At 72.2% G+C, this 57,671-nt stretch carries 45 protein-coding genes and 1 other RNA gene (2 of these 46 running past the window's edge); 15 read left to right on the forward strand and 31 right to left on the reverse strand.

The window, feature by feature from the left end:
• The 5 genes from ACIQK6_RS35185 to ACIQK6_RS35205 form a co-directional block, all read right to left on the reverse strand.
• On the reverse strand, positions 1-1,647 hold the 5' portion of the coding sequence (locus ACIQK6_RS35185; RefSeq protein WP_402696612.1) for a 2Fe-2S iron-sulfur cluster-binding protein. Its footprint begins 393 nt before the window's first position; only the first 1,647 of its 2,040 coding nucleotides appear in the window; the start codon lies at positions 1,645-1,647; its stop codon lies beyond the left edge, outside the window.
• Positions 1,644-2,528, reverse strand: a complete 885-nt coding sequence (locus ACIQK6_RS35190) for a xanthine dehydrogenase family protein subunit M (protein WP_266602663.1) — start codon at positions 2,526-2,528, stop codon at positions 1,644-1,646. Before ACIQK6_RS35190 ends, ACIQK6_RS35185 begins: the two co-directional genes overlap by 4 nt.
• A 319-nt stretch (positions 2,529-2,847) precedes the next feature.
• Positions 2,848-4,485, reverse strand: a complete 1,638-nt coding sequence (locus tag ACIQK6_RS35195; protein ID WP_329101512.1) for a beta-N-acetylhexosaminidase — start codon at positions 4,483-4,485, stop codon at positions 2,848-2,850.
• Positions 4,486-4,685: 200 nt separating this feature from the next.
• On the reverse strand, positions 4,686-4,970 hold the full coding sequence (locus ACIQK6_RS35200) for a DUF3039 domain-containing protein (protein ID WP_402696614.1): 285 nt from the start codon (positions 4,968-4,970) through the stop codon (positions 4,686-4,688).
• Positions 4,971-4,999: 29 nt separating this feature from the next.
• Positions 5,000-5,560, reverse strand: coding sequence for a YqgE/AlgH family protein (locus tag ACIQK6_RS35205; protein ID WP_329101510.1), 561 nt, complete (start codon positions 5,558-5,560; stop codon positions 5,000-5,002).
• Positions 5,561-5,823: 263 nt separating this feature from the next.
• On the opposite strand from ACIQK6_RS35205, the gene murA reads away from it, so the two are divergent.
• The gene (gene murA, locus ACIQK6_RS35210; protein ID WP_053172528.1) at positions 5,824-7,167 is read left to right on the forward strand and encodes a UDP-N-acetylglucosamine 1-carboxyvinyltransferase; all 1,344 of its coding nucleotides are present in this window, start codon (positions 5,824-5,826) and stop codon (positions 7,165-7,167) included.
• A 429-nt stretch (positions 7,168-7,596) separates the two neighbouring features.
• On the opposite strand, the gene ACIQK6_RS35215 is transcribed toward murA, so the two are convergent.
• The 8 genes from ACIQK6_RS35215 to ACIQK6_RS35250 form a co-directional block, all read right to left on the reverse strand.
• Complete coding sequence (locus ACIQK6_RS35215; protein WP_007264399.1) at positions 7,597-7,878, reverse strand: HU family DNA-binding protein; 282 nt, start codon at positions 7,876-7,878, stop codon at positions 7,597-7,599.
• 341 nt (positions 7,879-8,219) lie between these two features.
• Positions 8,220-9,623 carry an NAD-dependent malic enzyme gene (locus ACIQK6_RS35220; RefSeq protein WP_150257634.1) on the reverse strand — a complete coding sequence of 468 codons (1,404 nt, stop codon included), beginning with the start codon at positions 9,621-9,623 and terminating at the stop codon, positions 8,220-8,222.
• 549 nt (positions 9,624-10,172) lie between these two features.
• Complete coding sequence (locus ACIQK6_RS35225) at positions 10,173-12,479, reverse strand: HelD family protein (protein ID WP_402696617.1); 2,307 nt, start codon at positions 12,477-12,479, stop codon at positions 10,173-10,175.
• Positions 12,480-12,582: 103 nt separating this feature from the next.
• Positions 12,583-13,155, reverse strand: a complete 573-nt coding sequence (locus ACIQK6_RS35230; protein WP_329101504.1) for a CGNR zinc finger domain-containing protein — start codon at positions 13,153-13,155, stop codon at positions 12,583-12,585.
• A 203-nt stretch (positions 13,156-13,358) separates the two neighbouring features.
• Positions 13,359-13,952 carry a GNAT family protein gene (locus ACIQK6_RS35235; RefSeq protein ID WP_329101501.1) on the reverse strand — a complete coding sequence of 198 codons (594 nt, stop codon included), beginning with the start codon at positions 13,950-13,952 and terminating at the stop codon, positions 13,359-13,361.
• A 9-nt stretch (positions 13,953-13,961) separates the two neighbouring features.
• The gene (locus ACIQK6_RS35240; RefSeq protein WP_329101499.1) at positions 13,962-15,137 is read right to left on the reverse strand and encodes a uroporphyrinogen-III synthase; all 1,176 of its coding nucleotides are present in this window, start codon (positions 15,135-15,137) and stop codon (positions 13,962-13,964) included.
• A 95-nt stretch (positions 15,138-15,232) separates the two neighbouring features.
• Positions 15,233-16,603 (reverse strand): nitrate/nitrite transporter, encoded by a 1,371-nt coding sequence (locus ACIQK6_RS35245; RefSeq protein ID WP_329101497.1) that lies wholly within the window; start codon positions 16,601-16,603, stop codon positions 15,233-15,235.
• Between the two features lie 96 nt (positions 16,604-16,699).
• Entirely contained in the window at positions 16,700-17,665 is a 966-nt protein-coding gene (locus tag ACIQK6_RS35250; protein WP_329101495.1) for a LysR family transcriptional regulator, read from the reverse strand.
• A 94-nt stretch (positions 17,666-17,759) separates the two neighbouring features.
• Between ACIQK6_RS35250 and ACIQK6_RS35255 the strand changes: the two genes are divergently transcribed.
• Genes ACIQK6_RS35255 through ACIQK6_RS35265 form a run of 3 tightly spaced genes read left to right on the forward strand, consistent with a single transcriptional unit; the run spans position 17,760 to position 19,606 of the window.
• A complete protein-coding gene (locus tag ACIQK6_RS35255; RefSeq protein ID WP_402696642.1) occupies positions 17,760-19,040 on the forward strand; it encodes an MFS transporter in 1,281 nt (426 codons plus the stop codon).
• A 36-nt stretch (positions 19,041-19,076) separates the two neighbouring features.
• Positions 19,077-19,352: a type II toxin-antitoxin system Phd/YefM family antitoxin gene (locus tag ACIQK6_RS35260; protein ID WP_030010371.1), complete on the forward strand. Its 276-nt coding sequence runs from the start codon at positions 19,077-19,079 to the stop codon at positions 19,350-19,352.
• On the forward strand, positions 19,349-19,606 hold the full coding sequence (locus ACIQK6_RS35265; RefSeq protein ID WP_081523370.1) for a Txe/YoeB family addiction module toxin: 258 nt from the start codon (positions 19,349-19,351) through the stop codon (positions 19,604-19,606). Before ACIQK6_RS35260 ends, ACIQK6_RS35265 begins: the two co-directional genes overlap by 4 nt.
• A gap of 55 nt (positions 19,607-19,661) precedes the next feature.
• Here ACIQK6_RS35265 and ssrA read toward each other — a convergent pair.
• From ssrA to ftsE, 5 genes are all read right to left on the reverse strand, one after another.
• Positions 19,662-20,050: a transfer-messenger RNA gene (gene ssrA, locus ACIQK6_RS35270) on the reverse strand.
• 82 nt (positions 20,051-20,132) lie between these two features.
• On the reverse strand, positions 20,133-20,618 hold the full coding sequence (gene smpB / locus ACIQK6_RS35275) for an SsrA-binding protein SmpB (protein WP_329101493.1): 486 nt from the start codon (positions 20,616-20,618) through the stop codon (positions 20,133-20,135).
• An 18-nt stretch (positions 20,619-20,636) separates the two neighbouring features.
• Complete coding sequence (locus ACIQK6_RS35280; RefSeq protein ID WP_329101491.1) at positions 20,637-21,818, reverse strand: S41 family peptidase; 1,182 nt, start codon at positions 21,816-21,818, stop codon at positions 20,637-20,639.
• A 67-nt stretch (positions 21,819-21,885) separates the two neighbouring features.
• Entirely contained in the window at positions 21,886-22,857 is a 972-nt protein-coding gene (ftsX, locus tag ACIQK6_RS35285; RefSeq protein WP_329101489.1) for a permease-like cell division protein FtsX, read from the reverse strand.
• 17 nt (positions 22,858-22,874) lie between these two features.
• Complete coding sequence (ftsE, locus tag ACIQK6_RS35290; protein ID WP_030771648.1) at positions 22,875-23,564, reverse strand: cell division ATP-binding protein FtsE; 690 nt, start codon at positions 23,562-23,564, stop codon at positions 22,875-22,877.
• Positions 23,565-23,799: 235 nt separating this feature from the next.
• On the opposite strand from ftsE, the gene ACIQK6_RS35295 reads away from it, so the two are divergent.
• Positions 23,800-23,991, forward strand: coding sequence for a hypothetical protein (locus ACIQK6_RS35295; protein WP_030724207.1), 192 nt, complete (start codon positions 23,800-23,802; stop codon positions 23,989-23,991).
• 135 nt (positions 23,992-24,126) lie between these two features.
• On the opposite strand, the gene prfB is transcribed toward ACIQK6_RS35295, so the two are convergent.
• Entirely contained in the window at positions 24,127-25,236 is a 1,110-nt protein-coding gene (gene prfB, locus ACIQK6_RS35300) for a peptide chain release factor 2 (protein WP_266595922.1), read from the reverse strand.
• Between the two features lie 316 nt (positions 25,237-25,552).
• Between prfB and ACIQK6_RS35305 the strand changes: the two genes are divergently transcribed.
• Positions 25,553-26,554 carry a 2-oxoglutarate and iron-dependent oxygenase domain-containing protein gene (locus tag ACIQK6_RS35305; RefSeq protein ID WP_329101486.1) on the forward strand — a complete coding sequence of 334 codons (1,002 nt, stop codon included), beginning with the start codon at positions 25,553-25,555 and terminating at the stop codon, positions 26,552-26,554.
• A 123-nt stretch (positions 26,555-26,677) separates the two neighbouring features.
• Here ACIQK6_RS35305 and ACIQK6_RS35310 read toward each other — a convergent pair whose 3' ends face one another.
• Complete coding sequence (locus ACIQK6_RS35310; protein WP_329101484.1) at positions 26,678-27,925, reverse strand: serine/threonine-protein kinase; 1,248 nt, start codon at positions 27,923-27,925, stop codon at positions 26,678-26,680.
• A 160-nt stretch (positions 27,926-28,085) separates the two neighbouring features.
• A complete protein-coding gene (locus tag ACIQK6_RS35315) occupies positions 28,086-29,867 on the reverse strand; it encodes a serine/threonine-protein kinase (protein WP_329101482.1) in 1,782 nt (593 codons plus the stop codon).
• Positions 29,868-30,303: 436 nt separating this feature from the next.
• On the opposite strand from ACIQK6_RS35315, the gene ACIQK6_RS35320 reads away from it, so the two are divergent.
• The 4 genes from ACIQK6_RS35320 to ACIQK6_RS35335 all read left to right on the forward strand — a co-directional run bounded on the left by ACIQK6_RS35320 (position 30,304) and on the right by ACIQK6_RS35335 (position 36,984).
• Entirely contained in the window at positions 30,304-33,228 is a 2,925-nt protein-coding gene (locus ACIQK6_RS35320) for an FtsK/SpoIIIE domain-containing protein (RefSeq protein WP_402696624.1), read from the forward strand.
• Between the two features lie 96 nt (positions 33,229-33,324).
• Positions 33,325-34,683 carry an ABC transporter substrate-binding protein gene (locus ACIQK6_RS35325; protein WP_329101478.1) on the forward strand — a complete coding sequence of 453 codons (1,359 nt, stop codon included), beginning with the start codon at positions 33,325-33,327 and terminating at the stop codon, positions 34,681-34,683.
• A 103-nt stretch (positions 34,684-34,786) separates the two neighbouring features.
• Positions 34,787-36,052, forward strand: coding sequence for a sugar ABC transporter permease (locus tag ACIQK6_RS35330; protein ID WP_329107896.1), 1,266 nt, complete (start codon positions 34,787-34,789; stop codon positions 36,050-36,052).
• Positions 36,049-36,984 (forward strand): carbohydrate ABC transporter permease, encoded by a 936-nt coding sequence (locus tag ACIQK6_RS35335; protein ID WP_329101477.1) that lies wholly within the window; start codon positions 36,049-36,051, stop codon positions 36,982-36,984. Before ACIQK6_RS35330 ends, ACIQK6_RS35335 begins: the two co-directional genes overlap by 4 nt.
• 45 nt (positions 36,985-37,029) lie before the next feature.
• Here ACIQK6_RS35335 and ACIQK6_RS35340 read toward each other — a convergent pair whose 3' ends face one another.
• Positions 37,030-37,677, reverse strand: a complete 648-nt coding sequence (locus tag ACIQK6_RS35340; RefSeq protein ID WP_329101476.1) for a TetR/AcrR family transcriptional regulator — start codon at positions 37,675-37,677, stop codon at positions 37,030-37,032.
• Between the two features lie 136 nt (positions 37,678-37,813).
• Between ACIQK6_RS35340 and ACIQK6_RS35345 the strand changes: the two genes are divergently transcribed.
• Positions 37,814-38,725, forward strand: a complete 912-nt coding sequence (locus ACIQK6_RS35345) for an ABC transporter permease (protein ID WP_329101474.1) — start codon at positions 37,814-37,816, stop codon at positions 38,723-38,725.
• Complete coding sequence (locus ACIQK6_RS35350; protein ID WP_329101472.1) at positions 38,718-39,506, forward strand: ABC transporter ATP-binding protein; 789 nt, start codon at positions 38,718-38,720, stop codon at positions 39,504-39,506. The genes ACIQK6_RS35345 and ACIQK6_RS35350 overlap by 8 nt, the downstream gene beginning before the upstream one ends.
• A gap of 171 nt (positions 39,507-39,677) precedes the next feature.
• Here ACIQK6_RS35350 and ACIQK6_RS35355 read toward each other — a convergent pair whose 3' ends face one another.
• The 3 genes from ACIQK6_RS35355 to ACIQK6_RS35365 form a co-directional block, all read right to left on the reverse strand.
• Complete coding sequence (locus tag ACIQK6_RS35355; RefSeq protein ID WP_402696628.1) at positions 39,678-44,642, reverse strand: NAD-glutamate dehydrogenase; 4,965 nt, start codon at positions 44,640-44,642, stop codon at positions 39,678-39,680.
• Positions 44,643-45,009: 367 nt separating this feature from the next.
• Complete coding sequence (locus tag ACIQK6_RS35360) at positions 45,010-45,702, reverse strand: HAD hydrolase-like protein (protein ID WP_329101468.1); 693 nt, start codon at positions 45,700-45,702, stop codon at positions 45,010-45,012.
• The gene (locus ACIQK6_RS35365) at positions 45,699-46,199 is read right to left on the reverse strand and encodes a DUF6912 family protein (protein WP_329101466.1); all 501 of its coding nucleotides are present in this window, start codon (positions 46,197-46,199) and stop codon (positions 45,699-45,701) included. The genes ACIQK6_RS35360 and ACIQK6_RS35365 overlap by 4 nt, the downstream gene beginning before the upstream one ends.
• A gap of 302 nt (positions 46,200-46,501) precedes the next feature.
• Here ACIQK6_RS35365 and ACIQK6_RS35370 point away from each other — a divergent pair, with 302 nt between their 5' ends.
• Positions 46,502-46,933: an Rv3235 family protein gene (locus ACIQK6_RS35370; RefSeq protein WP_329101464.1), complete on the forward strand. Its 432-nt coding sequence runs from the start codon at positions 46,502-46,504 to the stop codon at positions 46,931-46,933.
• A 303-nt stretch (positions 46,934-47,236) separates the two neighbouring features.
• On the opposite strand, the gene secA is transcribed toward ACIQK6_RS35370, so the two are convergent.
• Positions 47,237-50,035 carry a preprotein translocase subunit SecA gene (gene secA / locus ACIQK6_RS35375; protein WP_329101461.1) on the reverse strand — a complete coding sequence of 933 codons (2,799 nt, stop codon included), beginning with the start codon at positions 50,033-50,035 and terminating at the stop codon, positions 47,237-47,239.
• Positions 50,036-50,275: 240 nt separating this feature from the next.
• Between secA and ACIQK6_RS35380 the strand changes: the two genes are divergently transcribed.
• Together ACIQK6_RS35380 and ACIQK6_RS35385 are read left to right on the forward strand one after the other, a co-directional pair.
• A complete protein-coding gene (locus ACIQK6_RS35380; RefSeq protein ID WP_402696630.1) occupies positions 50,276-50,887 on the forward strand; it encodes a GNAT family N-acetyltransferase in 612 nt (203 codons plus the stop codon).
• 84 nt (positions 50,888-50,971) lie between these two features.
• Complete coding sequence (locus tag ACIQK6_RS35385; RefSeq protein ID WP_329101458.1) at positions 50,972-52,144, forward strand: DNA glycosylase AlkZ-like family protein; 1,173 nt, start codon at positions 50,972-50,974, stop codon at positions 52,142-52,144.
• Positions 52,145-52,177: 33 nt separating this feature from the next.
• Here ACIQK6_RS35385 and ACIQK6_RS35390 read toward each other — a convergent pair whose 3' ends face one another.
• From ACIQK6_RS35390 to mtrB, 5 genes are all read right to left on the reverse strand, one after another.
• Positions 52,178-52,921 carry a response regulator transcription factor gene (locus ACIQK6_RS35390; RefSeq protein ID WP_329101456.1) on the reverse strand — a complete coding sequence of 248 codons (744 nt, stop codon included), beginning with the start codon at positions 52,919-52,921 and terminating at the stop codon, positions 52,178-52,180.
• A gap of 209 nt (positions 52,922-53,130) precedes the next feature.
• Positions 53,131-53,826 (reverse strand): ribosome hibernation-promoting factor, HPF/YfiA family, encoded by a 696-nt coding sequence (gene hpf, locus ACIQK6_RS35395; protein ID WP_030010104.1) that lies wholly within the window; start codon positions 53,824-53,826, stop codon positions 53,131-53,133.
• A gap of 326 nt (positions 53,827-54,152) precedes the next feature.
• Positions 54,153-54,920, reverse strand: coding sequence for a ComF family protein (locus tag ACIQK6_RS35400; protein WP_329101455.1), 768 nt, complete (start codon positions 54,918-54,920; stop codon positions 54,153-54,155).
• A 64-nt stretch (positions 54,921-54,984) separates the two neighbouring features.
• Positions 54,985-56,868: an LpqB family beta-propeller domain-containing protein gene (locus ACIQK6_RS35405; protein ID WP_329101453.1), complete on the reverse strand. Its 1,884-nt coding sequence runs from the start codon at positions 56,866-56,868 to the stop codon at positions 54,985-54,987.
• On the reverse strand, positions 56,858-57,671 hold the 3' portion of the coding sequence (gene mtrB / locus ACIQK6_RS35410; protein WP_402696633.1) for an MtrAB system histidine kinase MtrB. The gene runs 1,151 nt beyond the window's last position; only the last 814 of its 1,965 coding nucleotides appear in the window; the start codon falls outside the window, past its right edge — the gene reads right to left on this strand; it ends in the stop codon at positions 56,858-56,860. Before mtrB ends, ACIQK6_RS35405 begins: the two co-directional genes overlap by 11 nt.

A 57,671-nucleotide genomic window follows, 5' to 3' on the forward strand; every position in this document is an offset into this window, starting at 1 on the left:
GGAGGCGACGAGCCGGCCGTCGACCTGCACGGCGCAGGCGCCGCATTCGCCCTGCGAGCAGCCGTCCTTGGCGCCCGCGAGGCCGAGGCGCTCGCGCAGCACGTACAGGAGGGACTCGCCGATCCAGGCGCCGGTGACGGGCCGGTCGGCGCCGTTGACGCGCAGGACGTAGGAGGCCGACGGGTGCTCGTGATGGGCGACGGCCCCGGCGTCCGCTTCTTCCTCGTACGTCGCCACCTCGGTCGGGAGACCTTCGCCGGTTCCCCCGTCCGGGAGTGCGCCCTCGCTGTCGGCGGTGTCCGCGTGCGGCACGGGGTCGGTCGGGGGCTTCTGCGCGGCCGGCCCATCCCCGTTCCCGGGGTCGGATTCCGCGGCGATCGGCTCCGCCTCGTACGCAGCTTCGTGCGCGGCCTCGTGCTCCGCCCCGTGCGCGGCCTCGTACCCAGCTTCGTGCGCGGCCCGGGGGCCGGGCTCCGGCGCGTGGCCGAACGCCGTGAAGCCGTGGCCGTCGGTGCCGGCGGGCTGTGCGGACCCGGCGGCCGGCGCCTGGGCGCGCACCCCGCCGAAGAGGTCCAGGCCGGCGTCGGCCGTCGGCGGCTGGTCGGCGGCGGAGGTGGCGGCCGGCTCGGCGTACCCGGCCTGCTCCGCGTACCCGGTGTATTCGCCCGGCCCGGCGTACTCCTCCTGGACCGCGTGCCCCGCGTACTCGCCCTGTCCGTCGTACTCGCCCTGTCCCGCGTGGTCCGCGGCCCTGGCGCCCTCGGCCTGCTCCGCCGCCGGGCCGTGCGCGGCCTCGATGTCGTGCGGGGCCTGGTGCACCGGCTCTCCCTCGGGCAGGGCGGTGCCCACCCCGGGTCCGCCCAGCACCCGCGGCCCGCGGCCCGCGGCGGCCTGCGCGGTCACGGCAGCGGCGGCCGAAGCGGCGGCGGCCTCGTCCGTGCCGGGCAGCACACCGGCAGCGGCGTCCGCGTCGGGGGTCCCGGTCGGCTGCTGCGTCAGGTACGCCCACGGCGCCGGGGCACCGCCCGGCAGCGTCGCCGGTGCCTGGCTCCAGTCGGCGTCCAGCCCGCCCGACCGGTAGTCGTTCGACTGCTCGGGGAATTCGGAGTACTCGGGGACGGCCCACTGTCCGGTCGCCGAACCGCCGGCCTGTTCGGGCTCGTGCACCGCTTCCGGGAACCGCCACTCGGCCGTCGCGCTCGGATCGGTCACCGGCAGCTCCGGCTCCGGTTCCGCCTCCGCGAACGTCGCCGCGACCGACGCCGGGATCGGGATCGATGCCGGGATCGGCCCGCCCACCGACCCGGAGCCCGGGCCCTGACCCGTACCGGCGGCACCGGCGCCGCCCGTCGGACCGGCCTGCGCCGTGCCGCCCGCGTCCGGCCACTGCACCGGAAGCGTCCACGTCCCCGTGGCCGCCGGATCCGTGCTCGCCGGGCCGAGCGGCACGATCATCGGCGGCGGCACGTAGCCGTGTCCGGGCGCCGCGAGCGGCTCCCCGGTGCCGAGCGCGTCCAGCATGTCCTGCGGCAGCTTCACGAAGGCCGTGGCGTCCGAGTCGTACTCGCCGCCCTGCGGGACCGGTTCCCAGCCCCAGCCCGCCGTGCCGTTCCCCTGGGTCACGTTCTCGTTCTCGTTCTCGCTCATGAGGTCAGTGCCCTCCCCAGGGCCCTGCGCGCCAGCACGGCCACCGTCCGCCGCAGATGCAGTACTCCGGGAGCCACCGGCTCGCCCTGGTCGGGCACGCAGGCCGCCGCGACGTACTCGCCGAAGGCCTCCAGCGCCTCGGGGGCCAAGGTCCGCCCGCCGTCCCAGTCGATCAGCGAGGCCACCCACTGCTCGGCCTCCAGCGGCCGCAGCGGCATCGGAGCGACCGCACCGATGGCGCAGCGCACGCCCCGGCGCGCGGGATCCAGGACGAGCCCCACGGACGCCACGGCACGACCCGGCCCGGTACGCCCCGTGGCCTTCAGGAACACCTGCGGTGCGTGCAGCAGCGGCACCCGCACGAAGCCGATCAGCTCACCGGGCCGCAGCATCTCCCGCCCGGCCAGCAGGTGCGACACCGGGATCTCCCGCTGCCCGACCGGGCCGACGATGACGAGCACGGCCTCCAGCGCGGCCAGCACGGGCAGCGCGTCGCCCGTGGGCGCGGCGGTGGCGATGTTGCCGCCGAGGGTGCCCGCGTTGCGGATCTGCGGGGGGCCCGCGGCCCGGGCCGCGGCCGCCAGCGCGGGGATCAGAGCGGCGAAATCCGGCCGTCCCATCCGGGCGTGCGTGAGGCCCGCGCCGAGCAGCGCGTGGCCGTCCTGGTACTGCCAGCCGCGGATCTCGTTGATCCGTCCCAGGCCCACCAGTGCGGCGGGCCGCAGCAGCCCGGCGTTGACCGCGGCCATCAGGTCGGTGCCGCCCGCGACCGGCACGGCGGCGGGCATGGCTGCGAGCGCCGCCACGGCCTCGTCGAGCGAGGCCGGCAGCGTCACGGACTGCGCCGCCTGCGGGCCCTGCGGCCCCTGAGGTGAGTCCAGTGCGTGCGGTGCGTGCGTGGTCAACCCAGCTGCCCCTTCCCGATGTCCCGGCTCCGGCGCTCACGCCTGTTCCGCCGTACGGTACGTGCTCACCGCCGGGACGTGGCAACTCTGGCACATCTTCCGGGCCGCCCGGCGCGAGGGTCCGCCCCCTGCGTCCGACCCCGGGCGCGGTGCCCCGTACGGGCCGTGGGGCCCTGTCGCGCCGCCTTCGACGACCCTCCTCCCCAATTGCCCGATTTTCCCCGCATGAGAGGAAATTGAGGCAGAGTTCCGCTGCCGTTCCCTTTCGGTTCGGGTCGCCAACGTCACCCAGTTGTCACACGTTCGGGGGCGCGCCCTCGATCGGACGCCCCAGCACCCCGGGCCGCCGCTGCCGCGGCAACGGGCCGCCCGGCGGCCGGTAATCGACCCCCTGCGCGGCCAACCGCGCATAGTGCGCGGACATCCGCCCCTCGAACCACGCGAAGTCGCGCTCCTCGGGCTCCGGCTGCCGCGACCACACCACCTCGGCGAAGGCCGCCAGCCGCGGAAACACCTGGTAGTCGACCCGGTCCCGGTTCTCCATCACCTCGGTCCACACATTGGCCTGCGCGCCCAGCACGTGGGCGGCGGCCTCCGGCGACAGCTTCGGCGGCACCGGCTCGAAGCGGTATACGTCCTCGAGCGAGCGCACGTACCCGATGGGCACCGGTTCGTCCGCACCGCCCGCCTGCCGGTGGTCCAGGTACACCTGCTGCTCGGGGCACATGACCACGTCGTGCCCGGCCTCGGCGGCGGCGATCCCGCCCGCGTAGCCGCGCCACGAGGACACCGCGGCCCCCTCAGCGAGCCCGCCCTCCAGGATCTCGTCCCAGCCGATCAGCCGCCGCCCGCGCGCGGCGAGCCAGCCGTCGAAGTGGCGGACGAACCACGCCTGCAGCCCGTCCTCCCCGTCCACGCCCAGTTCGCGGATCCGTTCCTGGGCGACCGCGGAGGCCTTCCACTGCGTCTTGGGGCACTCGTCCCCGCCCACGTGCACGAAGGGTGAGACCTCGACCGGGAACAGCTCCAGCAGCTCCTCGAAGACCCCCTCGTAGAAGCGCAGCACGGCCTCGGTCGGCGCGAGCACGTTCTCGGTGATCCCCCAGTCGTCCCACACCCCGAGCGCCGCGGTGTCGACCACGTCGGTGTTGCCGAGCTCGGGGTACGCGGCGATCGCGGCCTGGGAATGCCCCGGTACGTCGATCTCCGGGACCACCCGGACGTGCCGCTCGGCGGCGTACGCGACGATCTCGCGGATGTCGTCCTGCGTGTAGTACCCGCCGTGCGGGGTCTCGTTCCACAGCGGCGAGGCCCGGTGGCCCCACCGGCTGCGCGGGCGCCACCCGCCGACCTCGGTCAGCCGCGGGTAGCGCTCGATCTCGATCCGCCAGCCCTGGTCGTCGGTCAGGTGCAGGTGCAGCACGTTGAGCTTGTGTGCGGCGAGCAGGTCGATGTAGCGCAGCACGCCATCCTTGGGCATGAAGTGCCGGGCCACGTCCAACATCATTCCGCGCCAGCCGAACCGCGGGCCGTCCGCGACGGAGGCGTACGGCAAGCTCCACGCCCGGCCGGGCAGCGGCGCCTTGCGGTACGCGTCGGGCCCCAGCAGCTGACGCAGCGTCTGGGCGGCCCAGAAGAGGCCGGCGGCCGTCGCCCCCGTCAGCTCCGCCCCGTCCGGGCCGATCTCGATGCGGTACGCCTCCGGCCGCGGGTCCGCGGCGCCGTCCGGGTCGACGCGCAGCCGCAGTTCGGCGGTCTCGCCGGTCCCGGCGGCGGGCAGCTCCCAGCCGGTGGCCGCGCCCAGTTCGCGCCGCAGCCAGCGCGCGACCGCCGCGGCTCCCGGCCCGGCCTCCAAGGCCGGCTCGGGCCCGAACGCGAAGCGGCGCCCGCCGTCGTCGAGCAGGACGACCTGGGGTGCGGGGATCAGGTCCATGCGTCAGCCCTTCACGACTGCGTGCGCGTGTTGCGTCCTGCGCAACGCTCGTTCCGCAGGGCGCTCGTCGCGCCGACCCTAACGCTCCGCGCGGACACGGCAAAGACCCCCGGACGCGCTGACGCGCACCGGGGGTCTCGGTCCTGCGAAATCCCGTGAAGTCCCGCGAAGCCCCACGGAAGTGGGGCCGGGAGGGAGGACTACTTGTCCTTGCCGCCCTTGCCCTTGTCCCCGCCGGGGCCCATGGACTCGTAGATCTCCTTGCACATGGGGCAGACCGGGTACTTCTTCGGGTCCCGGCCCGGTACCCAGACCTTGCCGCAGAGCGCGACGACGGGGGTCCCGTCGAGCGCGCTCGCCATGATCTTGTCCTTCTGGACGTAGTGGGCGAAGCGCTCGTGGTCGCCGTCACCGTGCGACACCTGCGGCGTCGGCTCTACGAGGGTCCCCGTGCCAGTCCCGCGCTCGGGCTCAAGAGTGCTCATGGAACCCAGGGTACTTAACCCCGCGCCCGTCAGTTCAGCGACGGGTCGTCCGGATAGGTGGCGACCATCGCGAGCTCGCTGCGCTGGCGGCGCAGCACCGCCCGCCACAGCCGCTCCGGATCCGGGAAGGACACGTCCCCGGGCTCCGATTCGACCACGTACCAGGCGCCCTCGCTCAGCTCCGCCTCCAGCTGCCCCGGGCCCCAACCGGAGTAGCCCGCGAAGATCCGCAAGGCCCCCAGGGCCGCGGCCAGCAGCTCCGGCGGCGTCTCCAGGTCGACCAGTCCGATCGCCCCGTACACGCGGCGCCAGCCGAGCGGCCCCTCCTCGCCCGGGATCACCGCCACGCCCAGGGCGGAGTCCATGGCCACCGGCCCGCCCTGGAAGACCACCCCGGGGTCACCCGCGAGGGGCGCCCAGGGCAGCAGGACGTCGCCGACGCCCACGGGGGTCGGCCTGTTCAGGACCACGCCGAGGGAGCCCTGCTCGTCGTGGTCGAGCAGCAGCACGACCGCGCGGTCGAAATTCGGGTCCGCGAGGGCGGGGGTGGCCACGAGCAGCCGCCCTGTGAGGGAGGACACCTCGGTCATGCCGCCATGATCCCGCACATCGGGCGATTCCGGGGAGCGGGCGGGAAGATCGGATCGATCGCAGCTCAGGGCGCACGGCAGCAGGGAGGAGCGCGCACGGACGGCGTAGACGGAATGCAACACTCCGCCATGTGGTGGATACGGAGGGTGTTGTACCGAATTCATGACAGTCCTACGGCCACGTCGGCCTTACGAACAAGGGGGTGATGGCCCTTACCCTTTTCCCTGGCCCCCTGCCCACCCCTCTCCGGAACGCGAGATTCATGACCGGCATCAGTGACGATGTACTGCTTGTCCACGGCGGTACCCCGCTCGAGGGCGAGATCCGTGTCCGTGGTGCGAAGAACCTCGTGCCCAAGGCCATGGTCGCCGCTCTGCTCGGCAGCGAACCCAGCCGGCTGCGCAACGTTCCCGACATCCGTGACGTGCGCGTCGTCCGCGGGCTGCTCCAGCTGCACGGGGTGACGGTCCGTCCCGGCGAGGAGCCGGGCGAACTCGTCCTCGACCCCACCCACGTCGAGAGCGCGAACGTCGCCGACATCGACGCCCACGCGGGCTCCTCGCGCATCCCGATCCTGTTCTGCGGCCCGCTGCTGCACCGGCTCGGCCACGCCTTCATCCCGGGTCTGGGCGGCTGCGACATCGGCGGCCGACCGATCGACTTCCACTTCGACGTGCTCCGCCAGTTCGGCGCGACCATCGAGAAGCGCGAGGGCGGCCAGTACCTGGAAGCCCCCCAGCGCCTGCGCGGCTGCAAGATCCGCCTCCCGTACCCGTCGGTCGGCTCGACCGAGCAGGTGCTGCTGACGGCCGTTCTGGCCGAAGGCGTCACCGAGCTCAGCAACGCCGCGGTGGAGCCGGAGATCGAGGACCTCATCTGCGTCCTGCAGAAGATGGGCGCGATCATCTCCGTCGACACCGACCGGACCATCCGGATCACGGGCGTCGACCGCCTCGGCGGCTACAACCACAAGGCCCTCCCGGACCGTCTGGAAGCCGCCTCCTGGGCTTCCGCAGCGCTCGCCACCGGCGGCAACATCTACGTGCGCGGCGCCCAGCAGCGTTCGATGATGACCTTCCTGAACACCTTCCGACGTGTCGGCGGGGCGTTCGAGATCGACGACGACGGCATCCGGTTCTGGCACCCGGGCGGCCCGCTCAACGCCATCGCGCTGGAGACGGACGTCCACCCCGGCTTCCAGACCGACTGGCAGCAGCCGCTCGTCGTGGCCCTGACGCAGGCCTCCGGCCTCTCGATCGTCCACGAGACGGTCTACGAGTCCCGGCTCGGCTTCACCTCGGCGCTCAACCAGATGGGTGCTCACATCCAGCTGTACCGCGAGTGCCTGGGCGGCAGCGCCTGCCGCTTCGGCCAGCGCAACTTCCTGCACTCGGCGGTCGTCTCCGGCCCCACCAAGCTGCAGGGCGCCGACCTGGTCATCCCCGACCTGCGCGGCGGGTTCTCGTACCTGATCGCGGCCCTGGCCGCCGAGGGCACCTCGCGGGTCCACGGCATCGACCTGATCAACCGCGGCTACGAGAACTTCATGGAGAAGCTCGTGGAACTCGGTGCGAAGGTCGAGCTCCCGGGCGGCGACCTCGTCTGAGTCGTTCCCGGACGTACGGAAGAGCCCCCCGGGCCCCACAGGGCCCGGGGGGCTCTTCCGTGCCCCGGCCCGGCCCGGCCCGGCCATGGCTTGGCCCGGCTTCGGCCCGGCCACGGCCCGCCGGGGCCCGCGGAGCCCCGTACCGAGCCGCACGGCGGGCCCGCGGGACGTGCCGGTGGCATACCTGGGCCCTGCCCGGCCCCTGACGGGCCCTCACAGGGCCTACCAGGCCCGCCGGGCGGCCCGGGGGCGCCCCCCGGCCCCTCCGGCCCCTCCGGCCCCTCCGGGCCCACCGGCCCGCGTCCGGCCCGCGTCCGACCCCGGACAGACCGAAGGGCGGCCACCCCGCCCGGGGGTGACCGCCCATCGTCGTTCTGCGTACTACTGCCGTTCCAAAGACCTGTGCGGCCTTCGGCGCCGGGGCAGGACTTACTTGCCCTTGGCGGCTTCCTTGAGCTTGGAGCCCGCGGAGACCTTCACGCTGTAGCCGGCCGGGATCTGGATGGGGTCGCCGGTCTGCGGGTTGCGCGCGGTGCGAGCGGCACGGTGGGTGCGCTCGAAGGTCAGGAAGCCGGGGATGGTGACCTTCTCGTCGCCCTTGGCGACAATCTCGCCGACGGTCTCGGCGAGCGCGGCCAGAACGGCGTCGGCGTCCTTGCGGGTCACCTCGGCGCGCTCGGACAGAGCGGCCACCAGCTCACTGCGGTTCATGTTGTACTCCCGTGTTCAACTTGCCTTAGAGGCGTGAGATCGAAGCCGATGCTGCCAGGGCCCTAGGACAGTCCCCGGACCCGGGTCTGAACGTCAGACCCTCTCGCCCGGTTACGCATCCTGCCCCCACCAGCGGCGGGAAAGCCAATCCGGCACCCGTCGGGGTCACACGAAAAGCGCCACAGTCACGCCGCGGTGACGCTCCGTCCACGCCTTCGCTCACACGCCGTCGCGGACCGCGGACCTCGCGGGCATCCCCGCAAACCCTAGAGGCGGCCCGACGGGCCCGCATCTCGCGACGCGCCGGGATCGGAGCGCCGTGAGGGCCGTCACAGCGGGGCTCAGACCCCCGAAGCCGCCTTGCGGACGGCGCCCGCGACCGCACCCGCGACCTTGTCGTTGAACACCGACGGGATGATGTAGTTCGCGTTCAGCTCGTCCTCGCCGACGACGTCCGCCAGCGCGCTCGCGGCGGCCAGCATCATCTCCGTGTTCACGGTGCGGGACTGGGCGTCCAACAGACCGCGGAAGACGCCCGGGAAGACCAGCACGTTGTTGATCTGGTTCGGGAAGTCGGAGCGGCCGGTGGCCACGACGGCGGCGGTCTGACGGGCGACGGCCGGGTCCACCTCGGGGTCCGGGTTCGCGAGCGCGAACACGATCGCGCCTTCCGCCATGGCGGCGACGTCCTCGCCGGACAGCACGTTCGGGGCCGAGACGCCGATGAACACGTCGGCGCCGACCACGGCTTCCTTCAGCGTGCCCGTGTAGCCCTCGGGGTTGGTGTTGTCGGCGATCCAGCGCAGCGGGGAGTCCGCGGCCGCGTCGACGAGGTCGGGGCGGTCCGCGTGCACGACGCCGTGGATGTCGGCGCTCACCGCGTTCTTGACGCCGGCCGCGAGGAGCAGCTTGAGGATGGCCGTACCGGCCGCACCGGCGCCCGACATGACGACCTTGACGTCGCCAACTGCCTTGCCCACCACGCGCAGTGCGTTGGTGAGGGCGGCGAGCACGACGATCGCGGTGCCGTGCTGGTCGTCGTGGAAGACGGGGATGTCGAGGGCCTCGCGCAGCCGGGCCTCGATCTCGAAGCAGCGCGGCGCGGAGATGTCCTCCAGGTTGATGCCCGCGAAGCCCGGGGCGATCGCCTTGACGGCGGCCACGATCTCGTCGGGGTCCTGGGTGTCCAGGCAGATCGGCCAGGCGTCGATGTCGGCGAAGCGCTTGAAGAGGGCCGCCTTGCCCTCCATGACCGGCATGGCGGCCATCGGGCCGATGTTGCCGAGACCCAGCACGGCGGAGCCGTCCGTCACGACTGCGACGGTGTTGCGCTTGATGGTGAGGCGGCGCGCGTCCTCGGGGTTCTCGGCGATCGCCATGCACACGCGGGCCACGCCCGGGGTGTAGATCATGGAGAGGTCGTCACGGTTGCGGATGGGGTGCTTGGACGCCATCTCGATCTTGCCGCCGAGGTGCATCAGGAAGGTTCGGTCGGAGACCTTGCCGAGGCTGACGCCCTCGATGCCGCGCAGCTTCTCGACGATCTCGTCCGCGTGCGCGGTGGAGGTCGCGGCGATGGTGACGTCGATCCGGAGCTTTTCGTGGCCGGACGCGGTCACGTCGAGGCCGGTGACCGATCCGCCGGAGGACTCCACGGCGGTGGTGAGCTGGGAGACCGCGGTTCCGCTCGCGGGCACTTCCAGCCGGACCGTCATCGAATACGAGACGCTGGGCGCCGTTGCCATGGCCGTGTTCCTCTTCTGTCCCTGGTTCGCTGTAACACACAGAGTCCCGCTGCACAGCAGGTGCGGCAGGACCTGTTGTCCGATCGTCCCACCTACCAGCCAGTACAAGGTAACCAGCTACAAATTTCGGAAAGACTCTTCCACCATACGAGATAGCAGGGGTGTTCGGAATGGTGGGGTCATACGAAACAGGTCCGCGCCCCCCACAGGTGGGGGACGCGGACCTGGTGATTCATACGTTGACGACACCGACCCGCCATGCTCGCCTCGCGGCAAGTGGTCGCTCTGAGCGACGAAGGTTGGGCCCGGGGGCTTGGATCGAGTCGGTGCCGTACCCAGGCTAACAAAGGATCGCCGAAAGTGATCCCCCCGCTCGCGCCCGTAGTCCGAGCACCACGCGCCCGGGCGCGGACCATCCGGCCGTACGGGGCCCTGAGCGGGCCGGGACCCCGGCGATGAACCGCCACCGCCGGGCCGAACGGCAGGCGGCCAGCAGGGAGCGTCCTGCCGGTCGGGTCCGGCCGGGTCCGGCCGGACCGGCAGACACCCCTACGGCAGCAGCAGCTCCGGCACCCCGTCCGCGTCCGGCTTGTCCCGCTCCGCCGAGACCACCGTCAGCTGCTGCGTCGCGCGCGTCAGCGCCACGTACAGCACCCGCAGGCCCGCCGGGGACTCGTCCGCGATCTCCGCCGGGGAGACCACCACCGTGGCGTCGTACTCCAAGCCCTTGGCCTCCAGGCTGCCCAGGGCCACCGCCCGCTCGCCGAGGTCCGCGAGCCAGTCCGCGGCCTCCGCGCGCCGGTCCATCGCCACGACCACGCCGACCGTGCCGTCCACCTGCTCCAGCAGCCGCCGCGCCTCCTCCCGGACCGTGGTGCCGAGATCGCCCGCGGCGGCCGTGAAGCGGGGCTCCAGGCCCGTGGAGCGCACCGCCGACGGCGGCTCCATGCCGGGCATCGCCAGGCGCAGCACCCGGGAGGCGACCTCGGCGACCTCGGCCGGGTTGCGGTAGTTGACCGTCAGGGTGAACCGCCGGCGCGGGCGGCTGCCCAGGGCCTCGTCGCGGGCCGCGGCGGCCTCCTCCGGGTCCGTCCAGGAGGACTGCGCCGGGTCGCCGACCACGGTCCACGTGCCGTGCCGGCCCCGGCGGCCCACCATCCGCCACTGCATCGGCGTCAGGTCCTGGGCCTCGTCCACGATGACGTGCGCGTACTCGGTGCGCTCCGCCGCGAGCCGCTCGGCCCGCTCCCACTGGGTCTCCTCGCGGGTCGGCATCAGCTCCTCCAACCCGCTGAGCTGGTCGAGCGGATCCATCTCCCGCTTGCGCTTCGGTCGCGCCGGGGCGCCCAGCAGCAGCTGGAGCTCGTCCAGCAGCGCCACGTCGTGCACCGACAGGGGGCCCTTGCCGTCCGGGCCCACCCGACGCAGCGAGCGGGCCAGCTGGCGGGTCTCGCGCGGATTGAGGTCCCGGCGCGACCAGCGGCCGAGGTGGCGCTCGTCGGCGAGCGCGGCGAGCACCGCCCTCGGGGTCAGCTCGGGCCACCAGGCACCCAGGAAGTCGATGAAGGCGTCTTCGGTGGAGATGTCCTCGTCGAAGGCGGAGCGCAGTTCGGCGGCCAGCTCCGGGTCGCTGTGCCGGCCGGCGCCGCCGGACTTCGCGTAGAGGGCGTCGAGCAGCAGCTTGCGGGCGCGCGGGCGCAGCAGGTTGACCGGGGCGGTGCCACTGAGCACGTTCTGGCGGATCCGGTTCAGCTCGTCGGCCTCCAGTTCCTGGCGGCGGCCGAAGGCCACCACGCGCAGCCGGTCGGGGGCGCCGCCGAGCTCCAGTGCGCCGCGTACGGCCTTGCGGAGCACCTTGAGCATCCGGGAGGAGCCCTTGATGCGGGCCACGGCCGGGGTGTCGTAGGTGGTGGCCTCCGCGCCGTCGACGAGCGAGCCCAGCGCCCGGATGGCCACCTGGCCCTCCTCGCCTAGCGAGGGCAGCACGCCCTCGGTGTACGCGACGAGCAGCGGGGTCGGCGAGACGATCAGGATGCCGCCGGAGTAGCGGCGCCGGTCCTGGTAGAGCAGGTAGGCGGCGCGGTGCAGGGCGACGGCGGTCTTGCCGGTGCCGGGGCCGCCGGCGACCTCGGCGACGGAAGCGGCGGGCGCCCGGATGACCAGGTCCTGCTCGGCCTGGATGGACGAGACGATGTCGCGCATCGAGTGCGTACGGGCCCGCCCGAGGGCTGCCATCAGGGCGCCGTCGCCGATGGCGGGGAGCTCCCGGCCGTCCAGGGTGGCGGTGATCTCGGGGCACATCAGGTCGTCCTCGACGCCGAGCACCTTGCGGCCCTTGGAGCGGATGACGCGGCGGCGCACGACCCGGCCGGGCTCCTTGGGCGTGGAGCGGTAGAACGGCGCGGCGGCCGGCGCGCGCCAGTCGATGACCAGCGGCGTGTAGTCGGAGTCCAGGACCCCGATCCGGCCGATGTGCAGCGTCTCGGCGATGTCGGCGGTGAGGTCCTCGCGGATCGCGTCGTCGGCCGGCTCGACGGAGGTGTAGGCGCCGTCCGCACCGCGCTCCCCGTCCTTGCCGAGCACCAGGTCGATGCGGCCGAAGAGGAAGTCCTCGAACTCGTTGTTCAGCCGGTTCAGGTGGATGCCCGCCCGGAAGACCTGCGCGTCGCGCTCGGCGAGCGCGCCGGGGGTACCCACCTGGCCGCGCTTGGCGGCGTCGTTCATGAGGAACTCGGCCTCGTGGATCTTCTCCTCAAGGCGTCGGTACACCTGGTCGAGATGCGTCTGCTCGACCGCGATCTCCCGATCGCGGACGGAATCCGCCGTGCTGTCGACAGCGGCATTCTGCGCGGCCACCAAGGCCCCCTTCTGACGTGCATGGGCGACCGTCAACCGTACGCGAATCGGCCCCCTGTCCGCACGCCCGTTCCGGAACCGGTCTCGCAGGGTGGTACGCCCCTCACCGGGACCCTTGCCCCGCCCCGGCCGCCAGGACCCGGCGGCGGTGCCGGGCCACGCGCTCCCGGTTCCCGCAGCGCTCGCTGGAGCACCAACGGCGCCGGTGGCCCCGGGAGGTGTCCAGGTAGACGCGGGTGCAGCCGTCGCCCGCACAGGCCCGCAGCAGCGCCCGGTCACCCGGGTCGGTCAGCAGCTCGACGACGTCCCGGGCCACGGCCGCGAGCAGCGCACCGCATTCCACGCCGCCGCAGAGCTCCCGTACGAGCTGTCCTTCCTGGTCCCGTACGGCGCACAGGCCGGGGGGTGGTCCGGCGGCCAGCGCGTTGACCCGGGCGAGGGCGTTCTCGTCCGTGTCGGTGCCGAGCAGTTCCGCCCGTACGAGCGTTTCCACGTCGGCGCGCAGGGACCGGAAGGCCGCGGCCCAGTCGGGCCCCACCCGGGGGAGCGGCGTCCGGTCGGGGACCAGGCCGGCGCCGGCGAGCCACAGCCGCAGCTCGTCACCGTCCGGGATCCCCTCGTGGGGGGTGAAGGTGGCCACCAGGTCCAGACAGACCCGCCCGGAATCGAACCGCATGCCGTCAGCCTCCCGTCGTGGGGTGCCGTACCAGATTGCCGCCCGGCGGGTCACAGCGGAAGCCCCCGAACCGGTGCCTCTGGCCTCCCGCCGGGCACATCCAGCCTCGCCCGGGGGCACCTCCCAGCGGTAGCTGGGGAGGGTCCGGAGCCCGGTGCCCGGCGGAGCCGGGTTTCCTGGGGCTCCGCCCCGGACCCCGCGCCTCAAACTCCCCCAGCTACCGCTGGGAGGTGCCCCCGGGAGGGGCTGGAGCTGCCCGGAGGCTGGTCGTGGAGGAGGCGTTGGAAGAGGCGGTGGTCGCGCCAGGCGCCGTTGATGTGGAGGTAGCGCGGCGCGAGGCCGAACTGCTCGAAGCCCGCCTTCGCCAGCACCCGCTGCGACGCCAGGTTGTCGACCAGGGTCCCCGCCTCCACGCGGTGCAGCCCCAGTTCGTCGCGGGCGACCCGGCAGACCTCCGCCACGGCCGCGGTGGCCAGCCCCTTGCCGTGCCAGGCCCGGTCGACCCAGTACCCCAGGCCGCCGCTGCACAGCGGCCCGTACGCGATGGAACCGAGGTTGATCGCGCCGACGGGCGCGCCGGTGGCTGTCTCGACGAACACGTACGGGACGATCCGCCCCGCGTCCCGCTCGGCGAGCACGCCCTCGATGCGCTCCCGCTGGCCGTCCTCCGTGAAGAAGGCGTCCGGCCGGACCGGCTCGAAGCGCGCCATGTAGGCCCGGTTCCGCGCGAACGCCTCGGCCAGTCCCGCCGCGTCGCCGAGCGCGACGCCCCTCATCTCGACCCCGTCAATGATCATCCCGGCACGCTAGCCGAGGACGCCCCTGGCCGTCACCGCGTCCGCCGGAAGCTCCCCGTACTTGGCCTCCCCGCCCGCGTCCAGCGACAGCCGGTACCCCCGCTTGACCACCGTCTGGATCAGGTTCGGGGCTCCGAGGGCCACCCGGAGGCGGGCCATCGCCGTCTCCACGGCGTGCTCGTCGCGCCCCGCGCCCGGCAGCGCCCGCAGCAGTTCCGCGCGGGACACCACCCAGCCCGGCCGCCGGGCCAGTGCCCGCAGCAGGGCCATCCCGGCGGGCGGTACGGGCCGCAGCTGCTCGTCCACCAAGGCCGCGTGCCCCCGGATCTCCACCCGGTGCCCGGCCACCGGCAGCACCCGGGCCCGCCCGGGCAGCTCCTGGCAGAGCAACTGCACCAGCGGGCCCAGCCGGAACCGTTCCGGCTGCACCGTGTCCACCCCGTGCGCCTGCAGCGGCAGCGCGGTCACCGGCCCGACGCACGCGGACAGCAGCCTGCCGCGCAGCGCGTCCAGCACGGCCTCCCGCAGCCCCCGCTCCTCGGCCCGGGAGAGCAGCGAGGCCGCCGCCGGCGCCGAGGTGAAGCTGACGGCGTCCACCGCGCCGCCGATCATCGCGTCCAGCAGCCGGTCCAGCGGAGCGAGGTCCTCCGGCGCCATCCACCGGTACACCGGGACCACCACCACCTCGGCCCCGCCGGCCCGCAGCGCCTCGACGAAGCCGGGCAGCGGCTCCCCGTGCAGCTGCAGCGCGATCCGCCGGCCGGCCACCCCGTCCGTCAGCAGCCGCTGCAGTACCTCGGCGAGCGATTCCGAGTCCGGGGACCAGGTCTCCACGAGCCCCGCGGCCCGGATGGCGCCCTTCACCTTCGGCCCGCGCGCCAATAGTTCGGCGGCCCGCAGCCGCTCCAGCAGTCCCTCGCCGACGCCCCACCCGTCGGCCGCCTCGATCCACCCCCGGAAGCCGATGGCGGTGGTGGCCACGACCACGTCCGGTGCACAGCCGATCAGTTCCTTCGTCGCGGCCAGCAGTTCGCCGTCGTCGGCGAGCGGCACGATCCGCAGCGCCGGCGCGTGCAGCACGGCGGCCCCGCGGCGGCGCAGCAGTGCGATGAGCTCGTCCGCGCGCCGGGCGGCCGTGACCCCGACGGTGAAGCCCGCGAGCGGGCCGGTGTTCGTGTCGTCCATCGTGACCTGCCTAGTGACGCATGTGGGGGCGGTACGGGTGGACCGAGCCTGCCAACTCGTCGTGTCGGACTCGGTTCACCCGTATTTCGCCCCGGTTACACCGACGTGAGCTGGGGTTTCGTCTCGACCCCGACCGTGTGGATCACGGGGGTCACCGGGCGGCGAAGGTATACCGCCCAGGTGACCGTGCAGCACAGGGCGTAGAAGCCGAGGAAGGTGACGAAGGCCGCCGTGCCGGAGCCGGAGGTGCGGAACGCCTCCCGGAAGACCAAGTTGATGCCGAGTCCGCCGAGCGCGCCGACCGCCCCGATGAGTCCCATCGAGGCGCCGGAGAGCCGCCGCCCGTACGCGGCCGCGGCCTCGCCGCTCATACCGCGCGCCAGTGCCTTCGCCTGGAAGATGCCGGGGATCATCTTGTACGTCGATCCGTTGCCGAGCCCGCTCAGTACGAACAGGGCCACGAACCCGACGAGGAAGACCGGCAGCGAGGACCGCTGCGAGGCGAACACCACCACCGAGGTGGCCGCGGCCATCGCCACGAACGTCCCCAGGGTGATCCGGGCGCCGCCGAACCGGTCCGCGAGCGCCCCGCCCACCGGCCGGATCAGCGAGCCGAGCAGCGGTCCCATGAAGGTCAGCGAGGCGGCCTGGAGCGGGGTGCGGCCGAACTGGGTCTGCAGCACCAGGCCGAAGGCGAAGCTGTAGCCGATGAAGGACCCGAACGTGCCGATGTAGAGGAACGCCATGATCCAGGTGTGCGCGTCCTTCAGCGCCTCGCGGACCGCGCCGGTGTCGTTGCGCACGGGTGCCAGGTTGTCCATCCGTACGGCCGCCAGGACGGCCGCGGTCACGATCAGCGGGACGTAGGCGGCGAGCAGGTAGCGGGGGTGCGCGGCGCCGGCGGTCGCGATGACCAGCAGCCCGGCCAGCTGCACCACGGGCACGCCGATGTTGCCGCCGCCGGCGTTCAGGCCGAGCGCCCAGCCCTTCTTGCGCAGCGGGAAGAAGGCGTTGATGTTGGTCATGGAGGAGGCGAAGTTGCCGCCGCCGACGCCGGTGAGGGCCGCGACGACCAGGAAGGTCCCGTAGGAGGTGCCGGGCTCCATCACCACGATCGCGGCGACCGTCGGCGCGAGCAGCAGCAGTGCGCTGACGACGGTCCAGTTGCGGCCGCCGAAGCGGGCCACGGCGAAGGTGTACGGGACCCGCACGAGCGCGCCCACGCAGGTCGCGGTCGCGATCAGGAAGAACTTCCCGGCCGGGTCGATCCCGTACGCCGGTCCCATGAAGAGGACCATCACGGACCAGAGCGACCAGATGGAGAACCCGATGTGTTCGGAGAACACGGAGTAGACGAGGTTGCGGCGGGCGGTCCGTTCCCCGGTCTCCTTCCAGAAGGTCTCGTCCTCGGGGTCCCACCGCTCGATCCAGCGGCCCCCCTTGCGCGGTGCGGTCGTACCGGTCATCACACGCCTCCACAGCTCTCGCGTCCGTGGCACGACCGTAGGAACGGCGCGTTTCGGCCCCGGTCCCCGCCGGATGACCGCCGGGAAACCTTGCTCTCACCCGCCGCCGGGGGCGCCTGTGAGCGCGGCCGGGCGCCAGCTCGCCGGGGGCACTTCCAGCCAGCCGCGTTCGCCGCCGAGCCCGGCCACGGCCCGGTGCAGCGCTTCGAGTCCGGGGTGGCCGAAGCCCTTGCGCCAGACCATGGACAGCGGGGACAGCGGTACGGGGTCGACCAGCGGGCGCTTGACGGACCCGGGCATGTCGACGAAGTCGACGGTCACCAGCACCGGATGGCCGGTCTTGGCCATGACCCGGCGGAACTCGTCCTTGCCGATGGCCACGGGCGCGGGCGGCGCCATCAGGATCCCCCGCCCGGCGAACAGCTCGCGCGCGAGCCCCGTCCACTCCAGGGTGCGCGGATTGCCGGCGCCCGCGTACACGGTCTCCCCGGCCAGCGCGTCGAGCGGTACGGCCGCCAGCCCGGCCAGCGGGTGTCCTTCGGGCAGCAGCACGGCGAGCGGTTCGTAGCGCACGGGCCGGTGCGCGAGGCGCGAGCGCCACACCGGGTCCAGCCCGTCGGCGTACCCGAAGGAGACGTCGAGGCGGCCGGCGGCGATCTCGGCGGCGGCGTGGGTCAGTCCGCTCTCCCAGCGGGCCATCAGCTCGCAGTCCGGGGCCAGCTCCCGGGCCCGGTCCAGCACGGTGCGCGCGGTGCTCGGGCCGTCGGTGTTCAGGTCGACGAGCAGCGCGCGGGGCGCGGCGAAGGCGGCGGCGACCGCCTCGTGCGCGGCCAGCACCCGCCGGGCCAGCGGCAGCAGCCGCTCCCCGTCGGCGGTCGGCTCGACGGCGCGGGTCGTACGGACGAACAGCACGGTGCCGAGGGCCTCTTCGAGCCGTCGCACGTCCCGGCTCAGCGCCTGCTGGGCGACGTAGAGCCGGGCGGCGGCGCGGGTGAAGTGCAGTTCCTCGGCGACCGCGACGAACCCGCGCAGCAGCCGGGGATCCACATCGCGGGGCATCATCCCCGGAGACTAACAACAGATCGGCGTGAATGGCCGCCGAACAGGTGTTGGACGGTCCCCCGGGTCCGGGCCGAGGGTGGTGGTCATGCCCCTCATGGCCGTCACCGGCAGCACGCTCGTCCTCGCCGCCCCGCCCGCTCCGCCCGTCCCGCCCGTCCCTCCGGTCCCCGCCCGCGTCCTCCCGCGCCCGCCGCGCACGCCGGGCCCGCTGGCCCCCTACCGGCGCCTGTTCGCACTGCCCGGCACCCGCGGTTTCACCGCCGGGAACCTCCTCGCCCGCCTCCCCATGGGCATGTTCGGGATCAGCGCGGTCATGATGATCGCCGGCCAGCGCGGCTCGTACGCCCTCGCCGGCGCGGTCTCGGCGACGGGACTGGCCGCCACCGCGCTGGTCGGGCCGTGGACCGCCCGGCTGATCGACCGGCACGGCCAGGCCAAGATCGCCGTCCCGGCCACCCTGATCGCGGTCCTCGGCTCGCTGTCCCTGGTCGTGTGCGTCCGTACCGGCGCCCCCGCCTGGACCCTCTTCGCCTCGTACGCCGCGACCGCCACCACCCCCAACATCGGCGGCATGTCCCGCGCCCGCTGGACGCACCTGCTGCGCGGCGACGCGGGCGCGCACCACACGGCGATGTCCTTCGAACAGGCCGCCGACGAGCTCTGCTTCATGCTCGGCCCGGTGCTGGCGGCCTTCCTCTGCTCGGTCGTCCTCCCCGAGGCCGGCACCCTCACCGCGGCCGCCCTGCTGCTGACCGGCATGCTGGTCTTCACCTCCTGCCGCGCCACCCAACCCCCGGTGAAGGCGGCCACGCGTCACGGCTCGCCGCTGCGCGCCCTCGGTCCGCTGCTGCCGCTCTTCTTCGCCACTGGGGTGGTCTTCGGCTCGATGGAGATCGCCTCGATCGCCCACCTTGACGCGCTGGGCCTGGGCGCCGCCTCCGGCCCGGTGCTGGCCCTCCAGGCGGCGGGCTCCTGCGCGGCCGGCCTGCTCTACGGCACGATGCGCCCGCTCGGCCTGCGCACCTGCTTGGTCGTCATGGCCGCCGCGATGGCCCTGCCCTGGCTCGCGGCGGGCACGGGCTCGTTGTTCCCGCTGGCCTGCGCGCTGCTGCTGGCGGGCATGGCCACGGCTCCGACGATGGTGACGGCGATGTCCCGGGTCCACGCGCTCATCCCGGAGGGCCGCCTCAACGAGGGCATGACCCTCGCGGTCACCGCCATCTTCGCGGGCATCTCCCTGGGCGCGGCCACGGCGGGCAACCTGGTCGACCGTCTGGGCCCGGCGACCGCCTACGCCCTCCCGGCGGCGGCGGCCGTCCTCGCGCTCGCGGCCACGAAAGTCGTACCGGTTTTCAGTACCAGAGACGTACCATAAACTCGTACGAGTACGACCCGGAGAGAGGAGCGCACCATGTCCATAAGCGCCAGCGAAGCCAGGGCGACCCTGTTCCCGCTGATCGAGCGCGTGAACACCGACCACGCCCCGGTGCGCATCACCTCCAAGAGCGGTGACGCGGTCCTCATGTCCGCCGACGACTACGACTCCTGGCAGGAGACCGTGTACCTCCTGCGCTCCCCCGCCAACGCCCAGCGATTGATGGAGGCCGTCGCGCGTGACCGCGAGGGCGCCTCCACGGTCGTCAGGACGCTGGACGAGCTGAGGGAGTTGGCCGGGGGCGAGGAGTGAGGAGCGTCCACTTCGACCCCGCCGCCTGGGAGGACTTCCTGTTCTGGCTCTCGTCGGACCGGAAGATGGCCCGACGGATCACTCGCCTGATCGGCGAGATCCAGCGGGACCCCTTCACCGGCATCGGCAAGCCCGAGCCGCTGAAGGGCGAGTTGACGGGCTACTGGTCCCGCCGCATCGACGACGAGCACCGCCTCGTGTACCGGGCCGACGACAAGGAAGTGAAGGTCCTCAAGGCCCGCTACCACTACTGACGCATGACGAAGGCCCCGCAACCGAGAGGCTGCGAGGCCTTTGCCCACATGGGATGAGTGGAGATGGCGGGAATCGAACCCGCGTCCAACGGTGCAGAAGCAGGGCTTCTCCGAGCGCAGTCCGCTGCGCTTTTCTCAGCCCCGGAGATCACACGGACAAGTCTCCGACGGGCTCAGTCACTGTTTGATTTCCCTCCAACCCCCGCGACCGGGGCTAGAGGTTTAGATCCCTAATTGACGCCAGGATCCGGACCGGGACCACTTCCGGGCTGACGCTCCTCACAGAGGCTTCAGCTCACTGTTATTAGGCAGCGAGGGTGAAGCGGGAGTTATCGCTCTTGGAGTTGGCGATTATTTTTTGCGACATATGGTTAGCGAGATCATTGCCGCTTCCTCGGCTCGCTTCCCCTGCATCGACATCCGCTGTCGAAACCGATCATCCCCATGTTTTTTTAACAAGCTGCTCCACCCCGGGGGGTGGTGCTGACGCCATGGTACGCGAAGTGGACCACCGCGTGCCAGGTGATTAAACCGTGCCGCGCTGCTTGCGACGGATGGCCGAGATCGCCCGGTTCGTCTCGCGGGTGTCCTGCTTCTCCCGCAGCGTCTGCCGCTTGTCGTACTCCTTCTTGCCCTTCGCCAGCGCGATCTCGATCTTCGCCCGGCCGTCCTTGAAGTACAGCGACAGGGGCACGATCGTGTGACCCGACTCGTCGGCCTTGCGCTCGAGCTTGTCGATCTCCTCGCGGTGCATGAGGAGCTTGCGCTTGCGCCGGGCGCTGTGGTTGGTCCAGGTGCCCTGGCTGTACTCCGGCACGTGCACGTTGTAGAGCCAGGCTTCCCCGCCCTCCACCGACACGAAGCCGTCGACCAGCGAGGCCCGGCCCTGACGCATGGACTTGACCTCGGTGCCCGTGAGCACGAGACCGCACTCGTAGGTGTCGATGATCGCGTAGTCGTGACGCGCCTTCTTGTTCTGGGCGATCAGCTTGCGCCCTTTTTCCTTAGCCATAGTGCGGTCATTTTCGCACTACGGACCCACCCCGAGGCCACCCAATACCGTGACGGCCCGCTCCTCGACCGCCTCGCCCGCCGGCACGTCCGGGGCGATGCCGGCGCCTTCCAGGCTGCGGCCCGCCGGCGTGCGGTACGTGCCCACCGTCAGCTCGGCCACCGAGCCGTCCGGGAGCTCGGTCGGCATCTGCACCGAGCCCTTGCCGAAGGTCCGGCTGCCCACGGCCACCGCCCGGCCCCGGTCCTGCAGGGCGCCCGTCACCAGTTCGGCCGCGCTCATCGTGCCGCCGTCGACCAGGGCCACCAACGGTCGGGTGGTGTCACCGCCCTCGGCCGCGTACAGGACCCGCTGCTCGCCCCGGACGTCGTACGTGGCCACGAGCCCGCCGTCGAGGAAGGCCGAAGCGGCGGTGACCGCCTCGGTGACCAGCCCGCCCGGGTTGCCGCGCAGGTCGAGCAGGATCCCCCGGTCGGGCGGGGCCGCGCGGACGGCGGCCTTGACGCGATCGCCGGAACCGCGGGTGAAGGAGGCGACCTTGATGACCGTGACCCCGTCCGGGCGCTGCCGTACGGTCACCGGCTCGGTGCGCAGCTGCTCGCGGCGCACGGTCTCGGTGAGGTCGGCGCCGTCCCGGCTCAGGTTCAGCACGACGGGGGTGCCGGCGTCGCCTCGCAACAGGGCGACCACGTCGGTGACGGCGAGGCCCGTCACGGCGTGCCCGTCGACGCTCATCAGCCGGTCCCCCGCGCGCACTCCGGCCCGGGCTGCGGGGCTGCCGGGCTGGACCCTGTCGACCTTGATCATGCCGTCGGCGGCCCGGCCGGCCCACACCCCGACGCCGGTCCAGCGGCCGTCGAGGCCCTCGGCGAAGGCGGCGTACTCGCTCTGGTCGTAGACGGCGCCCCAACGGTCGCCGCTGCGGCTGACGACCTCCTGGGCCGCCTTCTTCCCCGACTTCCCCTCGGCGACGGCCTCGGCGACGGCACGGGCGACGGCCTCCCGGTCGGCGGTGCCCGCCTCGCGCGGGGGCTCGGCCGCGGGGGCGCCGGCCATGGCCGCGGCGGCCTCGGCGCCCTCCTCGTGATCCCAGCATCCGGTTAAGGCACCGGTGGCGACGGCAGCGAGGAAGGCCAACGTCAAGACGGCCCCGCGACGCAGGTCGCGGGGCCGGAGACAGCGAGCGGGCAGACCCAGCATGGCGCCGAGTCTAGGACAAGGCCCGCTCCGGTACGGATGGTTGGCCGTACCGCTCACGGGGCGCTTGTCACACCTTCAGGTACTTGCGCAGGGCGATGAAGGCGGCCATGGAGGGCATCAGGAGGCCGATGAAGAGTACGTACGGGAGCTTGGCCAGCACCGATCCCCAACCCATGAAGTCGATGATCTCGATCTTGTCCCGCAGCCCGACGCCGTGGTCGATCACGAAGTACTGGCCGGAGACGAGCATGCCGCAGGCGAAGAGCGCACCGATGAGGCCGGCGACGGCCGCCTCCATGATGAAGGGGACCTGGATGTAGAAGCTGGAGGCGCCCACCAAACGCATGATCCCCGTCTCACGCCGTCGGCTGAAGGCGGAAACGCGCACGGTGTTGACGATCAGCAACAGCGCCACGATCAGCATGATCAGCATGATGGCGAGCGCCGCGACGTTGAGGTAGTTGAGGATCCGGAAGAGGTCGTCGATGGCCTGCCGCTGGTCGTCGACGGTGTGGATGCCGTCGCGGCCGACGAAGGCGGAGGTGACGACCTTGTACTTCTCCGGGTCCTTCAGCTTGACCCGGAAGGACTCCTGCATCTGGTCCGGGGTGATGGAGGAGGCGAGCGCCGTGTGCCCGAACCGCTCCTGGTAGTGCTTGTACGCCTCGTCCGCCGACTCGTAGGCGACGGACTTCACCAGGGACATGTTCTTGAGCTCGGACTCGATCTGCTTCTTCTGCTCCTCGGTCACCGCGCCCTTGGCGCAGGTGGTGACGCCCGTGGAGGCCACCGGCGTCCCGTCGGCCTTCTTGGCGGCGGCCTCGCTCGCCTCCACGGCGTCCTGCTTGTTGCAGAGGTAGATCGAGACGTTGGCCTTGTCGTACCAGTAGCCCTTCATCTTGCTCACCTGCTCGCTCATGAGCATGGAGCCGCCAAACAGGGCCAGGGAGAGGCCCACCGAGATGATGACCGCGAAGGTCATGGTGAGATTGCGACGGAGACCGACGCCGATCTCCGACATGACGAACTGGGCGCGCATTGCGTCTCAGGGACCTTTCAGTGCTGGTAGCCGTAGACGCCGCGCGACTGGTCGCGCACGAGTCGGCCCTGTTCGAGTTCGATGACGCGCTTGCGCATCTGGTCGACGATCTGCTGGTCGTGGGTGGCCATGATCACGGTGGTGCCGGTCCGGTTGATCCGGTCCAGCAGCTTCATGATCCCGACCGAGGTCTGCGGGTCGAGGTTGCCGGTGGGCTCGTCCGCGATCAGCAGGGCGGGGCGGTTGACGAAGGCGCGGGCGATGGCCACGCGCTGCTGCTCACCACCGGAGAGCTCGCCGGGCATGCGGTCCTCCTTGCCGCCGAGGCCGACGAGTTCGAGGACCTGCGGGACGGCCTTGCGGATCTCGCCCCGCGGCTTGCCGATGACCTCCTGGGCGAAGGCCACGTTCTCGGCCACCGTCTTGTTGGGGAGCAGGCGGAAGTCCTGGAAGACGGTCCCCAGCTGGCGCCGCATCTGCGGAACCTTCCAGTTGGAGAGCTTGGCGAGGTCCTTGCCCAGGACGTGCACCTGGCCGTGGCTCGCCCGCTCCTCGCGCAGGATGAGTCGCAGGAAGGTGGACTTGCCGGAGCCGGAGGAGCCGACCAGGAAGACGAACTCGCCCTTCGCGATGTCGAGGGAGACTTCCCTGAGTGCGGGACGGCTCTGCTTCGGGTAGGACTTGGAGACACTGTCGAATCGGATCACGGGTGCACCACGGTCGCCGGGAGTAGGTGTGCGTGACCATACGCGAACGGGCGCGAGGTGTGGACCCGGCCTCCGGACTTGCCCGATTTATCCCGGCGTGCGGTCGCTCGGGAACGTGATTGCCCGGACGGGCCGCGCCGAATGTCGGCGAAGCTGGCACAGTGGTAGGGGGAACGCTCCGGTTCCCCGCGCCGTTATAGGCGACAGAAGACCGAGGGGACGAGAGGAGGAGCGCATGACATATGACCGGCTCGTGTGCGCGAACTGCGCCGCACCCGTCAGCCAGGGCCGCTGCCCTGTGTGCCGGGCGAACCGGGAGCGCCTCCAGCAGGAGGGCCCCTTCTCCGGCCTTAACCCCGTGACGCTCATCGCGCTCATGGTGGTCCTCGTGACGGCCCTGGTCCTGGTGGCCCAGCACACCGCCTAGACCGCCCGACCGTGGTGCCCGCGGTCGGCCCGCGCCACGTTCCGATCGCACGCGCGAGAAGGGCCCGGACACCTGGTGTCCGGGCCCTTCCGCTGAACGTCTGCGCGTACGCTCCGTACGCCCGCCCTCCGAGGGTTACGCGGTCTGCTCCTGCTGCTTGCGCCAGCGGATCCCGGCCTCCAGGAAGCCGTCGATCTCGCCGTCGAGCACCGCCTGCGGGTTGCCGACCTCGAACTCCGTCCGCAGGTCCTTGACCATCTGGTACGGGTGCAGGACGTAGGAGCGCATCTGGTTGCCCCAGGAGCTGCCGCCGTCCTTGAGGGCGTCCATCTTGTCCTTCTCCTCCTGGCGGCGCCGCTCCAGCAGCTTGGCCTGGAGGACGTTCATGGCGCTCGCCTTGTTCTGGATCTGCGAGCGCTCGTTCTGGCAGGAGACCACGATGCCGGTCGGGATGTGCGTGATGCGGACCGCCGAGTCGGTGGTGTTGACGCCCTGGCCGCCGGGGCCGGAGGCGCGGTACACGTCGACGCGCAGTTCGGCCTCGTCGATCTCGACGTGGTCGCTGGTCTCCACGACCGGGAGCACCTCGACGCCCGCGAAGGAGGTCTGGCGGCGGCCCTGGTTGTCGAAGGGCGAGATGCGCACGAGGCGGTGGGTGCCCTGCTCGACGGAGAGCGTTCCGTAGGCGTACGGGGCCTTGACGACGAAGGTGGTCGACTTGATGCCGGCCTCTTCCGCGTACGAGGTCTCGTAGATCTCGGTCGAGTAGCCGTGCCGCTCGGCCCAGCGCAGGTACATGCGCTGGAGGCGCTCGGCGAAGTCGGAGGCGTCGACGCCACCGGCCTCGGCACGGATGTTGACCAGGGCCTCGCGCTCGGCGTACTCGCCGGAGAGCAGGGTCCGGACCTCCATCTCGTCCAGCGCCTTGCGGACGGAGACCAGCTCGGTCTCGGCCTCGGCCAGGGTGTCCGCGTCGTCCATCTCCTGGGCGAGGTCGAAGAGCACCCCGAGGTCGTCGATGCGCCCCCGCAGCGTCTCGGTCTTGCGGACCTCCGCCTGGAGGTGCGAAAGCTTGCTCGTGATCTTCTGGGCGGCCTCCGGGTCGTCCCACAGGGACGGCGCAGCGGCCTGCTCCTCGAGCACGGCGATATCTGCCCTCAGCTTGTCGAGGTCCAGGACGGCCTCGATCGACCCCATGGTCGAGGAGAGGGACTTCAGCTCTTCGGAAACATCGACGACTGCCACGGGTCCAGCGTAGCCGGTCCCCGGACAACGCAGTCCGGGCAGGCCGAATCACCCGTTCTGGTGATGGATCGTACGGGCGTACCCTCTCTCTATGACCGTTCTCCTCGTCAAGCGCCGCCATGTCGACCACATGCGTGTCACGACGACGAGCTGTCCGCCGCCGGACCGAACCCAAGCCTGATCCACCACGATCCGACTTGGTCCTGTACGCGGCCCCCGTGGTCCCGGCACCATCCCTGTCGGAGACCCGCCCCCCGCCCGCGGCCCCCACCACCTCTGGGGAACAGGACCCCGTGACATCCGAAACGGAGCCGTCATGCCGTCCGCGCACTCTCTCCCCGTCCTGGACCTCTCCCAGGCCGACGACCCGGCCCAGCGGGCCGATTTCCTGAAGAAGCTGCACGCAGCCGCCCGGGACACCGGTTTCCTGCACCTGACCGGGCACGGCGTTACCGCCGCCGAGAGCGCCCGCATCCTGGAAGTGACCAGGGCCTTCTTCGCCCTCCCGGAAGCCGACCGGCTCGCCGTCAGCAATCTGAACTCCCCCCACTTCCGGGGCTACACCCGAATCGGCCACGAGCTGACCGGCGGCGCCTCCGACTGGCGGGACCAGCTGGACGTCGGCGCGGAGCGCCCGGCGCCCGTCGTGGGGCCGGACGACCCGGCGTTCCTGTGGCTGGAGGGCCCGAACCAGTGGCCCGCCGCCCTCCCCGAGCTCCGTACGGTGGTCCTGGACTGGCAGACCCGGCTCGCGGCGGTCGCCCACCGCCTGCTCCAGGAGCTTCTCGTGGCGATCGGCGCCCCGGCGGACTTCTTCGACGAGGCCTTCGCGGACCGCCCGCACCTGCACACCAAGCTGATCCGCTACCCGGGATCGGCCCCCTCCGGCGCCGACCAGGGGGTCGGCGCGCACAAGGACTACGGCTTCCTGACGCTCCTGCTGCAGGACTCGGTGGGCGGCCTCCAGGTGGTCCGGGACGGCGGCTACGTGGACGTTCCGCCGATGCCGGGCGCCTTCGTGGTCAACCTGGGCGAGCTGCTGGAGATCGCGACCGAGGGCTATCTGACGGCGACGGACCACCGGGTGGTCAGCCCGCCCGGCGCGGTGGAGCGGTACTCGGTGCCGTTCTTCTACAACCCGCGTCTGGACGCGGTGATCGAGACCGTCCCGGGCGACTACCTGCGTTCCGCGCCCGGTGTCGCGCACGACGAGTCGAACCCGCTGCACGCCCAGTACGGCCGCAACGAGCTGAAGGGCTGGGTCCGCGCCCACCCGGCGGTGGCGCGGCGCTGGCACCCGGAACTGGCCGCGGTGTAGCCCCTGGGCTCCGCCCGGGCCTGCACCTCAAACGCCGGCGAGGCTGAACATTTCGGCCTCGCCGGCGTTTGAGGCGCGGGGGTTCGGGGGCGGTGCCCCCGACCACGGCGCCGCACCCGGCGGCTACCGCTTCGCGGGGACCGACTGCTTGCTGTCCTGCGGGGGCGGGGCCTCGTCGCCCGAGACGGCCAGCCACGTGCCCAGACCGATCGCCGAGGCCAGGGCCAGGGCCGATACCGAGAGGATCAGGCGGCGCTTGCGGGCCGCCTCCGCGCGGTGGCGGGCGGAGCCGGGGCGGTGACCGCCCGCCGGGCGCGGAACGCGGGCGGTGCCCAGCGCCCCGCCCGCCAGCTCGTCGGGCCCCGGCACCCGCATCGAGGTGTGGGTGTCCCGGTTGGAGTCGGTCGCCGAGCCCGGCACCAGCGGGACCACGCCCCGCCGCCGGACCGGGTCGGCCGCCGGTTCCTCCGAGGGCTCGGGGTCCGGATCCGCGTCGTCCGGCTCGTCCACGTCCAGTGGCGGCATGCCGGCCAGCATCGGCAGCAGGTCCCGCAGCCGGACCGACAGCTCCGAGGCCCGCAGCCGCGAGGCCGGGGCCTTGGCCAGGCACTGCACCATGAGCTGCCACAGCTCGTCGGGGATCCCCGGCAGCGGGACCACCGTCTCCGTCACGTGCCGCCGCAGGACCGCGCCCGGGTGGCCCCCGCCGAAGGGGGTGAATCCGGCCAGCAGCTCGTACAGGACCGTGGCCAGGGCGTAGATGTCCACCGCGGCACGCGGGGGCAAGCCCTCGACGATCTCCGGCGCCAGGTAGTCCGGGGTGCCGATGATCCGGGTCGTCGGGGCCGAGGCGCGGCCCGTGGAGGCCCGCCGCGGGGAGTCGATCAGCTTGGCCACGCCGAAGTCGGTCAGCAGCGCCGGGTGCGAGCCGCCGGGGCCGAGCCGGCCCTGCATGTCCAGCAGGACGTTCTCCGGCTTGACGTCCCGGTGGACGACGCCCGCCGCGTGCGCCGCCGCCAGCGCGTCGGCGACGTCCGCGACGATGGCCACGGCCGCCTCGGGGGCCAGCCGCCGTTCCCGGTCCAGGCGCGTGCGCAGGTCCGTGCCGCGGACGAGGTCCATGACGAGGGCGAGGTCGTTGCCGTCCACGACGAGGTCGCGGACGGACACGACGTGCGGATGCTCCAGGCCGAGCAGCGCGCTGCGCTCCTGGACGAACCGTCCGACGAGTTCCTGGTCGGACGCGAGGTCTTCGCGCAGCAGTTTGACGGCGACGGGCCCGTCAGGCCCCTCGCCCAGCCACACCGTGCCCGCGCTGCCGCGCCCCAGGATCTGGTGCGCGGTGTACCGGCTGCCGATCTTCCGTGCCACGACTGCTCCCTCAGCGGCTGGCGTACGCACCAAAGCTACGCGGCCGGGTGGGCATGAGAAGCCAGCAGGGGTCCGGATTCGCGGCGACCTTCACTTCTGCGAGCGAAATCATGTCCCAGAAGTCGACAAATCCACGAAGTCGGAGCTACGGGGGTTCGTTTCAGGGCTTGGTGGAGCCCGAGGAACCCGCGGAGTCCCCGATCGTGCTGACCCAGTCCACGGCGTTGCCGCCCCAGGTCCAGACCTGGTCCCACCAGCCCCGGCCGGTACCGATCCACTCCTGAAGCGGGGTCAGTTCCCAGACCAGCCAGCCGGCGACGAAGAACACCAGGATCAACACCAGGCAGCCCTTGAGGCAGCCGAGGCCGGGGATCCGCACCGGGTTGGCGCTGCGGCGGCGCGGCTCGCGGGGCTCCCGGGGAGCCGGCCGCTGCTGCGGCGGGGGCTGCGGGGGCTGCTGCTGCGGCGGCGGCTGGCGGTACTGGGGCTGCTGCGGCTGAGGCTGCTGCTGGTACGGCTGGGGCTGGTGCTGCTGCGGCTGGTAGTGCTGCGGCGGCGGGGGCGGCGCGTACTGCTGCTGGGGCGGCTGCTGCGGCGGGCGGTACTGCGGCTGTTGGGGCTGCTGGTACTGCTGCTGTGGGGGCGGCGGGCCCTGCCGGTACTGCGGCGGCTGCTGGGGCTGCTGCGGCTGCTGGGGCCGGTGCTGCGGCGGCGGGGGCGCCTGCCGCTGCGGGCGACGGCGCAGCGGGTCCTCGTTCGGGTCGAGGTACTGGATCTGGGTCTGCTCGTTGCGGTCGCGGACGGCCTGCATCTGCGACTGCCACGGGTGCGGCGAATCGGGCTGCTGCACCGGGGGCATCACCGAGGTCGGGTCGGCCCCGGGGCCCGCCGCCTCCCCCGGCCCTCCGGGCCGGGCGGACCCCATGGGCAGCACCGAGGTGGCGTCGGCCGCGCCGACCGGCGGCATGACGCTCGTCATGGCGTTCGGGTCGTACGCGCCCGCGTCGGGGGTCTCGGGGACCGGGGCCGGCGAGGGGTCGGGCGCGAGCAGCGCGCCCACGCCGAGCGCGGCCTCCACCTCGGCGGCCGAGGAGTGCACGCCGATGCCGGAGGCCACCACGCGCAGCCCGCGGGCCAGGCTCTCGGCACTGGGGCGCTCGTTCGGCTCCTTGCGCAGGCAGCGCTCGATGACCGTCCACAGCGGCTCGGGCACGGTCGAGGGCCGCTGCGGGTCCTCGCTGAGGTGGCGGTGGAGCACTTCGAGCGCGGTGCCACCGGCGAACGGCGGGCGCCCGGTGAGCAGCTCGTACAGCAGGATGCCGGCGCCGTAGATGTCGACGGCGGAGGTCTGCGGGCGGCCCTCGGCGGACTCGGGCGCGACGTAGGCCGGGGTGCCGACGAACTCGTGGGTGCGGGTCAGGCCCGGGGAGTCGGCGAGGCGGGCGATACCGAAGTCGGTGAGCATCGGCTTCATCTGCCCGCCGCGCTCGTCGAGCAGCACGTTGGCCGGTTTCAGATCCCGGTGGACCACTCCGTCGGCGTGACTGGCGGCGAGGGCGTCGGCGATCTGGGCGGTCAGCAGGCTCGCAGCGACGGGCGTGAAGGGGCCGTTCTCCCGCAGGTACCGGTGCAGGTCCGGGCCGTCGATCAGGTCCATGACCAGGGCCAGCAGATCGCCCTCGACGACGAGGTCGCGGGTGCGCACGATGTTGGGGTGGGTCAGGCGCAGCAGGACCGAGCGCTCCCGCAGGAAGCGCATGACGATGTCGGGGTCCTGGGCCAGCTCCTCCTTGAGGACCTTGATGGCCACGGTCTCGCCGGGCTGTCCCGCGACGGCCGCCTCCGCGCCGGCGGCCTCCCTCTGGCGGGCACGCCAGACAGTGCCCGTGGCGCCGCGCCCGAGCGGCTCCTCGAGCAGGTACTTGCTGCCGACTGGCCGCACGTCTCGCGCTCCCCTGCTGTCGTCGGATGTGGTCGATCCGCTGATTGGTTTTCCGGCCCACTCTAGGGGGTGTCCCCCGGGAAGACGCCGGTCCCCGGAGGTTGGTTGCCGCACATATGTGCGGAGGGTGATGTTCGCGGGGTATGCCGGAGGCGATTTTCCCCGTCTTCCACCGCCTTGGTGGCCGGATCTGATCGGGGTCCGACCCGGGTCCCAACACATCAAGATCATTTATTGCCGGGCGCCGGGCGTGTTGTCCGTGACAGGTGCGAGGATGCACACGTACGGACGGCACGGGACGGGAGCCCCGCCTTCCGGGCAGACCTGACCGGACGACGCGTCCGTGCCGGGTGGGGGGCGACCGGACGGTCATGTCACGGGATTTCCCCGCCGGGCGCACACACCGCGCACCGCGCAGAAGGGACCGCTGACGGCGATGCAGATCCGGCTGACCGTCCTTGGGTCGCGCAGCGGCCACCAGACCGCGACCGCCCCCGCGAGCTGTGACGTACTCGTCACCGCCCCCGTCGGCACCGCGCTGGCCGCGGTCGCCTCCGGGCTCGCGGCGACCGTCGGCGGGCCCGACACCGGGGGCACGGTCGTGCTGTACGCCGGCTCCGAGCGCCTCGACCTCCAGCGGCGGGTGCTCGGCGAGCCGCCGCTGGTGGACGGCGCGGTACTGGCGTTGCACGGGCCCGTACCGGACGTCCTCCCGGAGGACGGCCTCGGCGCGGCCCAGCTGCACGTCGTCGCCGGACCCGACGCGGGCGGGGTGCACCTGCTGCACAGCGGGCAGATCCGGGTGGGCCGCTCCGCCGATGCCGACGTCCCCCTCGACGACCCCGACGTCTCCCGATTGCACTGCGCGGTCACGGTGATCCCCGACGGGCGGGTCGCGGTGGCCGACCTGAACTCGACGAACGGCACCGCGCTGGACGGCTCCCCGGTGGGGGCGCAGCCCGTCGCCCTGCCCCCGGGGGCGCTGCTGCGGGTCGGCGAGTCCACCCTGCGGCTGGCCCCCGCGGGCGCTCCCGCGCTGTCGGTGACCCCGGACCTCCAGGGCCACCTGTCGGTCGCCACCCGGCCCGTCGCCGCCCTCCCGCTCCCCGGCCCGCTCCCCGGCCCGCTCCCCGGGGCGGATCCGGCCGTACCCGGGCCCGATCCGGAGGCGCCCGAAGTCCCCGACGCCCCCAACGCCCCCGGCGCATCCCGCGAAGCCGGGCCGCAGGGCGCGGCGCCGGGCCCTGGCTCCGGGACCGGGACCGGGCGACGCAAGGGCATAGGCGCTTGGGCCCGCAAGTGGGTGCGCGGCGAGGAACCCGCCGAGGCCCCGCCGGAACCGGTGGCCGCCGCGCCCGACCCCGACGATCCCGCCGCGGTGCTGCTGGCCGCGATGGGCCCCACCGAGCGCCTGTGGTCCCGTACGCCCGGACATCCCGCCGTACTGGAGGTGGGGCTCGGCGCCGGGAGCCGGGTGTCCCTGCCCGCCGTCGGCGCCCTCGGGCTGGCCGGCCCGCGGAACCGGCTGGCCGGGGCCGCCCGCTGGGTCGTCGCGCAGCTCGCGGCGCTGCACGCGCCGGGGCAGCTGGAGATCGTGCTCGTCTCCGCCGACCGGGCGCGCGGCCTCGCCGACCGGCGGCGCGACTGGGGCTGGCTCGGCTGGCTGCCCCACGTACGGCCGGCACACGGCCAAGACTGCAGGCTCCTGCTGGCGTACGACCGCGACCAGGCCGTCGCCCGCACGGGTGAGCTGACCCGGCGCCTCGACGAGGGTCCGCTCGGCGTGCACTGGACCGCCGCCGATGCCGGACAGATCCGGCGGGCCGCCGCCATCTACGAGGGCCCGTACACGCTCGTCGTCCTCGACGGCGATCCCGGAGCCGGCCCGCTGCGCGACATCACCGGTCGGCTCGCCTCGCACGGCCCGGCCGCCGGGATCCACGTCCTCGTGCTCGCCGAGGCCCCGGCCGCCACCGCCGCTTCGCCGGTCGAAGAGACGTACGAGGCCGCCTGCACGAGCTCCCCCGCCTTCCGGGACTGCGGCGCGGTCGCCCTGCTCAGCGGCGACGTGGCCACGGCCGTACGCACCTTCACGATCAGCGGCGGCAGGCCGGTCCCGTCGGGGGGCACCGCCACCGCCGACGCCGTCTCCGCCGCCTGGGCCGAGCGCTTCGCCCGGGCCCTGGCCCCGCTGCGCACCGCCGAGGGCGGCTCCGCCGAGCCCTACCGGCCGGCCGCGGCCGCCCTGCCGGCCACCGCGCGGCTGCTGGACGAGCTGGGGCTGGCCCGGGCCACCCCGGCCTCCCTGATGGCATGTTGGGCCGCCGCCACCGACCAGGGGCAGGGCGTGGGCGGCCTCGCCGAGATCGTGCTGGGCAGCGGCCGCCGCGGGCCCGTCGGCACCGAACTCGTCCACGACGGCCCGCACCTGCTCGTCGAGGGGCCCGCCGGGAGCGGGCGGACCGAGCTGCTGCGCTCGGTGGCCGCGTCGCTGTCCGCGGCCGCCCGGCCCGACCGGCTGGGGCTGCTCCTCCTCGACGGGGCCGGCGGCGAGCGCGGCGACGGGCTGCTGCCCTGCACCGAACTCCCGCACGTCTGCGCCCACCTGGTCGCCTCCGATCCGCTGCGCATGCGGGAGTTCGCGCAGGCGCTGGGCGCGGAGCTCAAGCGCCGCTCCGAGCTGCTGGAGGACCTGTCCTTCGCCGAGTGGCACGCACAGCGCGAAGTGTCCGACCGCATGGTCGCGCCGCGCCGGCCCAGCCCGGGCGAGCACCGCGGCGACCTCGACCCCCAGCGGACCGGCACGCTGCGGCTGAGGGCCGCGACCACCCGTACCGATCCGCCCGGGCCCAGCCCGCTGCCCCGCCTGGTGGTGCTCGTGGACGACCTCGACGCGCTGGTCGCGCCGGGTCTGGGCAGTGCGGGCCGCCCCGCCGCGGGCTCGGTGGTCCGGGCCCTGGAAGCGGTGGCCCGCGAGGGCGCCCGGCTCGGTGTGCACCTGGTGGCCGCCAGCGCCCGCCCGGATCGTACGGCGGACACCGGACCGGCCCGCCTGGTCACCCTGCGCGTGGAGCTCGACGCCCCCGACCAGCCGGGTCCGGGGCGCGGCCTGCTCCGTTTCGGTGACGGCCGGACGGTCCCCTTCCAGGCGGGACGGGTCACCGGCCGGATCCCCCGGACGGCGACCCAGCGGCCGACCGTCGTCCCGGTGGAGTGGGAGCGGATGGGCGATCCGCCGGCCCGCCGCCCGGTGCGTGAGCTGGGCAACGGGCCCACCGACCTCGCACTGCTGGCCAGCGCCCTGGAGCGGGCCTCGCACCTGGTCTCGGCGATACCCGTGCTGTTCCCGCCCGCGCCCTGACGGGCGGCCGCGCCCCCGCGAGGCGGTATTGCGGGGGCGCACTGCTCGGCGTAGACCTTGTGGTCCAGGACACATCACGGGCATCGGGGGCGAACCATGCGCAGGCACGGAACGAGCCGTACGACACTCACCTGGACGGCGCTCGCCGCGGCGGCCGCCCTCACGCTCGGCGCGTGCGGGGACGGCGGGACGGAGGAACCGCAGGGGCCCGAGGGCAGCACGGCCGCACCCCGGGTGCAGTTACCGAAGCTGCCCGGCGAGAAGCTGGAGGTCGCCGCGGTCTGGACGGGCCCGGAGCAGGAGAACTTCACCAAGGTCCTGAAGGAGTTCGAGAAGCGGACGGGTGCCTCCGTCACCTTCGTCCCGGCCCAGGACCCGATCGTCACCTTCCTCGGCGCGAAGATCGCGGGTGGTGCGCCGCCGGACGTGGCGCTGCTCCCGCAGGTCGGGGCGCTGAAGGCGGCCGTGGAGAACAAGTGGGCGCAGCCGCTCGGCCCGGAGGCCGCCGCCCAGCTCGATGCGAACTACTCCAAGGGCTGGCGGACGCTCGGCGCCGTCGGGGACACCCAGTACGGCGTGTACTACAAGGCCGCGAACAAGTCGCTGATCTGGTACAACGCGAAGGCCTTCGAGGCGGCGGGGGTCAAACCTCCGAAGACCTGGAAGGACCTGATCACCGCGGCCGACACGCTGTCCGCCTCCGGCACCCCGGCCGTCTCGGTGGCGGGTGCGGACGGCTGGACCCTCACCGACTGGTTCGAGAACATCTACCTCTCCCAGGCCGGGCCGGAGAAGTACGACCAGTTGGCCAAGCACCAGATCAAGTGGACGGACGACAGCGTCAAGCAGGCGTTGACCACGCTCGGCGAGCTGTTCGGCCGCAAGGACTTCCTGGCGGGCGGGCCGAGCGGGGCGCTGTCCACCGAGTTCCCGAAGTCGGTGACGCAGACCTTCACCGGCGGCGACCGGCCGGCGGCCGCGATGGTCTTCGAGGGCGACTTCGTGGCGGTGAACATCGCGCAGACGCAGGCGAAGGTGGGCGAGGACGCCCTCGTCTTCCCCTTCCCGGCGGTCGGCGGGAAGGCTCCGGTGGTCTCGGGGGGCGACGTGGCGGTCGCCTTGAAGCCGTCGAAGGGGGCGCAGGCGCTGCTGACCTTCCTGGCCTCGCCGGACGCGGCGGAGATCCACGCCCGGCAGGGCGGCTTCGTCTCCCCGAACAAGGCGGTGGACCCGGGCGCCTATCCGAACGCCATCCAGCGGGACATCGCCAAGGCGCTGATCGCCGCGGGCGACGACTTCCGCTTCGACATGTCGGACCAGGCCCCGGCGGCCTTCGGCGGGACCCCGGGCGCGGGCGAGTGGAAGGCGCTCCAGGACTTCCTGGCCAACCCGTCGGACGTGGCGGGCACCCAGGCGAAACTGGAGGCGGACGCGGCCAAGGCCTACGGGAACTGATCCCGTGCCGGCCCCTGCCGCCAAGGGCGTCGCATCCGAGCGCGTCGAGTCCAAGGGCGCCGAGTCCAAGGGCGTCGTCTCCGCGGAGGCGCGGCGCCGCCGGCTGATCGCGGCGGCGTTCCTCCTCCCGGCCCTCGTGCTGCTCGGTGCGCTCGTCGTGCACCCGATCGGCTACTCCCTCTACCGCAGTCTCTTCGACCGTTCCGGCGACACCTTCGTCGGCGGTGACAACTACCGCGAGATCCTGAGCGACGACACCATCCGCACCGCCCTGAAGAACACGGCGCTGTGGGTGGTGTTCGCCCCGGCCACGGCCACCGCCCTCGGTCTGGTCTTCGCGGTCCTCACCGAACGGGTGCGCTGGGGAACGGCGTTCAAGCTGCTGGTGTTCATGCCGATGGCGATCTCGATGTTGGCCGCGGGCATCATCTTCCGGCTCGTCTACGACCACGATCCCGACCGCGGGGTCGCCAACGCGGTCTGGGTCGGGGTCCACGACACCTTCGCGGAGTCCTCGGCCTTCCCCAAGGCCCGCCCGGGCCGCGACTCGCCGCTCGCGGACGCCGGAGGCGGTGCCTTCGTCACCCGCGACCCCGTCCGCGCGGGTACCCCGGTGCTGCTCCCGCTGGTCGGCGTGGCCCCGGAGGCGCTGCCGGAGGGGACCCGTACCGCGGGCCGGCCCGCGGCCGTGCCGGGGAAGGTCACCGGCACCGTCTGGCAGGACTTCACCCGGGGCGGGGGCGGGGCGACGAACGTGGTCGACCCGACCGAGCAGGGTTACGCCGGAATGCGGATCGAGGCGGTCAAGGACGGCCGGGTGGTCGATGCGGCGACGGCCGGTGCAGACGGCGCCTTCACCCTGTCCGCGAAGGCCGACGGGGCCCTGCTGCGGCTGCCCGCGGCCAACTTCCGGGAGGCGTACGCGGGGGTGCAGTGGCTCGGCCCGGCGCTCGTCACGCCGGCGGTCATCGGGGCGTACGTATGGATGTGGGCCGGTTTCGCGATGGTGCTGATCGGGGCCGGGCTGGCCGCCGTACCGCGTGAGCTGCTGGAGGCGGCGCGCGTGGACGGGGCGAACGAGTGGCAGGTGTTCCGGCGGATCACCGCCCCGCTGCTGGCGCCGGTCCTGGTGGTCGTGCTCGTCACCCTCGTCATCAACGTCATGAAGATCTTCGACCTGGTCTTCGTGATCGCGCCGGGCGCGGTCCAGGACGACGCGAACGTGCTCGCGCTCCAGCTGTACCGGACTTCCTTCGGTACGGACGCCGATCCGGGGCTGGGCAGCGCCATCGCCGTGCTGCTGCTGGTGCTGGTGATCCCGGTGATGCTCGTGAACATCCGTCGGCTGCGCAAGGAGGGGTCCCGATGAGCCGTTCCGACGCAACGCCGGACCCGACGGCGGTGGACCCGGCGGCGGTGGACCCGGCGGCAGCGGGTTCGGCGGCCGCCGGGCCCTCGTACGCCGCCCTCGTCTCCGCCAAGCTCGCCTCAGGCGCGCTGCGCGTCTTCCTGGTCGTGGCGGCGCTCTTCTGGCTGCTGCCCACGCTCGGGCTGCTGCTCTCCTCGTTCGTCTCCCCCACCGACCTCAACGGCGGCGGCTGGTGGCAGGTGTTCACGGCGCCCTCGCGGCTGACGGCCGACAACTACGAGCGGTTGCTGGCGAACGACACCATCACCGGCTCGCTCCTGAACACGTTCGCGATCGCCGTGCCGGCCACCCTGCTGGTCCTGGTCCTGGGCGCGTTCGCCGGATACGCCTTCGCCTGGCTGGACTTCCCCGGCCGGGACTGGCTGTTCCTCCTCGTCGTCGGACTGCTGGTGGTCCCCGTGCAGGTGGCGCTGATCCCGGTCTCCGAACTCTTCGGCTCCATCGGGCTGTTCGAGACCACGGCGGGCGTGGTCCTCTTCCACACCGCCTTCGGACTGCCCTTCGCCGTGTTCCTGCTGCGCAACTTCTTCGCGGAGATCCCGCGCGAGCTGTTGGAGGCGGCCCGTCTCGACGGGGCGGGTGAACTGCGGCTGTTCGCACGGGTGGTGCTGCCGCTCGGCGGTCCTGCGATCGCCTCGCTCGGCATCTTCCAGTTCCTGTGGGTGTGGAACGACATGCTGGTGGCGCTGGTGTTCGCGGACTCGGCCAGCCCGCCGGTCACGGTCGCGCTGCAGCAGCAGGTACGGCAGTTCGGGAACAACATCGACGTGCTGGCGCCCGGCGCGTTCCTGTCGATGGCGGTCCCGCTCGTCGTCTTCTTCGCCTTCCAGCGGCAGTTCGTCTCGGGGGTGATGGCCGGAGCGATCAAGTGACCCCGGCGCCGGCCCTGGCTGCCGTCCGGCCGTGGCCGGTGCTAGCTAGTCGCCAGCCTCGGAGCTCGCCTTCAGGCCCGCCACCACCTGGTGGGCCAGGACGTCGAGGTGGCCGCCCGTCACGGCGTCCCGGACCACCACCTGGCGCCAGTAAAGCGGGCCGATCAGCAGGTCGAGGGCGTGGGCCGGGTCGATGCCCGCCGGGAGCTCGCCGCGGGCGACCGCGTCCGAGACGATCCCCGCCGCCATCCGACGCTGCCCGTCGAGCAGCGCGCCGCGCACCGCGTCCGCGATCTCCGGGTTCCGCGCCGCCTCCACGAGCAGGTCGGGGATCACCGCGGAGGCCACCGGGTGCCGCAGCACGTGTGACATGACCTCCAGCAGGGCCCGTACGTCCCCGTACAGCGAGCCGGTCGCGGGCACCGGCAGGCCGTCCACCGCGAAGGCCCCCACCAGGTCCAGCACCAGGTGCAGCTTCGACTTCCAGCGCCGGTAGACCGCGGTCTTGCCGACCCCCGCCCGCCGGGCGATGCCCTCGATGGACATCTTCGAGAAGCCGACCGCGGCCAGTTCCTCCACCACCGCGTCGCGGATCGCCTCGGTCACGTCCGCGCGCAGGACGGCGGCCCCGGCGGGGGCCCTACGGGCGGGGGCGGGGGCGGGTGCAGAAGTGGCGGAGGGGTCCGGGGTCATGCAGAGAGCATAACCGCGCTCCGTCACGACGATACGGTTGCGTTCCGACGCTCCGCGCCCTAACCTCGCCGTAGCGACGATACGGACCCGTCCCGACCTTGGCAGTGACGTACTGACCCCGTCGAAAGCGAACCCTGTGACCACCGCGACCGCATCCACGACCGAGCCCGCGCCCTCCGCGGAACTCGCGCGCCTCGCCGCCGCCCACGGCCTCACCCTCAGCGGCGCCCGCCCCACGCTCCCCCGCTACATCGCGGAACTCTGGGACCGCCGCCACTTCGTGACCGCGTACGCGACCGCCCGCATGCAGGCCACGTACAGCACCGCCAAGCTCGGCCAGCTCTGGCACCTGGTGACCCCGCTCCTCAACGCGGCCGTCTACTACTTCATCTTCGGCATCGTGATGAAGGCCAGCCACGGCGTGCCGGACTACGTCCCCTTCCTGATCACCGGCATCTTCGTCTGGGACTTCATCGGCAGCTCCATCAACGCCGGCACCCGCGCCGTCCACAGCAACCGCGGCCTGGTCCGAGCCCTGCACTTCCCGCGCGCCAGCCTGCCCATCTCCACCGTCGTCCAGCTCTTCCAGCAGCTGCTCGTCACCATGGGCGCCCTCGTCATCCTGCTGCTGGCGTTCGGCCAGCGGCCCGCCTGGTCCTGGTTCCTGGCCGTCCCGGCCCTGCTGCTGATGGCCGTCTTCGCCGCCGGCTGCGCGATGGTCATGGCGCGCATCGGCAGCAAGAGCCCGGACGTCAGCCAGCTGATGCCCTTCGTCCTGCGCACCTGGATGTACTCCTCGGGCGTCATGTGGTCCATCGACCAGATGCTCGCCTCGGACCACCTGCCGCACCACTGGGTGCTGACGCTGCTCAAGGTCAACCCCGCGGCCGTCTACATCGACCTGATGCGCTTCGCGCTGATCGACAGCTTCCAGGCGCACTCGCTCCCGCCCCACGCGTGGTTGCTGGCCATCGGCTGGGCCCTGCTCGCCGGCATCGGCGGATTCATCTGGTTCTGGAAGGCAGAAGAGGAGTACGGACGTGGCTGACACCGCGACGCAGACCGACACCCGGGTACCGACCGTCATCGCCGACGGGGTCCACGTCATCTACAAGGTGCACGGCGCCGGCGCCCGCAAGGGCGGAGCCACCGCGGCGCTCAGTCGGGTCTTCTCCCGCAAGGCACCGCCCGGCATCAAGGAGGTGCACGCCGTCAAGGGCGTCACCTTCACCGCGTACAAGGGCGAGGCCATCGGCCTCATCGGCTCCAACGGCTCGGGCAAGTCCACCCTGCTGGCCGCCATCGCCGGCCTCCAGCCGGTGGCCCGCGGCCGGATCTACTCGCACGGCCAGCCGTCCCTCCTCGGCGTGAACGCCGCCCTGATGAACGACCTGACCGGCGAGCGCAACGTCGTCCTCGGCGGCCTCGCGATGGGCATGTCCAGGCAGCAGATCCGCGAGCGCTACCAGGGCATCGTCGACTTCTCCGGCATCAACGAGAAGGACGACTTCATCTCCCTGCCCATGCGGACGTACTCCTCCGGCATGGGCGCCCGCCTGCGGTTCTCCATCGCCGCCGCCAAGGACCACGACGTCCTGATGATCGACGAGGCCCTGGCCACCGGCGACGCCGCCTTCCAGCGCCGCAGCCAGGCGCGCATCGAGGAACTCCGCGAACAGGCCGGCACCGTCTTCCTCGTCAGCCACAGCATCAACACGGTCCGTGAAACCTGCGACCGCGCGATCTGGCTGGAGGCCGGTGTGCTCCGCATGGACGGCCCCTCGAAGGAAGTCTGCGACGCCTACGACGCCTTCACCTCGGGCCGCTGACCCTTTCCTGGGCTCCGCCCAGACCCGCGCCTCATTTCAGCCCCGCCGGCGTTTGAGGCGCGGGGGTCCGGGGGCAGCGCCCCCGCAACGGCGCCGCACACCGGGAGCTACAACGGGCCGGGCCCGGGACCGCTTGGTCCCGGGCCCGGCCCGTTCGGCGAAGCCGACCGATCAGCTGTGCACGCGCAGCAGCGACCGCATCGTCCGCATCGCCACCGACAGGTTCGCCAGGTCGAAGTCGTCCGACCCCTGGATCTCGTCCAGGGTCGTCCGCGCCCGCCCGATGATGGCCGTGTTCTTCTCCTCCCACGCCTGGAAGCGCTCCTCGGGAGTCGAACTGCCGTTGCCCACCGACAGCACGTCCGCGGTCAGCGCCGCGTGCGCCGCGAACAGGTCCTCGCGGATGGAGGCGCGGGCCATCGACTGCCAGCGGTCGGACCGCGGCAGCTCGATGATCCGGTCCATCAGCTGGGTGATGGCCAGGCGGTCGGCGAGGTCGTAGTACACCTCGGCGACCTCCAGCGGGTCCACGCCCGTGCGGTCCGCGATCGCGACGATGTCCAGCGCCGGGAAGGCGGAGGAGAAGCCGGCCACCTTGGCGGCCAGTTCCTCCGGGACGCCCTCGCCCGTCAGCTCGTCCAGGATCGACTGGTACCAGTCCAGGTCGGCACCGCGCACCAGCTTCGGCAGCTCGGCCCAGACCTGGCCCACGCGCTCCTGGAAGAAGGCGATGGTCTCGGTGATCTGGAGCGGCTGCGGCCGGTTGTTCAGCAGCCAGCGGGTACCGCGCTCGACCAGGCGCCGCGAGTGCAGCCGCACCCGGGTCTGGACGTCGGCGGCGACCTTGTTGTCGAGCGCCTCCACCGCGTCCCACACGTCGGCCAGGCCGAAGATCTCGCGGGCCGCGAGCTGCGCGCGCACGATCTCCTCCGTGGAGGCCCCGCTCTCCTCGCGCAGCCGGTGCAGGAAGGTCGAACCACCCGTGTTGACGGTGTCGTTGACCAGGAGGGTGGTGATGATCTCCCGGCGCAGCGCGTGCGCGTCGATCTGCTCGGTGAGCCGCTCGGCCAGGGCGGCCGGGAAGTACGCGAAGAGCAGACGGCGCAGGTACGGGTCGTCCGGCAGCTCGGTGGTGATGAGCTCGTCCGCCACAGTGATCTTGGTGTAGGCGAACAGGACGGCCAGCTCCGGCTGGGTCAGGCCCTTGCCGCCGCCCAGCAGCTCGCGGATCTGCCGGTCGGTGGGCAGGAACTCCAGCGCCCGGTCCAGCAGACCGTCGCGCTCCAGCCGCCGCATGTAGCGCTGCTGGGCGTGGAGCAGGCTCGGGGCCTGGGCCGCGCCGTTGGCGAGCGCGACGTTCTGCGCGTAGTTGTTGCGCAGCACCAGGTGGCCGACCTCGTCGGTCATCTGGGCGAGCAGCTTGTTGCGCTGCTTGACCGTCATGTCGCCGTCGGTGACGACCGCGTTGAGCAGGATCTTGATGTTCACCTCATGGTCGGAGGTGTCCACGCCCGCGCTGTTGTCGATGGCGTCGGTGTTGACCTTGCCGCCCTCGCCGCCCGCACCGGTACGGGCGAACTCGATCCGGCCGAGCTGGGTCAGACCCAGGTTGCCGCCCTCGCCGATGACCTTGGCCCGCACATCGGAGCCGTTGACGCGGATGGCGTCGTTGGCCTTGTCGCCGACGTCCGCGTGCGTCTCGGCGGTGGACTTGACGTACGTGCCGATGCCGCCGTTCCACAGCAGGTCCACGGGGGACTGCAGGATCGCCTTCATCAGGTCGGCCGGGGTCATCTTGGTGATGCCCGCCTCGATGCCGAGGGCCTCGCGGACCTGCGCGGTGATCGGGACGGCCTTCGCGGTACGCGGGTGGACGCCACCGCCCGCCGAGATCAGCGAGGTGTCGTAGTCGGCCCACGAGGAGCGCGGCAGCTCGAACAGGCGACGGCGCTCTGCGTACGAGGTCGCCGAGTCCGGGTTCGGGTCGATGAAGATGTGCCGGTGGTCGAAGGCGGCGACCAGGCGGATGTGCTCGGAGAGCAGCATGCCGTTGCCGAACACGTCGCCGGACATGTCACCGACGCCGACGACGGTGAAGTCCTCGGTCTGGGTGTCGTGGCCCAGTTCGCGGAAGTGCCGCTTGACGGACTCCCATGCGCCGCGTGCCGTGATGCCCATGCCCTTGTGGTCGTAGCCGGCCGAGCCGCCCGACGCGAAGGCGTCGCCGAGCCAGAAGCCGTAGGACTCCGCCACGCCGTTGGCGATGTCGGAGAAGGTCGCGGTGCCCTTGTCGGCGGCGACGACGAGGTAGGTGTCGTCCTCGTCGTGGCGGACCACGCCCTTCGGGGGCAGGACCTCGCCGGCGACCATGTTGTCGGTGATGTCGAGCAGCGCCGAGATGAAGATCTTGTACGAGGCGATGCCCTCGGCGAGCCAGGCGTCGCGGTCCACCGACGGGTCGGGGAGGTTCTTCGCGACGAAGCCGCCCTTGGCGCCGACCGGCACGATCACGGTGTTCTTGACCATCTGCGCCTTGACCAGGCCGAGGATCTCCGTACGGAAGTCCTCGCGACGGTCGGACCAGCGCAGGCCGCCTCGGGCGACCTTGCCGAAGCGCAGGTGGACGCCCTCGACGCGCGGGGAGTACACCCAGATCTCGAAGGCCGGGCGCGGGGCCGGCAGGTCCGGGATGGCCTGCGGGTCGAACTTCATCGACACGTACGAGTGCTGCTCACCCACGCCGTTGAGCTGGAAGAAGTTCGTGCGCAGCGTGGCCTTGATGAGGGTGAGGAAGGCCCGCAGGATGCGGTCCTCGTCGAGCGAGGCGACCTGGTCCAGGGCCCCGTCGAGCTCCTCCAGCATGGCGTCCACGAGCTCGCTGCCGGCGGTCTGGCGCACGGGCGCCATCCGGGCCTCGAAGAGCGAGACCAGCAGCCGGGTGGTGTGGACGTTGTTGCGGAGGGTGTCCTCCATGTAGTCCTGGCTGAAGGTGGAACCGGCCTGGCGCAGGTACTTGGCGTACGCGCGCAGGACGACGGCCTGTCGCCAGGTGAGCCCGGCGCTCAGTACCAGGGCGTTGAAGTTGTCGTTCTCCGCGTCGCCCTGCCAGACCGCGGCGAAGGCGTCCTGGAAGCGCTCGCGGGCGTCGTCGCCGAGGTAGTTGTCCCCGTTGCCGGAGACGGGCATCCGCAGACCGAAGTCGTAGATCCAGGCGCTGACCCGGTCGGCGCGGCGCAGCTCGTACGGGCGCTCGTCGGTGACCTCGACGCCCAGGCGCTGGAGCACCGGCAGGACCGCGGAGAGCGAGACCTGGTCACCGGTACGGAAGATCTTGAACCGGCGTTCGCCGGGGCCCGCGCCGACGGGCTCGTACAGCGAGAGCGCGAACTGGCGGTCGCTGGCGGCGAGCCGCTCCAGGTGGACCAGGTCGGCGACGGCCGCGCGCGGCGAGTGGTCGGCCTTGTAGCCCTCGGCGAAGGAGGTGCCGTAGCGGCGCAGCAGCTCGGCGGCGCGCTCCTCGCCGCACTCGGCGATCAGCGCTTCCTGGAAGCCGTCGGCCCAGGAGCGGGCGGCCTCGACGAGCCGGCCCTCGATGCGCTCGACGTCGGAGTCGGTCAGCGCGGGCAGCTCGGTGCCCTGCGGGACGCGGACGACGAAGTGGATGCGGGAGAGGATCGACTCGGTGTTCCACGCGGTGAAGTCGACGCTGATGCCGCCGAGCTCCTCGCGCAGGATGTCCATCAGGCGCAGCCGCACCCCGGTGGTGAACCGGTCGCGGGGCAGGTAGACGAGCGCCGAGTAGTAGCGGCCGTACTCGTCCTGGCGCAGGTACAGCCGCAGCCGGCGGCGTTCCTGGAGGTACAGGACGGAGGTGACGATGGCCTGGAGCTGGTCGACCGGGGTCTGGAACAGCTCGTCGCGCGGGTAGGTCTCCAGGATCTGCGTCAGGTCGCGGCCGTCGTGGCTGCTCGGCGAGAAGCCGGCGCCGGCGAGGACCTCGGCGACCTTGCGGCGGATGACCGGGACGCGGCGCACGGACTCGGTGTACGCGGCGGAGGAGAACAGGCCGAGGAAGCGGCGCTCACCGACGACGTTGCCGTCGGCGTCGAACTTCTTGACGCCCACGTAGTCGAGGTACGAGGGGCGGTGCACGGTGGAGCGGCTGTTGGCCTTGGTCAGCACCAGCAGGCGGTGCTCGCGGGCCTTGGCGCGGGCGTCGGCGGGCAGCCGGTTGAAGGACGGCGAGACCGGGTGGCCGTCCTCCTTGCCGCTGTGGTGCGGGTCGGAGCGCAGGATGCCGAGGCCGGTGCCGGGCACGGCGGACAGGGAGTCGCCGTCGACGAGGTTGTACTCGCGGTAGCCGAGGAAGGTGAAGTGGTCGTCGGCGAGCCAGCGCAGCAGCTCACGGGCCTCTTCGAGCTCGTACTCGCGCAGGTCCGGGGCGGTGGGCTCCTCGGGCAGGCCCTCGGCGATGCGCAGCGCGGCCTCGCGCATCTTCTCCCAGTCCTCGACGGACTCCCGTACGTCGGACAGGACGCGCAGCAGGTCGGCGTTGATCTGCTTGAGGTCGGCGCGGTCGGTCTCGCGGTCGATCTCGACGTGGATCCAGGACTCGACGAGGGAGTCGTGGGGACGCGCGGTGGCGGGGCCGTGGGCGTCGCAGTCGGGACCGAGGATCTCGATCAGTTTGCCGGTCACGTCGCGGCGGACGACGACCTGCGGGTGGATCACGACGTGGATGCCGCGGCCCTGGCGGGACAGCTCGTTCGTCACGGAGTCCACGAGGAAGGGCATGTCGTCGGTGACGACCTCGACCACGGAGTGGCTGGAGGTCCAGCCGTTCTCCTCCACGGTGGGCGTGTGCACGCGCACGTTCGCGGTGCCCTGCGGCCGGTTCTCGGCGAGCCGGTAGTGCGAGAGCGCGGCTCCGAACACGTCGACCGGGTCGCGGTCCGCGAGGTCCTCGGGCGCCGTGTGCAGGTAGTAGCGCTGGAGGTAGGAGAGAACGGTGTCCTGGTCCGGACGCTCTCCCCGCTCGGACCCAGTCGGAAGTAGCCCCCCGGCCGGGCTGTGCTCAGCTACCCGGGCCGCCCGTGCAAGCAGCTCGGCCTTTGCTTCGTCCAGCTTGGTCTGCATGTCCTCTGGCTCCTGTCGCGCGCCATTGCGTGACGTAGGTGAAGGAAGGAATGACATAGCACCGCGAGGCGGGGTTTCCGTTCGGGATCGACGCTATGCCGTCGAGAGAGCCGACCGGGAGGGAATGAGCCATGATCGGCCGACGGTCCCGGGGGCGGGGATCAGCGAGGGCCCGGGCACGGTCGTGCGCCGGGCGCAGGCCGGAGGCACCAGTGCCCCCGATGACTATCGCGCTGATCACGGGTACAAGGCTATCCCGACCTACCCCCAGGACGTCATTCGCTGCATCTGTACAAATCTTGGGGTAGAACTTTGACACTCTGGCCAGCGACGTGACCGGGCGTCCGTGCAGGTACCCGTCCAGTCCTTATCCGGCCAGCTCGCGAGCTGTCCGTACGGCCTCGGCCAGGCTGTCCACGACCGGCACTCCGGCTGATTCCAGACTGCTGCGGCTGTGCGAGCCGCCCGTGTAGAGGACCGCCCGGGCACCCACGTGGGCGGCGGCGAGGGCGTCGTCCACGGCGTCTCCGATGAGGACCGTACGGTCCGCCGTCACGCCCGTCCCGTCCAGGGCGGCCAGGTGGCGTACGAGATGTCCCGCCTTGGAGGTGTGGGAGGGGCCGATCCGGCCGTCGACGCGCAGGAAGTGCTGGTCGATGCCGTGGGCCCGGATCAGGGGAACGAGCTTGTCGTGGGGCGCGAGGGACAGCAGGGACTGGGTGAGGCCGTCCAGCTGCCAGTCCCGGAGCAGCTCCCGGGCCCCCTCGGCCAGCCCGGCGTCCTCGGCGGCGGCCCAGTAGTGGCGGTGGAAGGTGTCGTCCATGACCAGCCACTCCGCCTCGGTGGGCATCCGCCCCATGAGGCGCTCGTAGAACTTCGGCACGGGCACGACGTACAGGTCGCGGTAGATCTCCAGGCTGATCGGCGCGAAGCCGAGCTCGGCGAACGAGGCGTTGGTCGCGGCTATGACGGCGTCGATGTCGTGCAGGAGCGTCCCGTTCCAGTCCCAGACGATGTGGTTCGGGCGGGTGGTGGCGGTGGCGGGGGTCGTGGCGGTCACTTCAGCAGCCCCGGGATCTCCTGCAGGCCGAACCAGAGCAGGTCGTGGTCCTCGGCCCCGTCGACGGTGTGCTGTGCGTCCGCGTCCCCGCCGTCGGCGGCCTCCAGGGCCCGTACGGCGGCGGCCACGTCCTCTTCGGCGTCATCGGCGTCCACGTGCACGGCGGCGACCACGGAGAGCCGCACGGCGGCGGCGAGGGCCACCCGGCCGAGAGCGGCCCCGTCGGCCCCCGGGCTGGCGGTGGCGGCCTTGTCGTCGACGTCCAGGGCCACCACGACGCGCCGGCGCGGGGCGTCCGCGTCCGCGGCGACCAGCCGCAGGGAGGCGAGCGCGGCCCGGTTCAGGGCCGCGTACTCCAGCTCCTCGATGTCGTCCGACACGTACCACTCGCGCAGACCGGGGGTGACGGCGTACGCCAGCAGCGGGGCGGGACCCAGCTCACCCGCCCGGTGCACCTCGGCGAGCCCGGGGAGGGTCAGGGGGACGTACACGCGCATGGCCGGCTGCTTTCGGTAGTCGGAAACGCCCTCAGGATACGACTCGGACGCGGCCGGGCGGGTGATGGACCCCGTCCCCCTTCGGGGCGCCGGACCGGGAACCGCGCCCGTCCACCCGGGTACGCGCACCGGCGCCGCCCGGGGCGGGGGACCTGCCGCCGCCCACCCGGATAGGTGAAGGGAGCCAGTGGCCGGGCGGGCCGCGGACGTGGTTGCGGAGCGTGTTCGGCCGCCGTAGAAGATCCCCATCAAGTTACCGCCCGGTACCACTCCGGGCCCGGCCTGTTCGGGGGAAGCTCGCGATGGACACCACGATGACCGGCAACGACGGCAGCCGTCGTCGGCCCGCGAGCCGGACCCGGCCCGCGGGCCGACGGGACCAGCGGCGCCCGGCCGGCCCCCCGCGCACCCTGCGGCTCGGCCCGCACCACTGGTTCGCCGAACACCTCCTCGCGGTGGTCAGCGGCCTGCGCCCGGTCCACTCGCTCCTCGGCCACACCATCGGCCCCGCCTACCAGCAGCTGATCGCCCTGGCCCCCGCGGACCCCCTCCGCGACCGCCTGCGCCCGGTCGTCCGCCAGTGCGGCCGCTTCACCCCGGGCCCGGGAGTCATCGAGGCCTTCGCCCGCATCGCCACGGGCGACCGCCTCACCGCCATGGCCTTCCGCCTCGAACAGGGCCCCGACCTCCGCTGGCGCTGCGCCGCAGTAGAAATCCAGGGCCCCCGCCCGTGACCTGCCGTCGGCCCGCCGAATCCAGCCCCTTTCAGCCCCAGCCCCTCTCAGCCCCGCCGGCGATTGAGGCGCGGGGGTCCGGGGGCAGCGCCCCAGCCCCTTCCAGCCCCGCCGGCGATTGAGGCGCGGGGGTCCGGGGGCAGCGCCCCAGCCCCTTCCAGCCCCGCCGGCGATTGAGGCGCGGGGGTCCGGGGGCAGCGCCCCCGGCAACGGCGCCGCACATCACCACACAACGCGGCCGGGGCCGGACATCCCGAAGGTGTCCGGCCCCGGCCGACGGCTCGCGCGAAACCCTGCGAAGGGTTACTTCTTCCGGCGACGCCCGCCCGCAGCCTTCTGCGCCTTGCGACGCTCCGCCCGCGTCAGCCCGTCGCCCTCCGCGCCGAGGGAGTCGCTCTCGAAGTCGCCCTCGATGACACCGCCCGCCCCGTCCACCGTCGGGGCGGAGAAGTGCAGCCGGTCCGGCCGCTGCGGAGCGTCCAGCCCCTTCGCCCGGATCTCCGGACGCGCACCCGCCGGCTCCTTCGTCAGCGACGGCGCCGCGTCCTGCACCGGAACCTCCTCGACCTGCTGCTCGACCTGGACCTCCAGGTTGAACAGGTAGCCGACGGACTCCTCCTTGATGCCTTCCTGCATGGCGTTGAACATGTCGAAGCCCTCGCGCTGGTACTCGACCAGCGGGTCCTTCTGGGCCATGGCCCGCAGGCCGATGCCCTCCTGCAGGTAGTCCATCTCGTACAGGTGCTCACGCCACTTGCGGTCGAGCACCGACAGGACCACGCGCCGCTCGAGCTCACGCATGATCTCGGAACCGAGCGTCTTCTCGCGCGCCTCGTACTGCTCGTGGATGTCGTCCTTGACGGACTCCGCGATGAACTCGGCGGTGATGCCCGCGCGGTCGCCGGCGGCCTCCTCCAGCTCGTCGATGGTGACCTTCACCGGGTAGAGCTGCCGGAAGGCGCCCCACAGGCGCTCCAGGTCCCACTCCTCGGCGAAGCCCTCGACCGTCTCGGCCGCGATGTACGCGTCGATGGTGTCGTCCATCATGTGGCGCACCTGGTCCTGCAGGTCCTCGCCCTCCAGGACGCGGCGGCGCTCGCCGTAGATGACCTCACGCTGGTTGTTGAGGACCTCGTCGTACTTCAGGACGTTCTTGCGCGTCTCGAAGTTCTGGGTCTCCACCTGCGACTGGGCCGACGCGATCGCGCGCGTCACCATCTTGTTCTCGATCGGCACGTCGTCCGGCACGTTCGCCATCGCCATGACGCGCTCGACCATCTGCGCCTTGAACAGGCGCATCAGGTCGTCGCCCAGCGACAGGTAGAAACGGGACTCGCCCGGGTCGCCCTGTCGGCCGGAGCGGCCGCGCAGCTGGTTGTCGATGCGGCGCGACTCGTGCCGCTCGGTGCCCAGCACGTACAGCCCGCCGAGCTCCTTGACCTCCTCGAACTCCGCCTTCACCGCGGCCTCGGCCCGGGTGAGCGCTGCGGGAAGGGCGTGCGCCCACTCCTCGATGTGCTCCTCCGGGTCCAGGCCCTGCTGGCGCAGCTCGGCCTCGGCGAGGTCGTCCGGGTTGCCGCCGAGCTTGATGTCGGTACCGCGGCCGGCCATGTTCGTGGCGACCGTGACCGCGCCCCGGCGGCCGGCCTGGGCGACGATCGTCGCCTCACGGTCGTGCTGCTTGGCGTTGAGCACCTCGTGCGGGATGCCGCGCTTGGAGAGCTGCTGGGAGAGGTACTCGGACTTCTCGACCGACGTCGTACCGACGAGGATCGGCTGACCCTTCTCGTGCTTCTCCGCGATGTCGTCGACGACGGCGGCGAACTTCGCGACCTCGGTCCGGTAGATCAGGTCCGGCTGGTCCTTGCGGACCATGCCCCGGTTGGTCGGGATGGGGACGACACCGAGCTTGTAGATCTGGTGGAACTCGGCGGCCTCGGTCATGGCCGTACCGGTCATGCCGGACAGCTTTGAGTAGAGGCGGAAGAAGTTCTGCAGGGTGATCGTGGCGAGGGTCTGGTTCTCGTCCTTGATGTCCACCCCTTCCTTCGCCTCGATCGCCTGGTGCATGCCCTCGTTGTAGCGGCGACCGGCGAGGATGCGGCCGGTGTGCTCGTCGACGATCATGACTTCGCCGTCGATGACGACGTAGTCCTTGTCGTTCTTGAAGAGCTCCTTGGCCTTGATCGCGTTGTTGAGGTAACCGACGAGCGGGGTGTTCACCGACTCGTAGAGGTTCTCGATGCCGAGCCAGTCCTCGACCTTGGCGACACCGGACTCGTGGATGGCGACGGTGCGCTTCTTCTCGTCGACCTCGTAGTCGCCGGTCTCCTCGATGCCCTTCAGCGGCTGGCCGGCCTCGCCCTTGGTCAGGCGGGTCACCAGCTTCGCGAAGTCGCCGTACCACTTCGTGGCCTGGTCGGCGGGGCCGGAGATGATCAGCGGGGTACGGGCCTCGTCGACGAGGATCGAGTCGACCTCGTCGACCACGGCGAAGTTGTGGCCGCGCTGGACGAGCTCGTCCTGGGACCACGCCATGTTGTCGCGCAGGTAGTCGAAGCCGAACTCGTTGTTCGTGCCGTAGGTGATGTCGCAGGCGTACTGCTCGCGGCGCTGCGCGGGCGACATGTTCGCCAGGATGCAGCCGACCTCCAGGCCGAGGAACTTGTGCACCCGGCCCATCAGCTCGGAGTCGCGCTCGGCGAGGTAGTCGTTCACCGTGATCAGGTGGACGCCCTTGTCGGACAGCGCGTTCAGGTACGCGGGGAGCGTGCCGACGAGGGTCTTGCCCTCACCGGTCTTCATCTCGGCCACGTAGCCGAGGTGCAGCGCCGCGCCACCCATGATCTGGACGTCGTAGTGCCGCTGGCCGAGGACGCGCTTGGCCGCCTCGCGTACGGTCGCGAAGGCCTCGGGCAGCAGGTCGTCCAGGCTCTCGCCGTCCTGGAAACGCTGCTTGTACTCGTCCGTGAGCGCTCGCAACTCGGCGTCGGAGAGGTTGACGAAGTCCTCTTCGATGGAGTTGACCTGGTCCGCGATGCGGTGCAGTTTGCGCAGGATCTTGCCTTCGCCTGCACGCATGAGCTTGTTGAAGACGGACACCGAGGTTTGTCTCCTTGCCGGTCGGGCCTGGGCACTGTACGTACACGGGCACGGCAGGTGGGCCCCACCGCAACGGCCATCGTAAGCGAGGACGTGGCCGCGTCGGGAGGTCCGCCGTTCCCGTGGGGGCACGGGTGCCCGGATTGAGAACGTACGGGGGCCACCGAAGGTGCCGCATCACTCGGAGGGATCACCGGAAAACGTTCGCCGCGAATATCGGCACGGCGGCAGAATTCGTTCATGGAGCCCACAACACTCAGCACGGACCGATTGGTATTGCGTGCCTTCGTCCCGTCGGACGAGGACGAGCTGTACGCCGCGGCACGGGACCCGGACGTCCAGCGCTGGACGCTGGTGCCCTCTCCTTATGAGCGCGAGCACGCGCGCACCTATGTGAACGAGACCGTGCCGAACGGCTGGCGCGACGGCACGGCCTTCGCCTTCGCCGTGCGCCTCGGGGCCGAGGGCGCCGAGGGCCCCCTGGTCGCGGCCGTCGGCGTGCACGTCCACACCGCGGAGAGCACCGAGATCGGCTACTGGGCGGTCAAGGAGCACCGCGGTCGGGGCTACATGACCGAGGCGGTCCGTGCCGTCGCCCGCTGGGCCTTCACCGAACTGGGCATCGGTCGGCTGGAATGGCGCGCCGAAGTGGGCAACGCGGGCTCCTGCGCCGTGGCCGAGAAGGCCGGCTTCCAGGTCGAGGGCCTCCTGCGGGCCGGCATCATCCAGCGGGACACGTACCGCGACTGCTGGGTCGGCGCCCTGCTCCCCTCCGACCTGGGCCTGCCCTCGCGACTGCCCTACCTGCCGGCACCCGCCGACCGGCCGGGCACCGGGGCCGCGGCCACCTGACCGGAGCCCTGCGGGCGGGGCGGGGCGGGCGACGAAGGCTCCCGTACGGGCCCGTTGTCAGTGGTGCCGCCTAGGCTTCGGCGCATGAGCAACCCGCCGCCGCACGTGTCCCTGTCCGCCGACGAGGCCCGGCGCATCGCCCTGCGCGCGCAGGGCTTCATCGGCGCACCCGACCGGCGCGGCGGGGTCCGCGGGGTCCTGCGCCACCTGGGCGCCGTACAGCTGGACACCATCTCGGTCCTGGCCCGCTCGCACGAGCTGATCCCGTACGCACGCTTGGGCGCGGTCGGCCGGGACACCGTGGAGCAGGCGTACTGGTCGGACCGGCACGCCTTCGAGTACTGGTCGCACGCCGCCTGCATCCTGCCCATCGAGGAATGGCCGCATTTCGCCTTCCGCCGCCGGGCCAACCGGGCCCGCGGCCACCGCTGGCACATCCTCCAGGACCAGCAGCAGTCGACGCGGGCGGTCCTGGACCGGCTGAAGGCGGACGGCCCGCTGACCTCCACCGAGCTGGGCGGCGCCAAGAACGGCGGCGAGTGGTTCGACTGGTCCGAAACCAAGATCGCGGTGGAGTGGCTGCTGGACACCGGCGAGGTGGTGTGCAGCGAGCGCCGCGGCTGGAAGCGGGTCTACGACCTCCCCGAGCGGGCCGTGCCCGACGCACTGCTCCACGACGACCTGGACGACCGCGAGTGCCTGCGCCGCCTGGTCGCCCTGGCGGGTCGGTCCCTGGGCGTCGGCACCCGCGCCGACATCGCGGACTACCACCGCCTCAAGGGCGAGCAGTTCGACGCGGTGGTCGCGGACTCCGGGCTGGTACCGGTCGAGGTGCAGGGCTGGGCCAAGCCGGCCTGGGCGGACCCGGCGGCCCTCGCGCAGGCCCCCGGGGGCCGCCACCGCACGACGCTGCTCTCGCCCTTCGACTCCCTGGTCTGGGACCGTCCCCGCACGGAGCGGATCTTCGGCTTCACGCACCGCCTGGAGGCGTACGTGCCCAAGCCGAAGCGGATACACGGGTACTTCGCGATGCCGCTGCTGACGGGCGGCCGGCTCCAGGGCCGCGTCGACCCGGCCCGCGAGGGCCGCACGCTGGTCGCCCGGCAGCTCTCGCTGACCTCCCCGAAGGCCGCGGGCCCGATGGCACGGGCCCTGCGGGAGGCGGCGGAGTGGGTCGGCTGCGAGGACGTACGCGTCGAGCGCGCGAGCTCGCCCGCGGAAGCGGCGGCCGTCACCGCGGAACTGGCTGCGCTCTAGAGAGGGTGCTTCCCGCCCCTTTCGGACGTCGCCTCAGCGGATCTCGAGGATCTTTTCCCGCATCGCGTAGACCACGGCTTCCATCCTGGAGTGCAGCTGCAGCTTCTCCAGGATGTTGCGGACGTGGTTCTTCACGGTGTTCTCGGAAATGAACAACTCCTTGGCGATATCACGGTTGTTCATGCCGGTGGCCACCAGTTTCAGGACCTCCAGCTCCCGGTCCGTCAGCCGCGGCGCCGGCACCAGCCGGCGCTCGTCAGTCCGTTGGATCATCGACTTGAACTCGGTGAGCAGCTTCGACGCCATCGACGGGCTGATCTGCGACTGGCCGTCCGCCACCGCCCGGATCGCCGTGGCCACCTCGTCCGTCGAAATCTCCTTCAGGAGGTACCCGGTCGCGCCCGCCTTGATCGCGTCGTAGAGGTCCGCCTCCTCGTCGCTGATCGTCAGCATGATGATCTTCGCGGAGGGGGCCACCTCCTTGATCGAGGTGCACGCCTCGATCCCGCCGCGCCGGGGCATCCGCACGTCCATCAGCACGATGTCCGGAAGCAGGTCGGCCGCCTTGTCCACGGCTTCCGCACCGTCCCCGGCCTCACCGACGACCTGGATGTCCTCCTCCTGCGCGAGGACGATCTCCAGTCCCCGCCGGAAGAGCGCGTGGTCGTCGACCACGAGCACCCTGATGGGCTCCCGGGCGGGCTCCTGCGCCGGGTCGCTCTCGTGGCAGCCCGCGACGCCGCCGTCCGCGCGCACCGGCCCGAAGCTGTCCGCCATCGTTCCTCCCCCTGCATGTGCTCAGCTGCTGGGCCAACCGGACACGCACCGCTGCCGGTTGACTGCACGCCATGATTCCATGCCCGCACCACGGCCCGGGGGCCAAAAGTGAGCCACCTGGCGCATACCCGTCGCATACCGGTCATGCAAGCGCCCCCGCGAAGGCGCCGGAGCGCCTGCGCGGGGGCGATGTACGGATGTGCCCGGCGTCAGCCGCCGAGCGCGCCACCGGCGCCGCCCCGCGGTTCCTCCGAGCTGGAGGCACCGTCGGGGTTCACGTGGATGACGCCGTAGTCATAGGCATGACGGCGGTAGACGACACTGGGCAACTTCGTCTCGGAGTCGACGAACAGATAGAAGTCGTGGCCGACCAGTTCCATCTCGTACAGGGCCTGGTCGAGCGACATGGGTGCGGCCGAGTGGGTCTTCTCGCGAACGATGAGCGGGCCTTCGCCCTGCACCTCGAGGGATCCGATCCGGGTAATCGGCACCCCGTCCGTCTTCTCCTCCGACACCGGCTGTCCGCTGCCGTTCAGCGATGCGACGCCCGGCACCACGTCGGCGACCTCCGCCGCCGAGAGCCGGCCGTTGCCACGACGGGTGTAACGCTTGTCGTGCTGCTTGCGCAGCCGGGCCTCGAGCTTGTCCTGAGCCAGGTCCAGCGCCGCATACGCGTCGGCGGCGGCGGCCTCGGCACGGATCACCGGGCCCCGCGAACGCAGGGTGATCTCCACGCGGTCGGAACGGTCGGCCTGGCGCGGGTTGTGCTCCTTGGACACCTCGACGTCCAAGCTGATCACCTTGGCGTCGAGCTTCTGGATCCGCTCCGGATTCAGCTTCTCGGCCACGTGCTTGCGGAACCGCTCGGGCACCTCGGTCTTGCGGCCCTTGACGACGATGTCCACGCAGAACTCCGTTCCCGGATAGCTCCGCCCGACGGGGCGAAGCGTCTCCCTTTCGCACCAGACTCCGGTGAAGGCCGGAGCCTCGGACTTGGCGACTTTCACCTCCTCCTCCCCCATCGGCAAGATCAACACCCCACCGACTTCGGAGTCGAGAGACAGCCTCCTGAGTTCCTTACAACCGAACATATCCCTCTATGGCGGTTGTCGGCACCCGCTACCGGAATGTACTTCCAGTCAGGTGGCTGTTCCCTCTTACTACCTGCAACGATGGGCCTTCCCCGCCAGTTCCAAATCTATTCACAAGATTTTTGTTCTGTCCGAGTTGCTCAAAGACGTGGCGCGCGTTCGATCCGGTCGAAGGAGTCCGCCGGCGCGGCCACCACCGCCGCCCGCAGCACCGCCCCCGGGCCCGCCACCGGCCCGGCCACCAGCCCCGCGGCGCGCACCGCCCGGGCCGCCTCCGCCAACGTCGCCCCCGTGGTGATCAGGTCGTCCACGAGCACGATCCGGGCCGCCCCGGCCGTGAGCCGCCACCCGCCCCGGCGCACCGCCAACGCGCCCGCGAGGTTCTCCCGGCGCTGCCGGGCCCCCAGCCCCGACTGGTCCGCCACCGCCCGCCGCAGCCCCAGTACGGGCGCCACGCGCGCGGGAACACCGGCCCGCCGCAGCCGCCCCGCGGCCGCCCGCGCGATCCTGCGCGCCGGATCGTGCCCGCGCGCCCGGACCTGCCGCCGCGCCGACGGGACCGGGACCAGCGCCACCTCCCCCGCACCAGCAGCACCACCGGCACCACCCACACTGCCCGCACCGCCCGCCAGGACGGCCGCCGCCAGGGCGGCGCCGAGCACCCCGGCCAGCGGCAGCGCCCCGCGCTCCTTGTGGGCCAGCAGGAGGCTCCGTACGGCCCCCTCGTAGACGGCGGCGGCCCGCACCACCGGCAGCCCCGCGGGCCGCGGAGACGGCCGCACCGACCCCTCCCCGACCCCGCTCAGCGCATCCCGGCACTCGGCGCACACCAGCACCCGGACCGCCCCGCAGCCGGCACAGTCGACCGGCAGGACCAGTCCGGCGAGCTCCTGCCACCACTGACGCATGGCTCCACACTGACGGGCCGGGCCGCCGGGCGCGACCCCTGTGGACGACCCGCCCGGCGGCGGGTCAGCCCGGGTACACCGGAGACCGGCCGCCGGCCCCCGCCGCCACCGTGCGCCACTGCGCCCCCGGCGGCAGCCACACGATCCCGTCCTCCGAGTACGCGACCACCGGCTTCGGCTTCGCCTCGTCCTCCGTGGCCGCGACCGCCACCTCCGACAGACCGGTCGCCCCGGGCAGGCTCGCCGCGACCATCGAACCGTCGGCCAGCATGTAGCGGGCCTGCTGCACGCCGCCGCTCTCCCGGCCCACCACGAGCAGCCTCCCGCGCGGCGCCCAGCTCATCGCCGTCACGTCGACCATCTGCGGGGCCGCCGGACGCAGCTCGCGCACCGACACCGCCGAGGAGTCGCCCTTGCCGTCGGGCCGCTCGATCCGCCCGACGTACAGGACCTTGCTGCCGCCGGTCTGCTCCACCAGCAGGGCGATCCGCGCACCGTCGGCGGACGCCTTCAGCGAGGCGATCTTCCGGCCGTCGAGCCCCGCCACCTGCACCTTCTCGGGCGTTCCGGCACCACCGGGCACCCGCCACAGCCCCGGGGACTGCGGATCCCGGTCCGCGACCCACAGATCGCCCGAAGCATCCCAGCTCGGCGCGGTCAGCAACGCCGTCTTGCCGCCCCTGCCCACCGGCAGCGGCTGCGGCATCGCCCCGCTGCCGACCAGCGGCACGACGTACAGCGCGTGCTCGTCCTCGGAGACCACGGCCGCGCGCCGCTCGTCGTGCGAAACCGCCGCCGACCTGACCTTGAACCCGGGAGGAGTGGCCAGCGGACCCGGCACCGGTTCGGTCCGGGCCTGCAGGTCCTCGCTGCTCGTGTCCAGCTTCATCCGGACCAGCCGCTTCTCGTTGTCGACGAAGTACTGGAACTCGGGGATCTTGGGCCGGCCCGCGATCGCGGCCGCACTCACCTCGCTCACCGAACACAGCGAGGTCGACTTGCCGCCCGCCCGCACCAGTTCGACCTGGTCGAGCCGGGAACCCGTCAGATCCTTGACCGTGTAGAGGAGTTGGGTGGCCATCTTCTTGCACTGCGGCTGCGCGACGTTCTCGGCCTTCTCGTTGAGCGGCACGCGCAGCGTGTTCTGCCCGTCGTACGAAAGGGACTTGGTGCCCGGGCTCAGTTCCGTACCGGTGGGGAAGCTGGACTCCACGACCGGCGCGAGCCACCGCGACGGCCCCGCCAGCAGCGACTGCACGGTCTGGGTGGTCGGGTCCATCCGCGAGGCCGGGTCGGTGCGCTGACGCACGTAGACGGGGTCGGCGACGAGCGTGCCGCCCGCGAAGTAGTACTTGTTGACCGGCATGTAGATGCGCTGGAAGTCCGACTCGCTGAGCACGAGCCCGCTCGGCGGGGTCGAGATCCGCCACTGATTGTCCTGGGTCTGCACGAGCTGGAGGAACTCCTCGTACTCCCTGGCCCCGGTCTGTGGCTGGTACGCGCTGTGCTCGTCGACGGTCGCGAGCTTCTTGCCGGTCACCTTCCAACGGGGCCCCTCGGGGTCCTTCTCGCCCCGGTTCGGAACCCGGTTGAGTCCGGAGGAGAGCACGGTGACGGCCGAGCCGGGCTTCCAGCTCTTCGCAGCCGCCTCGGTGAGGTACTTGCGGGCCGTCTCCAGCTCCGGGTCGTCGCTGGTCATCGCCTCCAGGAAACCGTCGACGATCTCCGCCGGGCTGGCCTTGTCCGCGGGCGGCACGCCGAACACCCGGACCTGCGAATCCACGCCCTGCGAGGCCTGCACCGGGCGGATGTCGCCCCGGTCCGGCATGGAGGCGCATCCCGCGAGCAGCAGCCCGGCCGCGCCGAAGGCGTACGCCCGTACGGTGCGCAGCCGCCGGCGCCGCACCCGCGCACGCCCCGCCCGTGCGTCCAAGGGCTCAGCGTCCATCGGCTCGGTCCTCCTGTTGTGCCTGCTCGGCCGGGCGGGCCACGACCCGTGCCCCGTTCCCCGGCAGGGCCGTCGGGTCGGCGGGCACCGGCATCGCTCCGGCGACGGGCGAGCGCGGCGGTATCGGCGAGCGGTCGCCCGCGTCGGCCGGCGTGCGCTCCGCCGCACCGCCCTCGGCCTCGGCCGCGGCCCTGGCCCGGTTGGCGCGGTTGGCCCGGGAGTCCTCGGGCTCCAGCGGGATGGGCGAGCCCCGCAGTGGCTCGTCGGCCGTGCGCGGCAGGGTCAGCCGGAACTGCGAACCGCCGCCCGGCTCGCCCCAGGCCTGCAGCCAGCCCCCGTGCAGCCGGGCGTCCTCGACGGCGATGGACAGGCCGAGGCCGGTCCCGCCGGTCGTGCGCGCCCGCGCCGGGTCGGCCCGCCAGAAGCGGTTGAAGACGCGGGTGGCCTCGCCGGGCTTGAGCCCGACCCCGTAGTCCCGTACGGCGATGGCGACGGCCCCGCCCGCGGACGCCAGCCGGACCACCACGTCGCGGCCCTCGCCGTGCTCCACGGCGTTGACGACCAGATTGCGCAGCACCCGTTCCACCCGTCGGGCATCGGCCTCGGCGATGACCGGCTGGGTGTCGCCCAGGACCCGGATCCGGGTGCCCTTGTGCTCGGCGAGCGGCTCGGCACCTTCGATGACCCGGCGCACGACGTCACGCAGGTCGATGGGCTCGGCCTCCAGGGCCGCGGCCCCCGCATCGAAGCGGCTGATCTCCAGCAGGTCGGCGAGGAGCGACTCGAACCGGTCGAGCTGCCCG

It is taken from the genome of Streptomyces sp. NPDC091682 (genome assembly GCF_044756625.1).
Taxonomy (GTDB): domain Bacteria; phylum Actinomycetota; class Actinomycetes; order Streptomycetales; family Streptomycetaceae; genus Streptomyces.

What these genes read in the sequence shown, in the direction of transcription:
- ACIQK6_RS35385 (WP_329101458.1), top strand. Translation starts at nt 50,972, where the DNA reads ATGAGCAACCCGCCGCCGCACGTGTCCCTGTCCGCCGACGAGGCCCGG.
- ACIQK6_RS35255 (WP_402696642.1), top strand. Translation starts at nt 17,760, where the DNA reads ATGGCCGTCACCGGCAGCACGCTCGTCCTCGCCGCCCCGCCCGCTCCG.
- ACIQK6_RS35195 (WP_329101512.1), bottom strand. Translation starts at nt 4,485, where the DNA reads ATGGACCTGATCCCCGCACCCCAGGTCGTCCTGCTCGACGACGGCGGG.
- ACIQK6_RS35320 (WP_402696624.1), top strand. Translation starts at nt 30,304, where the DNA reads ATGCAGATCCGGCTGACCGTCCTTGGGTCGCGCAGCGGCCACCAGACC.
- ACIQK6_RS35390 (WP_329101456.1), bottom strand. Translation starts at nt 52,921, where the DNA reads ATGGCGGACAGCTTCGGGCCGGTGCGCGCGGACGGCGGCGTCGCGGGC.
- ACIQK6_RS35370 (WP_329101464.1), top strand. Translation starts at nt 46,502, where the DNA reads ATGGACACCACGATGACCGGCAACGACGGCAGCCGTCGTCGGCCCGCG.
- ACIQK6_RS35240 (WP_329101499.1), bottom strand. Translation starts at nt 15,137, where the DNA reads ATGGACGACACGAACACCGGCCCGCTCGCGGGCTTCACCGTCGGGGTC.
- ACIQK6_RS35295 (WP_030724207.1), top strand. Translation starts at nt 23,800, where the DNA reads ATGACATATGACCGGCTCGTGTGCGCGAACTGCGCCGCACCCGTCAGC.
- ACIQK6_RS35305 (WP_329101486.1), top strand. Translation starts at nt 25,553, where the DNA reads ATGCCGTCCGCGCACTCTCTCCCCGTCCTGGACCTCTCCCAGGCCGAC.
- ACIQK6_RS35335 (WP_329101477.1), top strand. Translation starts at nt 36,049, where the DNA reads ATGAGCCGTTCCGACGCAACGCCGGACCCGACGGCGGTGGACCCGGCG.
- ACIQK6_RS35245 (WP_329101497.1), bottom strand. Translation starts at nt 16,603, where the DNA reads ATGACCGGTACGACCGCACCGCGCAAGGGGGGCCGCTGGATCGAGCGG.
- ACIQK6_RS35260 (WP_030010371.1), top strand. Translation starts at nt 19,077, where the DNA reads ATGTCCATAAGCGCCAGCGAAGCCAGGGCGACCCTGTTCCCGCTGATC.
- ACIQK6_RS35235 (WP_329101501.1), bottom strand. Translation starts at nt 13,952, where the DNA reads ATGATCATTGACGGGGTCGAGATGAGGGGCGTCGCGCTCGGCGACGCG.
- ACIQK6_RS35355 (WP_402696628.1), bottom strand. Translation starts at nt 44,642, where the DNA reads ATGCAGACCAAGCTGGACGAAGCAAAGGCCGAGCTGCTTGCACGGGCG.
- ACIQK6_RS35400 (WP_329101455.1), bottom strand. Translation starts at nt 54,920, where the DNA reads ATGCGTCAGTGGTGGCAGGAGCTCGCCGGACTGGTCCTGCCGGTCGAC.
- ACIQK6_RS35205 (WP_329101510.1), bottom strand. Translation starts at nt 5,560, where the DNA reads ATGACCGAGGTGTCCTCCCTCACAGGGCGGCTGCTCGTGGCCACCCCC.
- ACIQK6_RS35340 (WP_329101476.1), bottom strand. Translation starts at nt 37,677, where the DNA reads ATGACCCCGGACCCCTCCGCCACTTCTGCACCCGCCCCCGCCCCCGCC.
- ftsX (WP_329101489.1), bottom strand. Translation starts at nt 22,857, where the DNA reads ATGCGCGCCCAGTTCGTCATGTCGGAGATCGGCGTCGGTCTCCGTCGC.
- murA (WP_053172528.1), top strand. Translation starts at nt 5,824, where the DNA reads ATGACCGGCATCAGTGACGATGTACTGCTTGTCCACGGCGGTACCCCG.
- ACIQK6_RS35280 (WP_329101491.1), bottom strand. Translation starts at nt 21,818, where the DNA reads ATGCTGGGTCTGCCCGCTCGCTGTCTCCGGCCCCGCGACCTGCGTCGC.
- ACIQK6_RS35365 (WP_329101466.1), bottom strand. Translation starts at nt 46,199, where the DNA reads ATGCGCGTGTACGTCCCCCTGACCCTCCCCGGGCTCGCCGAGGTGCAC.
- ACIQK6_RS35405 (WP_329101453.1), bottom strand. Translation starts at nt 56,868, where the DNA reads ATGGACGCTGAGCCCTTGGACGCACGGGCGGGGCGTGCGCGGGTGCGG.
- ACIQK6_RS35220 (WP_150257634.1), bottom strand. Translation starts at nt 9,623, where the DNA reads ATGGCAACGGCGCCCAGCGTCTCGTATTCGATGACGGTCCGGCTGGAA.
- ACIQK6_RS35325 (WP_329101478.1), top strand. Translation starts at nt 33,325, where the DNA reads ATGCGCAGGCACGGAACGAGCCGTACGACACTCACCTGGACGGCGCTC.
- smpB (WP_329101493.1), bottom strand. Translation starts at nt 20,618, where the DNA reads ATGGCTAAGGAAAAAGGGCGCAAGCTGATCGCCCAGAACAAGAAGGCG.
- ACIQK6_RS35215 (WP_007264399.1), bottom strand. Translation starts at nt 7,878, where the DNA reads ATGAACCGCAGTGAGCTGGTGGCCGCTCTGTCCGAGCGCGCCGAGGTG.
- ACIQK6_RS35230 (WP_329101504.1), bottom strand. Translation starts at nt 13,155, where the DNA reads ATGCGGTTCGATTCCGGGCGGGTCTGTCTGGACCTGGTGGCCACCTTC.
- ACIQK6_RS35380 (WP_402696630.1), top strand. Translation starts at nt 50,276, where the DNA reads ATGGAGCCCACAACACTCAGCACGGACCGATTGGTATTGCGTGCCTTC.
- ACIQK6_RS35200 (WP_402696614.1), bottom strand. Translation starts at nt 4,970, where the DNA reads ATGAGCACTCTTGAGCCCGAGCGCGGGACTGGCACGGGGACCCTCGTA.
- ACIQK6_RS35250 (WP_329101495.1), bottom strand. Translation starts at nt 17,665, where the DNA reads ATGATGCCCCGCGATGTGGATCCCCGGCTGCTGCGCGGGTTCGTCGCG.